The sequence below is a fragment of the Canibacter zhuwentaonis genome, from assembly GCF_018531145.1.
Taxonomy (GTDB): Bacteria; Actinomycetota; Actinomycetes; order Actinomycetales; family Microbacteriaceae; genus Canibacter; species Canibacter zhuwentaonis.
On sequence record NZ_JAHDSZ010000005.1, the window covers coordinates 57,400 to 115,070 of the forward strand.

At 55.8% G+C, this 57,671-nt stretch carries 51 protein-coding genes, 1 tRNA gene and 1 pseudogene (2 of these 53 only partly in view); 43 read left to right on the top strand and 10 right to left on the bottom strand.

All coding sequences use genetic code 11. The annotated features are described in order from the left end of the window. The 3 genes in view from glyA to KJY78_RS04080 are tightly spaced (at most 12 nt apart) and all read left to right on the top strand, a layout consistent with a single transcriptional unit that may run on beyond the window. Positions 1–398 carry the final stretch of a serine hydroxymethyltransferase gene (gene glyA / locus KJY78_RS04070; protein ID WP_214337339.1) on the top strand. 883 nt of this gene lie to the left of the window's left edge, so only the last 398 of its 1,281 coding nucleotides appear in the window; the start codon falls outside the window, past its left edge; the stop codon is at positions 396–398. Positions 399–410: 12 nt separating this feature from the next. Then, the gene (locus KJY78_RS04075) at positions 411–1,325 is read left to right on the top strand and encodes a bifunctional methylenetetrahydrofolate dehydrogenase/methenyltetrahydrofolate cyclohydrolase (protein WP_214337340.1); all 915 of its coding nucleotides are present in this window, start codon (positions 411–413) and stop codon (positions 1,323–1,325) included. Continuing rightward, positions 1,315–2,592, top strand: coding sequence for a M23 family metallopeptidase (locus KJY78_RS04080; protein ID WP_214337341.1), 1,278 nt, complete (start codon positions 1,315–1,317; stop codon positions 2,590–2,592). The genes KJY78_RS04075 and KJY78_RS04080 overlap by 11 nt, the downstream gene beginning before the upstream one ends. 181 nt (positions 2,593–2,773) lie before the next feature. Here KJY78_RS04080 and ppa read toward each other — a convergent pair whose 3' ends face one another. Continuing rightward, positions 2,774–3,271 (bottom strand): inorganic diphosphatase, encoded by a 498-nt coding sequence (gene ppa, locus KJY78_RS04085; RefSeq protein ID WP_214337342.1) that lies wholly within the window; start codon positions 3,269–3,271, stop codon positions 2,774–2,776. An 84-nt stretch (positions 3,272–3,355) separates the two neighbouring features. Here ppa and tilS point away from each other — a divergent pair, with 84 nt between their 5' ends. The 15 genes from tilS to KJY78_RS04160 all read left to right on the top strand — a co-directional run bounded on the left by tilS (position 3,356) and on the right by KJY78_RS04160 (position 20,063). Continuing rightward, positions 3,356–4,489 carry a tRNA lysidine(34) synthetase TilS gene (gene tilS / locus KJY78_RS04090; protein ID WP_214337343.1) on the top strand — a complete coding sequence of 378 codons (1,134 nt, stop codon included), beginning with the start codon at positions 3,356–3,358 and terminating at the stop codon, positions 4,487–4,489. A gap of 47 nt (positions 4,490–4,536) precedes the next feature. Then, positions 4,537–5,091 (top strand): hypoxanthine phosphoribosyltransferase, encoded by a 555-nt coding sequence (gene hpt, locus KJY78_RS04095; protein WP_214337344.1) that lies wholly within the window; start codon positions 4,537–4,539, stop codon positions 5,089–5,091. Between the two features lie 270 nt (positions 5,092–5,361). Beyond that, a complete protein-coding gene (gene ftsH, locus KJY78_RS04100; RefSeq protein ID WP_214337345.1) occupies positions 5,362–7,431 on the top strand; it encodes an ATP-dependent zinc metalloprotease FtsH in 2,070 nt (689 codons plus the stop codon). Between the two features lie 18 nt (positions 7,432–7,449). Beyond that, the gene (gene folE, locus KJY78_RS04105) at positions 7,450–8,079 is read left to right on the top strand and encodes a GTP cyclohydrolase I (RefSeq protein ID WP_214337346.1); all 630 of its coding nucleotides are present in this window, start codon (positions 7,450–7,452) and stop codon (positions 8,077–8,079) included. Further along, the gene (folP, locus tag KJY78_RS04110) at positions 8,076–9,437 is read left to right on the top strand and encodes a dihydropteroate synthase (protein WP_214337347.1); all 1,362 of its coding nucleotides are present in this window, start codon (positions 8,076–8,078) and stop codon (positions 9,435–9,437) included. The genes folE and folP overlap by 4 nt, the downstream gene beginning before the upstream one ends. 23 nt (positions 9,438–9,460) lie before the next feature. After that, a complete protein-coding gene (locus KJY78_RS04115; RefSeq protein WP_214337348.1) occupies positions 9,461–9,655 on the top strand; it encodes a hypothetical protein in 195 nt (64 codons plus the stop codon). A gap of 5 nt (positions 9,656–9,660) precedes the next feature. Continuing rightward, complete coding sequence (gene folK, locus KJY78_RS04120) at positions 9,661–10,407, top strand: 2-amino-4-hydroxy-6-hydroxymethyldihydropteridine diphosphokinase (RefSeq protein ID WP_214337349.1); 747 nt, start codon at positions 9,661–9,663, stop codon at positions 10,405–10,407. Beyond that, on the top strand, positions 10,400–10,897 hold the full coding sequence (locus KJY78_RS04125; protein WP_214337350.1) for a DUF3180 family protein: 498 nt from the start codon (positions 10,400–10,402) through the stop codon (positions 10,895–10,897). Before folK ends, KJY78_RS04125 begins: the two co-directional genes overlap by 8 nt. Positions 10,898–11,064: 167 nt before the next feature. After that, positions 11,065–11,553, top strand: coding sequence for a PH domain-containing protein (locus KJY78_RS04130; RefSeq protein WP_214337351.1), 489 nt, complete (start codon positions 11,065–11,067; stop codon positions 11,551–11,553). Continuing rightward, the gene (locus tag KJY78_RS04135; protein ID WP_214337352.1) at positions 11,553–13,337 is read left to right on the top strand and encodes a PH domain-containing protein; all 1,785 of its coding nucleotides are present in this window, start codon (positions 11,553–11,555) and stop codon (positions 13,335–13,337) included. Before KJY78_RS04130 ends, KJY78_RS04135 begins: the two co-directional genes overlap by 1 nt. Next, positions 13,321–14,070 carry an NAD(P)-binding domain-containing protein gene (locus KJY78_RS04140; RefSeq protein ID WP_214337353.1) on the top strand — a complete coding sequence of 250 codons (750 nt, stop codon included), beginning with the start codon at positions 13,321–13,323 and terminating at the stop codon, positions 14,068–14,070. Before KJY78_RS04135 ends, KJY78_RS04140 begins: the two co-directional genes overlap by 17 nt. Positions 14,071–14,244: 174 nt before the next feature. Beyond that, entirely contained in the window at positions 14,245–15,723 is a 1,479-nt protein-coding gene (gene lysS / locus KJY78_RS04145; protein ID WP_250544176.1) for a lysine--tRNA ligase, read from the top strand. A gap of 11 nt (positions 15,724–15,734) precedes the next feature. Beyond that, on the top strand, positions 15,735–15,920 hold the full coding sequence (locus KJY78_RS04150) for a hypothetical protein (RefSeq protein WP_214337355.1): 186 nt from the start codon (positions 15,735–15,737) through the stop codon (positions 15,918–15,920). A 30-nt stretch (positions 15,921–15,950) separates the two neighbouring features. After that, positions 15,951–17,417: a cardiolipin synthase gene (gene cls / locus KJY78_RS04155; protein WP_214337356.1), complete on the top strand. Its 1,467-nt coding sequence runs from the start codon at positions 15,951–15,953 to the stop codon at positions 17,415–17,417. Positions 17,418–17,537: 120 nt separating this feature from the next. Beyond that, positions 17,538–20,063: an ATP-dependent Clp protease ATP-binding subunit gene (locus KJY78_RS04160; RefSeq protein ID WP_214337357.1), complete on the top strand. Its 2,526-nt coding sequence runs from the start codon at positions 17,538–17,540 to the stop codon at positions 20,061–20,063. 109 nt (positions 20,064–20,172) lie between these two features. Here KJY78_RS04160 and KJY78_RS04165 read toward each other — a convergent pair whose 3' ends face one another. Beyond that, the gene (locus KJY78_RS04165) at positions 20,173–22,452 is read right to left on the bottom strand and encodes a S8 family serine peptidase (RefSeq protein WP_214337358.1); all 2,280 of its coding nucleotides are present in this window, start codon (positions 22,450–22,452) and stop codon (positions 20,173–20,175) included. Between the two features lie 184 nt (positions 22,453–22,636). After that, entirely contained in the window at positions 22,637–24,880 is a 2,244-nt protein-coding gene (locus tag KJY78_RS04170; RefSeq protein ID WP_214337359.1) for a S8 family serine peptidase, read from the bottom strand. 211 nt (positions 24,881–25,091) lie between these two features. Between KJY78_RS04170 and KJY78_RS04175 the strand changes: the two genes are divergently transcribed. Together KJY78_RS04175 and KJY78_RS04180 are read left to right on the top strand one after the other, a co-directional pair. Beyond that, a complete protein-coding gene (locus KJY78_RS04175; protein WP_214337360.1) occupies positions 25,092–26,243 on the top strand; it encodes a glycosyltransferase family 4 protein in 1,152 nt (383 codons plus the stop codon). 1 nt (position 26,244) lies between these two features. Next, the gene (locus KJY78_RS04180; protein ID WP_348771188.1) at positions 26,245–26,934 is read left to right on the top strand and encodes a class II aldolase/adducin family protein; all 690 of its coding nucleotides are present in this window, start codon (positions 26,245–26,247) and stop codon (positions 26,932–26,934) included. A 97-nt stretch (positions 26,935–27,031) separates the two neighbouring features. Here the strand turns inward: KJY78_RS04180 and KJY78_RS04185 are convergent, their stop codons facing one another. After that, positions 27,032–27,655, bottom strand: coding sequence for a 5-formyltetrahydrofolate cyclo-ligase (locus tag KJY78_RS04185; protein WP_214337361.1), 624 nt, complete (start codon positions 27,653–27,655; stop codon positions 27,032–27,034). 33 nt (positions 27,656–27,688) lie between these two features. On the opposite strand from KJY78_RS04185, the gene KJY78_RS04190 reads away from it, so the two are divergent. From KJY78_RS04190 to KJY78_RS04225, 8 genes are all read left to right on the top strand, one after another. After that, positions 27,689–27,856 carry a hypothetical protein gene (locus KJY78_RS04190; RefSeq protein ID WP_214337362.1) on the top strand — a complete coding sequence of 56 codons (168 nt, stop codon included), beginning with the start codon at positions 27,689–27,691 and terminating at the stop codon, positions 27,854–27,856. 66 nt (positions 27,857–27,922) lie between these two features. Further along, a complete protein-coding gene (locus KJY78_RS04195; protein ID WP_214337363.1) occupies positions 27,923–28,966 on the top strand; it encodes a DNA cytosine methyltransferase in 1,044 nt (347 codons plus the stop codon). Continuing rightward, positions 28,956–29,918 carry a HaeIII family restriction endonuclease gene (locus tag KJY78_RS04200; RefSeq protein ID WP_214337364.1) on the top strand — a complete coding sequence of 321 codons (963 nt, stop codon included), beginning with the start codon at positions 28,956–28,958 and terminating at the stop codon, positions 29,916–29,918. The genes KJY78_RS04195 and KJY78_RS04200 overlap by 11 nt, the downstream gene beginning before the upstream one ends. A gap of 263 nt (positions 29,919–30,181) precedes the next feature. Next, positions 30,182–31,099, top strand: a complete 918-nt coding sequence (gene galU / locus KJY78_RS04205) for a UTP--glucose-1-phosphate uridylyltransferase GalU (RefSeq protein ID WP_214337365.1) — start codon at positions 30,182–30,184, stop codon at positions 31,097–31,099. A gap of 304 nt (positions 31,100–31,403) precedes the next feature. Then, positions 31,404–32,345 (top strand): hypothetical protein, encoded by a 942-nt coding sequence (locus KJY78_RS04210; RefSeq protein WP_214337366.1) that lies wholly within the window; start codon positions 31,404–31,406, stop codon positions 32,343–32,345. A gap of 217 nt (positions 32,346–32,562) precedes the next feature. After that, complete coding sequence (locus KJY78_RS04215; RefSeq protein ID WP_214337367.1) at positions 32,563–33,000, top strand: hypothetical protein; 438 nt, start codon at positions 32,563–32,565, stop codon at positions 32,998–33,000. After that, on the top strand, positions 32,910–34,325 hold the full coding sequence (locus KJY78_RS04220) for a hypothetical protein (RefSeq protein WP_214337368.1): 1,416 nt from the start codon (positions 32,910–32,912) through the stop codon (positions 34,323–34,325). The genes KJY78_RS04215 and KJY78_RS04220 overlap by 91 nt, the downstream gene beginning before the upstream one ends. Before the next feature lie 3 nt (positions 34,326–34,328). After that, on the top strand, positions 34,329–35,372 hold the full coding sequence (locus KJY78_RS04225) for an HAD-IIA family hydrolase (protein WP_214337369.1): 1,044 nt from the start codon (positions 34,329–34,331) through the stop codon (positions 35,370–35,372). 198 nt (positions 35,373–35,570) lie between these two features. Here the strand turns inward: KJY78_RS04225 and KJY78_RS04230 are convergent, their stop codons facing one another. Continuing rightward, complete coding sequence (locus KJY78_RS04230; protein ID WP_214337370.1) at positions 35,571–35,825, bottom strand: hypothetical protein; 255 nt, start codon at positions 35,823–35,825, stop codon at positions 35,571–35,573. Between the two features lie 58 nt (positions 35,826–35,883). On the opposite strand from KJY78_RS04230, the gene KJY78_RS06725 reads away from it, so the two are divergent. The 7 genes from KJY78_RS06725 to xerD all read left to right on the top strand — a co-directional run bounded on the left by KJY78_RS06725 (position 35,884) and on the right by xerD (position 43,726). Continuing rightward, on the top strand, positions 35,884–36,012 hold the full coding sequence (locus KJY78_RS06725) for a hypothetical protein (RefSeq protein ID WP_284675998.1): 129 nt from the start codon (positions 35,884–35,886) through the stop codon (positions 36,010–36,012). A 126-nt stretch (positions 36,013–36,138) separates the two neighbouring features. After that, on the top strand, positions 36,139–37,140 hold the full coding sequence (locus KJY78_RS04235) for a TlyA family RNA methyltransferase (protein WP_250544167.1): 1,002 nt from the start codon (positions 36,139–36,141) through the stop codon (positions 37,138–37,140). A gap of 9 nt (positions 37,141–37,149) precedes the next feature. After that, positions 37,150–38,064, top strand: coding sequence for an NAD kinase (locus KJY78_RS04240; protein ID WP_348771189.1), 915 nt, complete (start codon positions 37,150–37,152; stop codon positions 38,062–38,064). Beyond that, a complete protein-coding gene (recN, locus tag KJY78_RS04245; RefSeq protein WP_214337371.1) occupies positions 38,061–39,764 on the top strand; it encodes a DNA repair protein RecN in 1,704 nt (567 codons plus the stop codon). Before KJY78_RS04240 ends, recN begins: the two co-directional genes overlap by 4 nt. Before the next feature lie 28 nt (positions 39,765–39,792). Next, complete coding sequence (locus KJY78_RS04250) at positions 39,793–41,049, top strand: AI-2E family transporter (RefSeq protein WP_214337372.1); 1,257 nt, start codon at positions 39,793–39,795, stop codon at positions 41,047–41,049. 45 nt (positions 41,050–41,094) lie between these two features. Then, entirely contained in the window at positions 41,095–42,747 is a 1,653-nt protein-coding gene (gene pyrG / locus KJY78_RS04255) for a CTP synthase (protein WP_348771190.1), read from the top strand. A 7-nt stretch (positions 42,748–42,754) separates the two neighbouring features. Continuing rightward, positions 42,755–43,726 (top strand): site-specific tyrosine recombinase XerD, encoded by a 972-nt coding sequence (gene xerD, locus KJY78_RS04260; protein ID WP_348771191.1) that lies wholly within the window; start codon positions 42,755–42,757, stop codon positions 43,724–43,726. A gap of 4 nt (positions 43,727–43,730) precedes the next feature. On the opposite strand, the gene KJY78_RS04265 is transcribed toward xerD, so the two are convergent. From KJY78_RS04265 to KJY78_RS04275, 3 genes are read right to left on the bottom strand one after another with little or no spacing between them, the layout of a single operon-like run. After that, entirely contained in the window at positions 43,731–45,077 is a 1,347-nt protein-coding gene (locus tag KJY78_RS04265) for a hypothetical protein (RefSeq protein WP_214337373.1), read from the bottom strand. Further along, positions 45,078–45,806 (bottom strand): TIGR03943 family putative permease subunit, encoded by a 729-nt coding sequence (locus KJY78_RS04270; protein ID WP_214337374.1) that lies wholly within the window; start codon positions 45,804–45,806, stop codon positions 45,078–45,080. After that, the gene (locus KJY78_RS04275) at positions 45,799–47,109 is read right to left on the bottom strand and encodes a permease (protein ID WP_214337375.1); all 1,311 of its coding nucleotides are present in this window, start codon (positions 47,107–47,109) and stop codon (positions 45,799–45,801) included. The genes KJY78_RS04270 and KJY78_RS04275 overlap by 8 nt, the downstream gene beginning before the upstream one ends. Positions 47,110–47,207: 98 nt before the next feature. On the opposite strand from KJY78_RS04275, the gene KJY78_RS04280 reads away from it, so the two are divergent. From KJY78_RS04280 to der, 5 genes and pseudogenes are all read left to right on the top strand, one after another. Continuing rightward, the gene (locus KJY78_RS04280) at positions 47,208–48,059 is read left to right on the top strand and encodes a ParA family protein (protein WP_348771192.1); all 852 of its coding nucleotides are present in this window, start codon (positions 47,208–47,210) and stop codon (positions 48,057–48,059) included. A gap of 127 nt (positions 48,060–48,186) precedes the next feature. After that, positions 48,187–49,026 (top strand): annotated as a pseudogene (locus tag KJY78_RS04285) (pseudouridine synthase); the annotation flags it as partial. A gap of 260 nt (positions 49,027–49,286) precedes the next feature. After that, positions 49,287–50,366 (top strand): prephenate dehydrogenase, encoded by a 1,080-nt coding sequence (locus tag KJY78_RS04290; RefSeq protein WP_348771193.1) that lies wholly within the window; start codon positions 49,287–49,289, stop codon positions 50,364–50,366. Positions 50,367–50,379: 13 nt separating this feature from the next. Then, positions 50,380–51,120, top strand: coding sequence for a (d)CMP kinase (gene cmk / locus KJY78_RS04295; protein ID WP_214337376.1), 741 nt, complete (start codon positions 50,380–50,382; stop codon positions 51,118–51,120). Positions 51,121–51,364: 244 nt separating this feature from the next. Further along, positions 51,365–52,927, top strand: coding sequence for a ribosome biogenesis GTPase Der (gene der, locus KJY78_RS04300; RefSeq protein ID WP_431732329.1), 1,563 nt, complete (start codon positions 51,365–51,367; stop codon positions 52,925–52,927). Positions 52,928–53,052: 125 nt separating this feature from the next. On the opposite strand, the gene KJY78_RS04305 is transcribed toward der, so the two are convergent. Further along, positions 53,053–54,009: an NUDIX domain-containing protein gene (locus KJY78_RS04305; RefSeq protein ID WP_214337377.1), complete on the bottom strand. Its 957-nt coding sequence runs from the start codon at positions 54,007–54,009 to the stop codon at positions 53,053–53,055. A gap of 195 nt (positions 54,010–54,204) precedes the next feature. Then, positions 54,205–54,278: transfer RNA gene (locus KJY78_RS04310), tRNA-Pro, on the bottom strand. Between the two features lie 382 nt (positions 54,279–54,660). On the opposite strand from KJY78_RS04310, the gene uppS reads away from it, so the two are divergent. The 3 genes in view from uppS to KJY78_RS04325 are tightly spaced (at most 11 nt apart) and all read left to right on the top strand, a layout consistent with a single transcriptional unit that may run on beyond the window. Then, positions 54,661–55,425 carry a polyprenyl diphosphate synthase gene (uppS, locus tag KJY78_RS04315; protein WP_214337392.1) on the top strand — a complete coding sequence of 255 codons (765 nt, stop codon included), beginning with the start codon at positions 54,661–54,663 and terminating at the stop codon, positions 55,423–55,425. Positions 55,426–55,431: 6 nt separating this feature from the next. Beyond that, positions 55,432–56,391, top strand: coding sequence for an SDR family NAD(P)-dependent oxidoreductase (locus tag KJY78_RS04320; RefSeq protein ID WP_214337378.1), 960 nt, complete (start codon positions 55,432–55,434; stop codon positions 56,389–56,391). A gap of 11 nt (positions 56,392–56,402) precedes the next feature. After that, on the top strand, positions 56,403–57,671 hold the 5' portion of the coding sequence (locus KJY78_RS04325) for an amidohydrolase family protein (RefSeq protein WP_214337379.1). It continues 171 nt past the right edge of the window; only the first 1,269 of its 1,440 coding nucleotides appear in the window; its start codon is at positions 56,403–56,405; the stop codon falls past the right edge of the window.

Genomic DNA, 57,671 nt, shown 5'->3' on the forward strand with positions numbered 1-57,671 from the left:
GCGGTGCAAAACTGCTCGCCGAGGAGCTTGTGAGCGGGGAGTCTCAAAAAGCCGGGGTTGATGTGCTGACGGGTGGCACTGATGTGCACCTGGTGCTTGCGGATCTGCGCAAATCTGAGCTGGACGGTTTAACAGCGGAGGCTGCTTTGCACGAGGCGGGGGTTACAGTAAACCGTAATTCTGTGCCGTTTGATCCGCGTCCGCCAATGATTTCTAGCGGTGTGCGGATTGGCACCGCAGCCCTTGCGACCAGGGGCTTTGGTGATGCCGAGTTTGCCGAGGTTGCAAAGATTGTGGCGGCGGTTTTGCAGGGGCATGATCCTGCCGGTTTGAAGCCGCAGGTTGCTGAACTGACAGCCAGATTTCCGCTTTACACAACGATTCAGAAGCAGCTTTAGGGGGGGGGTATTTTGAGCGCGGTTATACTCGATGGCAAAACCTGTGCGGCGCGGTTAAAAACAGAGCTGGCGCAGCGCGTAACAGTGCTTAAAGAGCGCGGTGTTGTGTGCGGTTTGGCAACGGTTTTGGTGGGTGATGATCCCGCGTCAAAATGGTATGTTAGCGGCAAGCACAGCGACTGCGCAGAGGTTGGAATCGCGTCGATTAAGCGTGAGTTGCCCGGTGATGTATCACAGAACGAGCTTGAAGCGGTTTTGCAGGAGCTAAACGAAAACCCAGACTGCACCGGCTATATTGTGCAGTTGCCCCTGCCGAAACATCTTGACATTTCCTGCGTGCTGGAGCTGATTGACCCGGCAAAAGATGCGGACGGGCTGCACCCGACCAACCTTGGCAGGCTGCTTTTGAATGTAAATGAGGCAATTAACACCCCGCTGCCATGCACTCCGCGCGCTGTTATTGAGCTGGGCGAGAGGTGCGGTATCGACTTTAACGGCAAACACGTTGTTGTTGTGGGGCGCGGGGCGACAGTGGGCAGACCCATTGCGCCGCTGCTAACCAGGCGTGAAATTAACGCGACTGTGACGTTAACGCACACGGGCACTAAAAATCTCGATGAGCTGCTTTTGCAAGCGGATGTGATTGTTGCGGCATCCGGTGTTGCCAGGATGGTCGGACCCGCGAGCGTGAAGCCGGGCGCGGTCGTGTTTGACGTGGGGGTTTCAAGGCGCGTTGATCCGGTAACCGGTAAATCGAATGTTGTTGGCGATGTAGACCCTGCTGTTGCAGAGGTCGCCGGTGCGATGTCACCAAACCCGGGCGGAGTGGGACCTATGACGCGGGCTTTGCTGCTTAAAAACGTTGTTGAAATGGCTGAGCGCGCCGCCAAATCTGGGCTTAGAAAGGATGATAGTTATGACTGCTAAGAGGCGATTTTTCTTTCGCAAAGACAGGCTGTTTGTGCTCGGCGTGGCTTTTGTTCTGGTGCTTGGTAGCAGCGTTGTTGGCGATAGCCTGCAGCAAAAACCGGCGTATGCGGTTGATCTGCCAAACTGGGATGATGTGCAGGCTGCTAAAGAAAACGAGGCAGCGACAGCGGAAAAAGTGCGTCAGGTTGAAGGGCTCTTAAAGAAGGTTAAAGACCAGCAGCAGGCGCTTGAAGCTGAGGCTGAAACAGCTTCGCAGCGTTCTGTGCAGGCACAGCAGAAGTTTGAAGAGGCGGATTCGCGCGCAAAAGCGCTGGAGTCACAGGCCAGTGCTAAAAAAGAAGAGGCTGCTAAGGCTGCTGAAGCTGCTGCTTCGATTGTTTCGCAAATGTATCGTTCCGGCGGTGTTGACAGTAACGTGAAACTGTTTTTGAACGATGATGAGAAAAGCTCAGCGGAGCTTTTGAACAGGCTTTCGGTGCTGGCTAAAGCAACCGAACGCAACACTGAGATCTCACAGGCTGCAACACAGGCGCATAATACGGCGGTGGCGCTTGAAGCGCAGGCGGCTAAGGCCGCCGGAGAGCGTGAAAAGTTCTTCAATATCGCAAAGCAGGAGCTTGACGTTGCCGCGCGCGCGGTTGAAAACAACCGTACAAAACAGATAGAGGCGGAGCAAAACCAGAAAGTGCTTGAAGCGCAGCTGGCTGCTCTGCGCGACACAACGACCGCCACTGTTGCGGGCTATCAGGAGCGCCTGCGGCAAGAAGAAGAGGATAGACAGCGCGCTATTGCAGCCGCTGCGGCGGCAGCTGCGGCACGCCGCCAGGAAAGCGCCCCCTCTAACGGGGGCGGATCTGCTCCGCCGGATACGGGAGGAGACTGGGGGTATCCGCTCGCTCCTGGAACATATAGCATCAGCTGCGCCTACCTGTGTTATCAGGGGCACCGTGGCATAGACCTGGCGGCGGATGTTGGCACGCCGATTTATGCGGCGACTTCGGGTACTGTGAGCTATGCCGGATGGTATGGCGGCGGCGGTAATGCCGTGCTGTTAGATAACGGAGGCGGTGTGCAGACGCGCTACTTCCACATGGTGAGCGCGCCCGTTGTTGGCTACGGGCAGCGGGTTGGCAAAGGTCAAATTCTGGGCTATGTTGGTTCAACCGGGTTTTCAACCGGGCCTCATCTGCACTTTGAGACGCGCGTTTACGGCGACCCTAATAATCCTTACTACTTTATGCGTGACAGGGGTGTTGGTCTGTAATCGGGAGCGACTTGTGGTAGGTATGCTTTGGCAGGTGCGATACGAATGTCTTGTAAAAACAGGGCGTGGCTGACTAATAGCGCCGCAGCAGGGTGCGTCCGCTTTGGTTTGTGCAAACCGCCCAAACCAAAGCGGGCTGACACCGTGTGTTGGAGGTGGCAGCCCGCTTAAGTTTTAGCTATTAGTGTTTCGAGCCTGATTCTGCAAGGCGGGCAATTGCCTCCTTGATCAGTTTTTCTGCCTCTTGGGCACTGCCCCAAGCGTCCACTTTAACCCATTTGCCTGGTTCGAGATCTTTGTAGCGCTCAAAGAAGTGCTCAATTTCTTTGCGTGTATACTTGGGAATATCGGTCACATCTTGAATGTGCTGCCAGCGCGGGTCTTTGCTCTGCACCGCGATAACCTTATCGTCGCCGCCGGCCTCATCGCTCATGCGTAACACTCCAACGGGGCGCACTTTAATACCGACTCCCGGGAAAACAGGGTAGTCGAGCAGAACCAGTACGTCTAGCGGGTCGCCGTCTTCCCCTAGGGTGTTCTCGAAAAACCCATAGTCGGTGGGGTACACAAAGTTCGTGTAGAGCACACGATCAAGATACACCCGACCGGTTTCGTGATCAACCTCGTATTTATTGCGGCTTCCTTTGGGAATCTCGATTACAGCATCAAAGTTTGCCATGGTCGCTCCTTGTGGCATAGTTGTGGTTTCAGATACGCAATAAATTGTACTTGTGCCTGGCTTGGAGCAGGCTAAAATTGTGATGTGAGACCTAAACTATCGCCCGCCGTAGCAAAAATCAGGGTTGCGGTGCGGGGCTGGGTGACTTCCCTTGAGCCGCAGGCAGGCCCTTTGGTTGTTGCGCTATCGGGGGGCGCGGATTCGCTGGCTCTCACCTCGGCGGTGCTGTTTGAGGCGCAAAAACGCGGTTTCAAGGTGCACGCGGTGACGGTTGATCACCGGCTGCAAAACGGCTCTTGCAGTGTTGCGCAGCGCGCCACTGCGCAGGCCGCAGATATGGGAGCGGATCGGGCGCTGGTGCTGCAAGTTAGCGTTGCGAACGACGGCGCGGGTGGTCTGGAAGCGGCGGCGCGTGACGCGCGATATGCGGCGCTGCTGGAGTATTGCGCGCAGGTGGGTGCGCAGCGGTTGTTTGTGGGGCACACCCTGAACGACCAGGCTGAGCAAGTTTTGATGGCACTTGCGCGCGGTTCGGGCACTCGTGCGCTCAGCGCGATTGCCCCACAGCGGGGGCTTATTGTGCGCCCTCTGCTGACCGTCAGCAGGCAAGACACTGAGCGCGCCTGCCGGGCAGAGAATATTAGCTACTGGCGCGATCCGCAAAATGCGGATCCGCGGTTTCTGCGCGCCCGCGTACGGCACGAGCTGCTGCCCGTGATGAGCGAGGTTCTGGGGGCGCGGTTGCCTGATGCCCTGGCTCGCACGGCGGAGCTGGCGAGAGCGGATGCCGACGCGCTGGACGCAATAGCCGTGGCAGAATACGCGCGCATCGCACGGCACGAGCGGGTTGTGTGCGGCAACGAGACTCCCCGTGGCGAGTGGGCGATGCGCGATAGAAAAACCGTGCGTAACGAAAAGATCGCGGGCGCTGCAGCGCCCGCGCGTGAGGAAAAGACTGTGCGCGGGGGGCAAATTGTGCTAGACGAGCCGTGCATTGCGTTGCGGGCACAGGCGCTAGTGGAGCTGCCGCAGGCGTTGCGCACGCGCGTGATCAGAATTGCCGGGCAAGAAATTAGCGGGTGTGCACTCACAATGCTGCACACCAGCGCGATCGCCGAGCTGGTTACTAACTGGCGCGGGCAGCAGCGAGTTGAAGCACCCAATTTACGGGTGTGGCGTGCTTCGGGAGAGCTTATTTTTGTGCCGCACAAAATTTGAGCGCTACGATAGATACCTATTTTGACACTTATATTTGAGGGGGAATAATGCGCGCCGGTGATGTGCAAGCAGATCTTAGCAAGGTGCTCTACACGGAGCAGCAGCTGCGCGCCAGAATAGCCGAGGTTGCCAGGCAAATCGAGGCTGATTACACTGCCGAACCGCCTCTGCTGGTTGGCGTGCTCAAAGGTGCGGTGATGATTATGGCGGATCTCTCCCGCGAGCTGAAGTTTATGCCCGAGATGGATTGGATGGCGGTTTCAAGCTACGGTGCCGGCACGAAATCTAGCGGGGTTGTGAAGATCCTTAAGGATCTCGACACCGATGTTATGGGGCGCGACGTTTTAATTGTTGAAGACATTATCGATTCTGGTCTGACCCTGTCATGGCTTAAAGAAAACCTACTAACGCGCGGCGCTAAAAGCGTGAAAATCTGCACGATGCTGCGCAAGCCGGAGGCGCTGAAGACCGATATTAGCGTTGAGTATATTGGGTACGATATTCCTTCGGAGTTTGTTGTTGGTTACGGGCTAGACTACGCCGAAAAATACCGCAACCTGCGCGATATTGCTGTTTTAGCGCCTCACGTGTACGAAAACTAGAGCGGATCAGCCAGCGCGGCTTATTGCGCGGCGCTTAGCGCTGGTATCTAGCGCGAGTGCCTGTTTCGCTGGTCTATGAGCGCTGGCTTGGAGCGCGCGGGCATAAATTACCGCCTCCCTTATGAGTGGCGAAGTGAACACGTGCGCGCCCGCGATTCGCTATTGTGTGACGTTTACTCGGACGTCCCTGGAGAATTTTCAGCACTAACTCTAATTGGGAGGGTAATCTATACTGAAATCCGTGTTTGTTTTCAGAGAAAGGCTTAATTCGTGGCAGAAACTGACTCGAAGCGTAAAAAGTTTTTACGAGGCCCGTACATTTACTTGCTGGTTGCCCCGATTATCGTGCTAATTGGTTGGTCTATTTTTGCTGGCAGCAGCAATCCTGAAATTAAAACTGAGCGCGGGCTTGAGATTCTAAAAAATCAGGAAATACAGACCGCAAAAATAGTTGACGGCGAGCAGCGGGTTGATCTGCAGTTGGCAACAGAAGACAAAGAAACCGGCTCTAAAAACCTGCACTTTTTCTACGTGAAGCAGCGCGGTGACGCTGTTGTTGAGGCGATAGACAAGGCGAAAATTAAAAACGGTTACACTGACGAAGTGCCGCAGCCGAACCCGTTTTTTTCTATTCTGAGCCTGTTTTTGCCGATTATTATTTTTGGGCTGCTGTTCTGGTTCTTTATTTCCGCGATGGGCAACGGCAACAAGATGATGCAGATTGGCAAGTCGCGTGCCAAACTGGCTTCCAAAGAAACCCCGCAGGTGCGTTTTGATGATGTCGCAGGTGCTGAAGAAGCGGTTGAAGAGCTGCACGAAATTAAAGATTTTCTTGAAGACTCAGCGCGATTTTTGGCGGTTGGCGCGAAAATCCCGAAGGGTGTTCTGCTGTACGGTCCTCCGGGAACGGGTAAAACCCTGCTGGCGCGCGCCGTAGCTGGTGAGGCCGGGGTTCCTTTTTACTCTATTTCAGGCTCTGACTTTGTTGAAATGTTCGTGGGCGTTGGCGCGAGCCGCGTGCGCGATCTGTTCAAAGAGGCAAAAGCAAACTCTCCGGCAATTATTTTTATTGACGAAATCGACGCGGTCGGTCAGAAGCGCGGTCACGGCATGGGCGGTGGTCACGATGAGCGCGAGCAAACGCTAAACCAGATGCTCGTTGAGATGGACGGCTTTGAGAGCGACGCAAATGTGATTATGATCGCCGCAACAAACCGCCCGGATATGCTCGACCCGGCGCTTTTGCGCCCGGGGCGTTTCGACCGCCAAATAGGTGTTGACGCGCCGTCAATGAAGGGCCGCCGCGATATTCTCGAAGTGCACTCAAAGGGTAAGCCGCTTTCTAAAAACGTTGATCTTGACAGCGTAGCTCGTAAAACCCCGGGATTCACGGGAGCGGATCTTGCTAACGTGCTCAACGAGGCGGCTCTTCTAACTGCCCGCTCGCACGCGCAGCTGATTGACAATCGCGCGCTCGACGAGGCTATTGACAGGGTTATGGCTGGTCCGCAACGGCGGACGCGCATGATGAAAGACCATGAGCGACTTGTTACCGCATACCACGAGGGTGGGCATGCGCTTGTTGCTGCGGGGCTAAACCACACCGATCCGGTTACTAAGATTACGATTCTGCCTCGCGGTAGGGCGCTGGGCTACACTCTGGTGCTGCCGCTTGACGATAAATACTCGGTGAGCCGTAACGAACTGCAGGATCAGATCGCCTATGCGCTCGGAGGTCGTGTTGCCGAAGAGTTGATCTTCCACGATCCAACAACCGGCGCGGGTAACGATATTGACAAAGCAACCGATATTGCGCGCAAAATGGTTACCGATTACGGAATGTCGGCGAAACTCGGGCCGATTAAACTCGGCAATGCCGACAGCTCAGCTTTTATGGCAGACTCAACCGCGGGTGGTTCTTACTCCGGTGTGACAGCGCAAGAGATTGACGCTGAAGTGCGTGAAATTATGGAGCAGGGTCACAACGAAGCGTACGAGATTATCGTTAATAACCGCGAGATTCTTGACCGGCTAGCTCTAGAGCTGCTCGAAAAAGAAACTCTCGATCACAACGAGATCGCAGAAATCTTTAAGGACGTTAAAAAAATCGCACCGCGCCCAACCTGGCTTTCCAGCAAGGAGCGCCCTGTTTCTGATATTCCGCCAATTAAAGTGCCAGATAGTGTTAGCGCTGATGTTAATCATGCGGCAGCTAACGCGGTTTCTAACTCTAATACTGAGTTGCCAGCAAATCCGCACTCTGCGCCGAAAATAAAACCGGGCGCGGGCGAGCTGCCACTGGCATCGCCAGACACCGGTGGTGGCGTTGATAACGCCTAGGTGTTAGCAAGTTGAGCAATGACTTTTGCGGGTAACAGGGAGACTATTGAGACCGCGGTTAAACAGATTTTAATCGCGCTCGGCGAAGATCCTGCAAGAGACGGGTTAGCGCAGACTCCGGCGCGGGTTGCCGAGAATCTAGCGCAGATGTGTGCCGGAGTTGGGGCGGATGCGTTGCAGTGCTTTGCTAAAACGCTGCCGGTTGAAAACGCTGTAGCGCAGACTGTTGCGGTGCGGGAAATAGCTTTTAGCTCGCTGTGCGAGCACCACCTGATGCCGTTTTACGGCACTGTCGCTGTTGCTTATTTGCCGCGGCACAGGCTGGCCGGGTTGGGTTCCGTTGCCGCCGCAATTGAAGTGCTTGCCGCTAAACCGCAGCTGCAGGAGCGTTTTAATGCCGAACTGGTGGATGCTGTGCAGCAGGGGTTGCAGACGCGCGGTGTGCTGGCGGTTGTAACAGCTAGGCACGGCTGTTTAAGCGACCGCGGCGCTAAAGCGCGCGAGGCGACGCTGACAACCGTTGCAGCGAGCGGCGAGCTTACCTCGGGCGAACTAAGAGCAGAGGCTCTGACGCTGCTCGGTTTTAGCGCGGGCGAGGCGACCGGCGGTGAAAAAACTACGAACAAACCTTTGCGAGAGTTGCTATGACGCTTTTAATGGGGATTCTTAACCTCACCCCAGACAGTTTTAGTGATGGCGGTGAGGTTAGCGGCGTTGCTCAGGCTTTAGCGGCGGCGCAGGCTATGGCGGACACCGGCGCTGCCATTATCGACATTGGCGGGGAGAGCACGCGTCCCGGCTCTGAGCGAATTGCGCCGGATCTTGAGCAGCGCAGAATCCTGGATGCTGTGAGCGCGATAGCTGCTGCCGGGCACACTGTTTCGGTGGATACCGTGCACGTCGCGACCGCAAAACTCGCGCTCGCGCGCGGTGCAAAAATTGTGAACGATGTTTCTGGCGGGCTGTATGATCCGCTAATGCTGGCGACAGTTGCGCAGGCAGGGGCGAGCTATATTATTGGGCACTGGCGTGGGTTTCCGAAAAAAAACTATTCGCGCAGTGTTTACCGTGATGTAGTTGTTGAGGTGTGCGCGGCGCTGCGGGAGCGGATTGCCGCGGCGCTTGCGGCAGGAATTTCGCCCGCGCGTATTATTGTTGATCCGGGGCTTGGTTTTGATAAAACACCGGATCAGTGCTGGGAGCTGTTAAACCGCATCGAGGAGCTGCAGGAGCTGGGGTATCCGGTGCTAATCGGGGCGAGTCGGAAGCGGATGATCGCCGACTGTGTGCGCGAAGCGGGGGTGCAGCAGCCCGGGCTTGCTGAGCTTGATGCGATTACCGCGTTGGTGAGCGCTCACTGTGCGCGAGCCGGTGTGTGGGGTGTACGCGTACACAGTGTGCCAGCGAGCGCGCTGGCACTGCGTGCGACAGCTAAACTGGGCGAAGTGGACGCGAGGCCGGATGCGCCAGTGCGTGTGAAACCGAGCAAAACCGGTGTCTGCGCAACCGCAGAACCGGGCGCGAAACATGACGATGCGGACGCGTGTGCGATGGCAGAACCTGGTAGGGGCGATCCGCTGCCCGCCAACGTAGCGCAGCCGCCCGCCGGAGTTTCAACGCACGAACTCGACGTGATTGCGATTAAAGGGCTTGCAGTGTTTGCGCGGCACGGTGTTTTTGAGCACGAAAAGCAATCCGGGCAGACTTTTTATATCGACTGCGAGGTGCGCCTCGCGGCGCGCGCAGGCAGCGCGGTTGATGATATTGCAAAGACTGTAAACTACGCCGAGCTTGCAGCCGAGCTCGAGCGTGTGGCAACTGAAACCGTGCTAGATTTGATTGAAACCCTGGCAGAAAAATTGGCTGCTGCGGCGTTGAGTTTTGCTGGTGTGTGTGCGACCACGGTCACAGTGCATAAGCCGTCGGCGTCCGTTGCGCAAAAAGTTTCCGATATTCTAGTAACAGTAACCAGAACCCGCGAGGCGCACTGTGCGCTGCGCAATTAACCATAAAAACTAGGAGGAACACCGTGTCTTGCGCTTGTAAGTCAACATCAAAAACCACAACCGGGCTTGTTATCGGCTCAGCTTCCGGGTGCGGCTGCACGTCTGATAAGCCGCAGTCGCAGGAAAGCGCAAAATATGCTGCGCAAAATAACGTTTGTGCCTGTTCTGGTAAAACAAAACCGGGCGTTGTTACCAGCGAATCAGGCTCTAGCGACTAAAAATTATGACGGTGACAGGTGGCGCGCTGCGCGCGGGCGGGCAACTTTTCCCGGTTGTTTTAGCTTTTGGGGCTAACCTGGGAGATCGTGCGCGCGTGATTCGAGCTGCGCAGCGGGAGCTTGTAGAGCACACCGAAATTGTAGCGTTTCGTGCTTCTGCCCTGATTGAGACTGTAAAACTTGACTTTGATGGTGTTGATGAGACAGCTCCCGGATACCTTAACGGGGTTGCCCTAGCTGCAACATCACTTAGTCCCGTAGAACTCTTGCGGTTAACCCAGCAGATCGAGAGCTTGCACGGCAGAGTGCGTGAAACTCCGTGGGGGGATCGCACCCTTGATATTGACATTATCTGCTATGGCGAAACCGTGCTTAACCTGCCGGATCTAACACTGCCGCACCCGCGCGCGCACGAGCGAGATTTTGTGCTTGAGCCGTGGTTGGCGCTTGATCCGGAAGCTGTTTTGCCCGGGCGTGGGCGTGTTGCCGAGTTATTGGACAGTGTTAAAAATGCGACCGTGAAACAAGGCGCGATTGGTGGGCAAGATCTTGTCAGTAACGTAATCGCGCAGCAGGGGCAGGTCGGTGAGGAATATTACGCTAATAGTGCGCCTGCGGGGCAAGGCGTGCACGGCGGGGAAGAGCGCACCGGTATTGAAACCGCGAGGCAGAACGCGTCCGGCGGGCAAAACCGCGTCAACAGTGCGCCTGCGGGGCAAGGCGCACGCACCGAGGAGGGCTGCCATGATTAAAAAACTGGCGCTGCGAGTTATTGCGACGGCGGCTTTTATCGCCGGCATTTTTGGCTATTGCGTGCAGCTGTTGGCAATTGCCGCCGGGTGGAAAATAGTCACGCCGACGCTGCTGCAATCTGCCCTGCTGCTGGCACTGCTCGTAACACTGCTAGTGCTGGGCGCGCGGCTGCGCACCCAGCGCAAAAACGCGCCGCACGAAATAAACCCCTTTGCCGCGGTAAGGCTTTTAGCGGCGGCACGTGCTGGCGCTCTGCTCGGAGCGGCCTGTGCGGGGTTCGCCGCAGGGCTTGTGCTGTGGATCATACCGCGCGTCGCAGAAACCGTGCCGCAGCTGTGGATGCCAACGCTGGTGCTGATTGTTACGGGCGTGGGGCTTGTTGCTGGTGCGCGCTGGGTTGAGAGAGTGTGCCGGATTGATCCGCCAACAGACGGCGCAGGCGGCGGTGCGGGAAATATCGCGCCGGGTGATATGCCAGAAATTGCTTAACTCGCGGCAGGAAACTCTGCCGGGGCATACTTATTTGCCAGGCACTGTGCGCGGGGCGCTGCGCCTGCTATTGCACCTGCCAGTGTGCATCCGCAGGCTGAACACTCTTCCGCAGCCGAATGTTTTGTTCAGCCGGTCGCATATATTCGGGGTGTAAAATTGTAGGCATGAGTACGGAATCATACGAGCGTAATCGGGTGTACAGAATCAGCAAGAAATACCTTTTTGTTGATTTGACAATCTCGCTTATAGCTCTGTTGCTTGAGATTATTGCCGGGTTATTCCTGGCTCATTACGAGCTCATACATATGCTCTTTGTAGCAATTGTTTACTGGTTTATTGTTGGGGCTACAATTTTAGGCGCACTGCTCTCGTGGCGCAGAATAATCTCAATCGGATATGCTTTGCGCGACGATGATTTCTTGTTTTTCCAGGGATTTTTATTTCACAAAATGACCGCGGTGCCCTACGGCAGGTTGCAGCTGGTTGAAATTAAGCGAGGTCCTATTATGCGAATTTTTAATCTTTCGTCGTTGCAGTTTGTGACCGCCGCCGCCACAGCAAACGTGAACCTGCCGGGGCTTAAGCAGGCGCACGCGGAACAGCTGCGTGACGAGCTAATGCGACTGGCTAAAGATCGTAGGAGCGATTTATAATGACGGCGCAGCAAAACTTTGAAGCACGCAACTGCGCTGCAGTCGGATTGAAGTCGGGCATGGCAGGCGTGCCAGAGCAGAGCGCGGCAGGCGTGCAACAACAGAGTTTCGTGGGTGCGCTGGAACAATCCGCCGCACCAGCATATCACAGTGCCGTAGTAATAGCGGGAGATCCAGAATGGCGACGGTTGCATCCGCTCTCCCCGCTGCTTGATTTGCTGCTGACTGTCGGTGTGCTCATCGGTATTGTGATAATTAACTTCAGGGACACGCTAGTCGAGGCGTTTTTACTCGGCAGCAATGCGGGCGGCGCAGAAGTTAAAAACGTTTTTGAACACATCAGCACGATGAGCATTACCACTCGGCTCGTGCTGGGCGCTGTTATTGCGCTGCTGCTGTTTATAATCGTGTACGGTGTGCTGAGCTGGCGATTCACACGATACCGCGTGTACGCGGGGCAAATCGAAATAAATCAGGGCATCCTCACTAAAAAATATAAGGCATTAGCGCTTAACAAGATTGTAGGGGTTGATGTTGAGCGCCGCATTGCCGCGCGCATAATGGGTCTTGCTGTGATTAAAATAGTGAGCGCGAGCGATGAAATCATACTCAGCGCGCTATCGCACGGTAACGCTAAAGAGGCGCGCGCAGACCTGCTGCGCCTGGTCGCCGTCGCAAAGCGCGAGCAGGAGGGAGTCGCTGGTGCGAGCGGGCAAACCGATGCGGTGGCGGATGATCCGCTGCAGGGTGTTCAAAATGCGCACCTGCTAGACCGGGTTGTGCACAGCGCGCTTGATCGCGACGTTAGCGCAACCGCTGTGCGGGATAAAACCCTGCTGCAGGTTCCGGTTAAAATGCTGCTGCTCGCAACACTTGCGAGAGTAGCCCCCCTTGCTTTGCTGTTTGCTGGTGCAGTTAGTGCGCTTTTCGTTTTCGTACAGGGCGAAGCTCGCGAATCTATTATTCTTACGAGTGTAAGCTCGCTAGTTCCTGTTGCGTTTGGAGTGGCCGCGTTTTTTGTTAAACACATTAACGAGGGTTACGGCTTTGTAATCGGGGTTAGCAATTCTCAGATTAGAATTTCTGCCGGGCTGTCAACAATTAAAGCCGAGACTTTGCCGCTCGATAAAATACATACGGTGCAGGTTGTGCAGCCGTTTTTGTGGCGATTTTTTGGCTGGTACATGGTTGAAGCCGTGAGCTCGGGAGTTAATAAACAGAGCGAATCCCTGACGCAGTTTAACGGCAAAAGCTACACGGCATTGCCCGTTGGGCGGGCTGCCGATATGCGCCGGGTTGTGCAATTGCTGCTGGGTGAGCGCTACAGCGAAGAGATATTTGCGGCGCAGCGCAGAGGTGCGCAGCTTAGCTACGCTGCGGCTAAACGAGCGGTACCGCTGATTGTGCTATCAGCGAGCAATGAGGGAGCCGAGGTGTTTGGTGATCGTGCTGAAAATCATGTTTTTGCTAGCCGCGGCGGGTTCTTCACCAACAGAATTGCCTATATGCTGCCCGCCAAAGCGCAGGCTGTTGTTTATCGCAGTGGCCCGCTGTTGAAACTGCTCGGGCTTGCTAAAGTATCGTTGGTGCGGCGCACTAACACGCTTTTCTATGACGTTGCGGGTTTACCTAAAAATCAGGCAAAAGAACTCTTTGAAAAACTCGCAGAGGTTTTGGCGCAGTCTGACAGCGTAGAACCGGGCGATGCCGCGGGAAAGCTGAATTTAAGCGCGCAGACGGTTGAAAACGTGCTGGCAGAAGTTGTTGATGAGCAAACTGCGTAACTCCGGGAGCGCGATCAAAAGCGGTTTTGCCGCGACCAGACTGCGTTTTGGGGTTATTGGATCCGGCGCGGTCGGGCCGATTCTCGCAAAAGCACTCGCCGGTGCAGGGCACGAGCTTGTTGGTATTACGGCTACGGGAGATGACGCGCGGGAGCGCGTGCAAGCGCTGCTGCCGGGAGTTAAGACGCTTGATGCGGAAACTCTCGTGCGCCAGAGCGCGCTGGTTATTTTTGCAGTGCCCGGTGGTGAGATGCCGCAGCTGGTGCGGGGGCTAACCAAGCTGAACGCCTGGCAGCAGGGGCAGTTGCTGTTGCATACCGCGCCAGAGCTGGGGCACAGCGTGTTTAATCCGGCGCTGGTTTGCGGAGTGATCGGGCTGGCGCTGCACCCGGCGATGGTTTTCACGGGCACTAGCCTCGATATTGCCCGGCTCAAAGAGTCGCGCATCGTGGTTACTGCGTCCGCGCCGGTGCTGCCAATTGCGCAGGCGCTCGCGCTCGAAATGGGTGCCGAGCCGGTTATTATTGCTGATGCGGATCGCCCCAAATACGCTGAAATAATGGATGCGGCACGCCACATGAGCGCGGCTGTTGTGCAGCAAACGGTTGCAAATCTTGCAAAGCTGGGGGTTAACGAGCCTGCTCTGCTGGCGGGCAGTACTATTGTGAGCAGCATCGCAGAGGCGCTGTGTGTAACTGCGCCGGAAAACCTCGACGACCTGCTTGATCGCTGATTTTGTGGCTGATCCGGGCGGCGGCGGGCTTATCCGCTATAAAAACAATATAATTAAAAGATACTTAATATTCCAAGGAGTTGTGGGGTTATGAGCAAGCAAGATGGGGTGCAAGAGGCGGGCGGCGGCGAAACACAAGAAGCGGTCGGATGCGAAGCAGAAGTGCACGAGCAGATGGCTGTGCGCATGGTAAAGCGCAACAGGTTGAACGCCGATGCTGATTTGGCGGGCGGCGCGTACCCTGTGACGGTTGCTATAACCGCAACGATTGGTGAGGTGCGTCGCGAGTTCGGGCATTTAGAGGCAGAAAACGGCAGCGCTTCCGGGCAAACGGTTGGGGTTGCCGGGCGCGTTGTAAATCTGCGCAACACTGGTAGGCTCTGCTTTGTGGCTTTGCAGGCGGGCGATGGCGCGCGATTACAGGCGATGCTGAGCGAAGCTGCTGTTGGCAAAGAGACGCTCGCGCAGTTCAAAGAACTGGTCGATTTAGGCGATCACCTTTTTGTTCGGGGCGAGGTGATTTCTAGCAAGCGCGGCGAATTGTCAGTGATGGCGGATGAGTGGCAAATAGCGTCTAAGGCGTTGGTGCCGCTGCCCAACACGTACAAAGAACTTAACGAAGAAACGCGAGTGAGACAGCGCTATCTTGACCTGATTGTGCGTGAGCAGGCGCGCACAAACGTGCTAACCCGCGCAAAAACAATGCAGAGTCTGCGTGAAACTTTTGCGGGGCGCGATTTTATCGAGATTGAAACACCAATGCTGCAAACCCTGCACGGCGGCGCTGCGGCGCGTCCGTTCACAACCTACTCGAATGCTTTTGACACCGAGCTGTATTTGCGGATCGCACCCGAACTGTATCTAAAGCGCGCGCTTGTGGGCGGTCTGGAGCGGGTCTTTGAGATTAACCGCAACTTCAGAAACGAGGGTGCCGACTCAACGCACAGCCCGGAGTTCGCAATGCTCGAAGCATATCAGGCTTATGGCGATTATAATTCGATCGCAGATTTAACCCAGGAACTGGTGCAGAACGCGGTGCGCGCGGTAAACGCGGGGACCGAGCGCGAGGGCAGCTGCGTTGCGCGCCACGCTGACGGCACTGATTCTGATTTTGGGGGCAGCTGGGATCGTATTTCAATGTACGACACTCTCTCTGAGGCTGTGGGTAAAAAAATAACCCCCGAAGCTCCGGTTGCACAGCTGCAAGAGCTTGCCGCACGCGAGGAGGTTGAGGTAAAACTCCCAAACCATGGCAAACTCGTTGAGCAGCTCTGGGAGCATTTCGTGAAAGACAGCCTGCGCCGACCCACCTTTGTGATGGATTTTCCGGTTGAAACCAGCCCGCTAACACGCCATCACAGAAGCATCCCGGGGGTTGTTGAAAAGTGGGATCTGTACGTGCATGGCTTCGAGCTTGCCACCGGATACTCGGAACTCGCCGATCCGGTTGTGCAGCGCGAGCGTTTTGTGGCGCAGGCTAAAATGGCGGCGGCGGGCGATCCTGAAGCAATGCGCGTTGATGAGGATTTTCTGCGCGCGATGGAACACGGGATGCCACCTGCCGGCGGCATGGGAATGGGAATTGACCGGCTATTGATGGCGCTAACGGGGCTTGGGATTCGCGAAACAATCCTATTCCCGCTGGTGAAGTAGGGTGGGGCAAAATGTCTGAGTGGCTAGCAAACGCAATCTGGTCTATTGTGCCAACAATTTTTGCGGGCATTTTATTCTGGCTGCTGATTCGCACCATTTTAAGAGCGGATCGCACCGAGCGGCGCGAATATTCGCGGATCGAAGCGCAGGAGCGCGCAAAAGCAGGCTTGCCTCCGCGCCCAGATTCTGGCGCGTAACGGTTTGTGGTAGGTGCTGGTGGCACGTGAATGAATCACACATTTGAGTTTTTAACCGTTACCGTCGCGATTATTAATGCGCTGTTAATAGTTGTTGCGCTGTTTGTTGTGCCGAGCAACCGTCGTCCTTCGTCGGGAATGGCGTGGCTGCTGTTCATATTTTTAGCGCCAATTATTGGTTTTATTGCGTTTCTGATTTTGGGCGGCAGGTATTTGCCTCGCAGGCGCCGCAACCGACACTACGAGGTTAAAAAAGCGTTGCAGAAATATGTTGCCAGGTGGGTTCGTAAATCGGCTCCCAGCGTGCCGCGCGTGCCCGATGAGCGGCTTGCGAGCGCGATTGCGCTGGGCAGGAATCTCGGTGCTTTTCCGATGATGGGCGGTAATACTTTTTCGCTGCATTCGCTTTATAATGAAACTTTTGTTGAGATGGCGCGCGCTATTGACGGCGCAAAAAAGTTTGTGCATATGGAGTTTTATATTTTGGTGCGGGATAAGGCTACCGAGCCGGTTTTCGCGGCTCTGGCGCGCGCAAAAAAGCGCGGTGTTGAGGTGCGAGTGCTGCTCGACTATATTTCGACCGTGCGCAACCCGTGGCGACGCAGAACCCAGAAAACGTTAGAGGATATGGGCGCGCTGTTTCGGTACGCGCTGCCGGTGCGTCCGTGGCGGGGCGAGTATCAGCGCCCCGATCTGCGCAACCACCGCAAAATCCTGGTGATTGATGGCACGCGCGGGTTTATGGGGTCGCAAAATCTAATTGACGCGCACTATAATAAACACGCAAACAGGCGGCGCGGGCTGTCGTGGAAAGATTTAACGGTGCAGGTTAGCGGATCAGCTGCGGCCTGTTTAGACGCTGTTTTTGCGACTGACTGGCACGCGGAGACAGGGGAGCTGCTGCAGCACACTCTGGCTATCGATCCGCCAGTTGCTGCCAGTGGCGGCACTGCGATGCAGCTGATACCGTCGGGCCCCGGATATGTTAACGAGAATAATCTGCAGGTTTTTGTTGCTTTAATTTACGCGGCAAAGCGGCGGGTGTGGATCACAAGCCCGTATTTTATCCCCGAGCGGGCCTTGATGATTGCGCTTAAAGCGGCCACGGCGCGCGGTGTTGAGGTAACTATTTTTGTTTCCGAGGTGGGCGACCAGCCGGTGACTTACTATGCGCAGCGCTCTTATTATGAGGAGTTGCTGCTGGCGGGGGTGCGGATTTTTATGTACCGCCCACCATATATTTTGCACGCTAAGCATTTTACGGTGGACGATGATGTTGCTGTGATTGGTTCCTCTAATATGGACAGCCGCTCTTTTAACCTGAACTATGAGGTTTCTATGCTGGTGCAGAGCGCTGATTTTGTGCGGGAGCTTGACCGTGTGAACGCGACAACAATTGCGCATTCTCGTGAGCTAACACTGCGAGAGTGGCAAAGCCGTAGTGTTTTTGTGCGTCTTGTTAATAATCTGGCCAGATTGACGAGCGCTCTGCAGTAGTCCTTAGTATCCGTGAACGCTCACGGCGAACAAGCCTATATTTTGCCGCTTTGAGGCGATAGTCTTGAAATAATCGCATATTTCTATATTTTTATGCTCACTAGCTGCTTAAGGAGAAAAATGTTTGAGAGATTTACTGATGGCGCTCGGCGCACGATTGTGCTTGCGCAAGAAGAGGCAAAAAAGCTTAGGCATAACTTTATCGGCACTGAGCATCTGCTGCTTGCAATTATAAGGCAGAAAGAGAACATGAGCGTCGAGCCTTTTGCCGGCGTTAATGCCACCTACAACGAGGTTCTTGAGCAGGTTATTAGCCACGTTGGAAAAGGAGATGAAGGGCAGCAGAATAAACACATTCCCTTTACTCCCCGCGCGAAAAAAGTGCTTGAGCTGAGCCTGCGTGAGGCGCTGCGACTCGGGCACGGGTATATTGAAACTGAGCATATTGCGCTCGGGCTATTGCGCGAGGGTGAAGGCGTTGCGGCGCAAATTATTAAGGCGCTAGGTGCCGATCCTGAAATGAGTCTTGTGGTTTTAACCAAGACAATGGAGGCACGCGGTGAGGATGAAAAATCACCCGCGGGCGCTCGAGGAATTTGGCATGATGACCCTGATGATAAAAAAGACCCGAAAATGCTGCAAAAGTTTGGGCGCAACCTAACTCGCGCGGCTCGTGAGGGTAAACTTGACCCGGTTATCGGGCGCGAAAAAGAGGTTGAGCGCGTTATTCAAATCTTGTCACGGCGCACTAAAAACAACCCCGTGCTAATTGGCGAGCCGGGAGTTGGTAAAACCGCTGTTGTTGAAGGGCTGGCGCGCGCAATTGTTTCAGAGCAGGTGCCTGAAACTCTAAAAGATAAAAAGGTTTATGCGCTAGATCTTGGCAGCCTGATTGCCGGCACTCGCTACCGCGGCGAGTTTGAGGATAGACTCAAGAAACTCACTAACGAAATTCGCGATCGCGGCGATGTTATCGGTTTTATTGACGAGATTCACACGCTTGTTGGCGTGGGGGCAGGAGAGGGCTCCTTAGACGGTGCTAATATTCTAAAACCACTGCTGGCGCGTGGTGAGCTGCAAACAATCGGCGCGACAACGCTTGATGAGTATCGTAAATACTTTGAAAAAGACGCGGCTCTTGAGCGTAGATTTCAGCCGATTACGGTTAACGAGCCGTCTCCCGCGCACGCCGTGAACATTCTTAAGGGTTTGCGTGAAAGCTACGAGAACTTCCACAAGGTTAAAATAACTGATGAGGCGATAGAAGCGGCCGTTAGTCTCTCGAGTCGTTACCTGCAGGATAAGTTCTTGCCAGACAAGGCAATTGACCTGATCGATGAGGCCGGCGCTAGACTCCGCCTGTCGGTGCTTTCGAGTCCTACCGAGCTGCAGGAGCTTGACGAGCAAATCGCTCTTGCTCGCAAAGAAAAAGAAATGTTCATCGAGTCTAACCAGTTTGAACTGGCGGCTGAAAAACGGGATTTGGAAAAGACGCTAACGGCAAAACGGTTGCAGCGTGAGAAAGAGTGGCGAGCTGGTCAGGTTGAAACTGCGGATGTCGTTGACGCTGGAATTATCGCTGAGGTGCTAGCTGTTGCAACGGGCATTCCCGTGTTTAAACTCACGGAGGAAGAAACCAGCAGACTGCGGTTTATGGAGGATGCGCTGCACCAGCGTGTTATCGGGCAGAGCGAGGCTATTGCGGCGCTTTCGCGCACGATCCGCCGCCAGCGTGCCGGGTTGAAAGATCCGAAGCGTCCTTCGGGATCGTTTATTTTTGCAGGTCCTACGGGTGTTGGTAAAACCGAGCTGGCAAAAGCTCTTGCGGAGTTCTTGTTTGACGATGAGAGCGCTCTGATTTCGCTTGATATGTCAGAATACGGTGAGAAGCACACCGTTTCGAGGCTGTTTGGGGCTCCCCCGGGCTTTGTCGGCTTTGAGGAGGGCGGTCAGCTAACCGAAAAGGTGCGCCGCAAGCCGTTTAGTGTGATTCTGTTTGACGAAATAGAAAAAGCTCATCCGGATATTTTTAATTCACTGCTGCAGATCCTTGAGGAGGGTCGCCTGACTGACGGTCAGGGGCGTGTTGTTGACTTTAAGAACACCGTGATTATTATGACAACAAATCTCTGCTCGAAAGGCATTGCGGGCGGGCCTGTTGGATTCCAACTCGGCGCTGAAACAGTTGCGGGTTATGAGGCGATGCGCGGCAAAGTTAACGAAGAGCTTAAAAAACACTTTAAGCCGGAGTTCTTGAACCGTGTTGACGACACAATCGTGTTCCCGCAGTTGCAAAAACCAGAGTTGCTGCGTATCGTTGATCTGTTTGTTAACAAGCTAAAAGATCTTTTGCTCGATCGCCGGATTAAGCTGAGCATTAGTGACGTCGCCAAAGAGGGCCTGATTGAGATCGGATATGATGCTTCAATGGGCGCGCGACCTTTGCGTCGTGCGGTGCAGCGGTACGTTGAAGATCCGCTGTCAGAGCGTATTCTAAGCGGTGATCTGGAATCTGGTGGCAGCGTGCAGGTGGATTACGCAGACGGTGAGTTTGTGTTTAATATCTCCGGTGGCAGCGATAATTCAGCGGATCGTGTCGTGCAGCTCGCCGCCGCTGTAGCACAGACTGCCGCTACTCAAGACTAGCTTGCTTATTCTGGTTGCATTGCGTGGCTAGAGGGCAAGGATAACAGCAGAAGCCCCGAACACGCATTAGCGGGTTCGGGGCTTCTGCTGTGCTTTAAAGCAGGGTCGACTATGCTTTAGTGCGGCGGCGAGCTGCGAGCATTAGCGCGCCAGCTCCCAGGAGGGCGAATACGCCACCCAGTAGCGGGGCAACTGCGCCGTTCGCGCCTGTGCTAACCAGTTTCTTATCGCTATCTTTAGCAGGTTTTTGCTGCCCATCAGCAGCGGTATCTGCTGATATGATAGGCGTAACAGGCGCTGGCGTGGCTGCCGCTGGGGTTACCGTGTAGCTGAAATCAGCGGTAACGTCATCATCCGCTAGTGCGTCGCTGTTGTAGCCATAGGCTTTCACCTGGTAATTATGATCTTCGACCTTATCTCCAACAATGATGTCAGTTGCGACATAGAGCGTCTCGCCATCACTAGAGCGTACATCAGTGCTCTTAGAATCAAGGTCTTTACCGTCTTGTAGCAAGACTAAGCGGCTTACATAGTGGTCGGCTTTAAAGCGCAGTTTCAACTTAGTGCCGCTCGGCGCTAAAATAGCTTGACCTGTAGCGGGTTGCCAGGTTGCCCCATCGTCAGTTGAATACTCAGCCTGCTTCTCAAGTCGTGGCTGTGGTTGATCTTTAGTAACAGCTGCTAGCGCGTCAACAAGTCCATGACCGCGGAACTCTCTGTTGTCACGGGGTTCTTTTAGTCGGGAGTATTGGTCTTTCGCGTGCTTTAGGAGAATACCCGTAGTGTCTTTCGCTGAAATACCGGGGTGAGTTGATATGATTAATGATGCAACGGCGGCAACGTGCGGCGAAGCCATTGACGTGCCACTGATCTTGGTCCACGGGTCTTTGAAGTCTTTGTGGTTAATCGTTGACAGAATTAACACTCCGGGAGCGGCAATATCAATAGAGTTTTTACCATAGTTGCTGAAGTAAGCACGAAGCAGCAGCGCTGTTTCTGGATCTGCGTCCAGCGTGGGAATACTAACTGCTGAAACATTGATAACACCGGGCAGTCCGCCAGGAAGAAGCACCGGATTGTCGCCCTGCTTAAAAGTGCGGATCTTAGAACCCGCAATATCTCCCGGACTCTTATCCTGCATTGGCTGGTCTAGATTGTTAGCCGAGTTGCCCGCTGCTGCAATGTGTAGCACGCCCTGATCCTGACTCCATTTCACAGCGCGGCGCACCGACTCGTAGCCAGCTGCCTGTGACGGCTCGTTCGTCACCCAAAACTCCCACGGATCCACGTAGTAGCTATTGTTTGTAACGTCAAGTTTTTTCTGACCCGCCCACATAAAGCCGCAAACTGCGTGTTCCGGCATAGCAAAGTTGCCGTTGTAGATGCGAATAGCTGCGATTTTAGCACGCGGGTTTACACCCTGTATACCAACACCGTTTTGGGCGGCTGCGATTGTGCCAGCAACGTGAGTACCGTGATATTCCTTTTGAGCAGGCTTCCAGCGCTCATCTTCCTGCGACGGAATGCCGTTTACAGTGCAGTCAACAGACAGCGTCTTGTCGACAACAGGCGCAAGGTCGGGATGGTCACTGTCAACGCCGGTGTCGATCACGCCAACGGTTACTGGCGCGTAGTAGGTTTTAACATCATAGGCTTTTAGCGCGCCAATAGCCTTGTGGCCCCAGAGTTGATCTGACATCGGATCATTTTCGGATGCTGTAGTGCCCACGGTTGGGGTAACGCCCTCGGTTAGGATACCAAGCTCAGAAACTGCCTGCTGTCCGCTGGTTTCTGCGCCGCTAGCGTCACCTGCTTCTTGCGTGTCAGCGGGGGTTTGTTGGCTGTCGGTTTCAGCTGCCGAATCATCCGGAGCTGTTTCGGGAGTCTGTGCAGCGTCATCCAGGTTTGTTCCGGTGGCGTTATCCGCTGTACTCGCCGGAGTGTTTAGCTTAGCCGGGTCTTTGATTTCGGGAAGCTTAATTTCTTCGCGCTTGGAAACCGCAGCCTGACGGGTTGGACCCGCCGACACAAGCTTAATTCCGTTTTCTGCAGCTAGTTTCGCAAAGTCAGAGGTAAAAGTGTTAGATTTGCTCTGCGCGAAATAGGTGCGAATTTCGGGCCAGTCTTTAGTGGTTGCGCCACCTGCCTTGGTGATTAGACCTTTTACGGTTTCGTATTTGGCATCGTTTGTGTCTGCAGCAAGGTTGATGGCGTAGCTCATTGCGCCGTCTCCTGCTGCGGCTGGTTTATTGCCCACGATCGGGGCATCAGCTACCTGGGTTGCTGTGGCGGGCATAACCCCTGCGGCAAATACTGCAGATGTTAATAACCCGAATGCTAAACATCCGCCAAGAACCCTTGCGGGTTTGGCGTTTTGTTTTTTTGTCATAGGTAATAAGTCCTTTTCGTTTTGAATGGTGCGCAGCTCAGAAATGATCCACGTCTCCAACTTTACTGCTTAGATGCTATCCTTGCAAAATTACACAAATTTCGCGGGTGAGTGCAGGTACAGCAGAAGCCCCGAACCCGCGTTGGCGCATCCGGGGCTGCTGCTGTGCGTAAAACAGAGTCAACTAGACTTTGGTGCGGCGGCGAGCTGCGAGCGTTAGCGCGCCAGCTCCCAGGAGCGCGAAAACGGTGCCGCTCAGCAGCGGCGCAATCGCGCCGTCTGCACCGGTGTTAGCCAGTTTGCCAGCCGCAGCAGCTTTAGTGGTGTCTGCTGAGGTGATAGGCGTAACAGGGGTCGGCGTGGCTGCCACTGGGACTATCGTGTAAGCAAAATCGGCTGTAACGTCATCATCAGCAAGTGCGCTGTTGTTGTAGCCGAACGCTTGCAGTGTGTAGCTGAGAGCCAGTGTGCTGTCGCTAACATCAACCTCGGTTTCAGCGTAGAGCGTGTCGCCCGTAGCTGAACGCACCGCGGTGGTTTTAGTGTCAAGCACTTTATCGCCGTCCTGCAAAACAGCGCTGCTTACCAGACCGCTAGCTTTGAAGCGCAGCTTCAGTTTTGTGTTAGCCTGCGCCAGAATATTGCTATTACCGGCTTCCTGCCAGGTTGTTCCGCCGTCAGTTGAATACTCAACCTGCTCTGCAATCTGCGGCTTTGGTTGATCTTTCGTAACAGCGGCGAGCGCATCAACAAGTCCGCTACCGCGGTACTCGTTGCCCTCGATATCCTCTTGTAGACGAGAGTAGTTTGCAGCAGCGTGCTTTTTGAGCAGCTGCACAACGCTATCAGAGGTAATACCGGGGTGCGTTGACTTGATCAGCGACGCAACAGCAGCTGCGTGCGGCGAAGCCATTGATGTGCCGTCGAACTTCTGCCATGTATTGCCGTAGACGGTTGATAGGATACCCACACCGGGAGCCGCAACGTCAATGGAGTTTTTGCCGTAGTTAGAGAAGCCAGCTCTAACTAATTTTGTGGTTGCTGGATCCGCTTTTGGCGTTGGCAGGTTAACAGCCGAAACGCTAATAACACCTGGCAACTGGTTTGGGAGGTCAACAGGAATGTCTTCCGGCTCGAAAAAACGTGGTTCAGCGTCAAAAACGTCTCCCGGACCTTCGCCCTCGGTTACGTTTTCAAGATCCTGGTTAGAGTTTCCAGCCGCAGCAAAGTGCAGCACACCCTGATCCTGACTCCATTTCACAGCGCGGCGCACTGACTCGTAGCCAGCAGCCTGTGACGGCTCGTTTACCAGCCAGTAGTCCCACGGATCTACATAGTAACTGTTGTTTGTGATGTCGATCTTTTTCTGACCTGACCACATGAACCCGCACACTACGTGCTCTGGCATGGCAAAATCGCCGTGGTACACGCGAATGCCCGCGATTTTAGCTCGCGGGTTCACGCCCTGTATCCCAACACCGTTATACGCGGCGGCGATTGTGCCCGCAACGTGAGTGCCGTGACTCTCCTGGTCAAGCGGTCTCCAGCGTTCATCCTGCTGTGAAGGAATGCCGTTTACAGTGCAGTCAACAGACAATGACTTGTCTACAACCGGCGCTAGATCAGGGTGATCGCTGTCGACACCGCTGTCGATTACACCAACGGTTACCGGCGCGTAGTAGGTGTCAACATCGTATGCTTTTAGCGCGCCAATAGCCTTGTGACCCCAGAGCTGATCTGACAGCGGATCTGCAGCAGAGGTGGCAGTGTTCCTGCTTGCAAAACCTTTGCTCGCAAGCGCCTGCTGACCGCCGCTTTCTTTTGTGCTGGTGGTTGCCTCTTGTGCCGCCGCAGATTCATCCGGAGCAACGCCCGAGATCTTAGCTGTGTTATCCGTCGTAGAATCGACCGGAGTTGTTCCAGTAGTCTTAGCCGCGTCATCATCGGTGCTCGTTGAGCTAGTTGGCTTGGTAGGAGCTACCACGGTTGTGCCTTTTTTCAGATCGGGCAGCGGGATCTGCTCATATTCTGGAATTTCAGACTGACGGGTTGGACCCGCCGATACAAGCTGAATATTTTTCTCCTTGGCTAGTTTTGCAAAATCACTGGCAAAGGTGTCTGATTTGCTCTGCGCGAAATAGGTGCGGATCTCTGGCCACGGCTGGGTTACCGCGCCACCTGCCTGGGTGACGAGATATTTCACGAGCGCAAAGTTAGCGTCGCTCGTGTTTTCAGCGAGATTGATGGCGTAGCTTACCGCGCCGTCGCCTGCTGTGGCGGGCTTATCACCAACGATTGGTGATGGGGTAGCGACCTGGGTTGCTGTTGCGGGTGTAACTCCCGCAGCAAACACTGCAGATGTCAGCAGCCCAAGCGCTAAACATCCACCAAAAACCCTTGCGGGTTTGGCACTCTGCTTTTTTGTCATAGGTTAGATACCTTTCGTCTTGAATGGTACGCGGCTTAAAAGAAGCCACGTCTTTCAACTTTACTGCTTTATTGTAGCGATTTGCAAAATAGGTGCGATATGATAGCTAGAATGCAGTGGCTTAAAATCATGTTTTATACCGCGTAAATATCTAGTGCACAAACCGCCACACCTGCAAATTTAAGCGGCAAATAGCGTAAGGCAGTAAAGTATGGCAGAAAATAAAACAAAAAAGCGGGTTTTGATTGTGACCCGCTGGTTTCCAAGTAGATCCGCTCCCGGAACGGGTATTTTCGTGTTTCGCGATGTTGCCGCGATTGCCTCAAAATACGATGTCACAGTTGTGCACCTGGGCGAACCGCACCTGTTTGAAAGCGACCTTGATAACGAACTCACATGGGCAGAATTCAAGGTTATCAGGGTGCCTGTTGCCTTTGCGAGCGGCTACAAAAGCGCGTTCGCGGCTCGTAAAATAATTGCACAGCAGCTGCACCAAGCGGATCTGCTGCAGACAATCACAGTAGGCGCGGTGACCCCGCTAATTGGGATGCGTGTCAGAGTGCCGTGGGTGCACACTGAGCACTGGAGTGCGATGCTGCGCCCCCCGCACGGGACACTGCGGGAGAAAAGCATTATCAGGCTGCTGCGTGCGCAGCTTTTACGAGCGGATGCGGTTGTTGCGGTGAGCTCGTACCTGGGCGAGGCGATTCAAAAGTACTCGCGTAAACCGGTGCGGGTTATTGGTAACCAGGTAACCATGCCAGACACTGTGTACGCTGACACACCGTGGGATTTTGGTACGATTAGAATGCTCGGGGTGAGCAATCTCACCGCGAGCAAGCACCCTGAGCTGGCCGTTTGTGCGGTGGCGCAGCTGGCAGAGCGCGGTTACGACGCGCGTTTACGCTGGGCAGGATCAGGCAGTATGCACAAGAAGTTGGTGACGCTCGCCGCAAAACTGGGGGTTGCTGACAGGGTTGAGTTTTTAGGGCAGCTTGATGCCGCGCAGCTCGCTGTTGAATACAACCGCGCAAATATTTTCGTGCTCCCAACCGAGTTTGAAACCTTTGGCATTGCGCTGGCCGAGGCCGCGGTTGCCGGGTTGCCTGTGGTGACCGGCGATACCGGCGCGTTCGTAGAGTTTCTGGATCCTGCCAGCACCGAGTTTGTGCCGGTGGCAGAATATCACCAGAACAGAATTGCCGCGGCGGTGGGCGGATTGCTATCGCGCACCAACCTGCCAACTCGTGCGCAAATCGCTGCGCGAGCACGGGCGAGATTTGATGAGAGCGACCGGGTTGGAAAGTATTTTGAGCTGTACGACGGGCTGCTGGCGGCTCGCAAAAACCGGGCGCGCCGCTAGTGTGGATGTGGTTAGTGGAGGGCGTGTGATTGCGAGGCTAGTAGCGGGCCTGATTATCGGTGAGCGTATGGTGGCGAGGCTTGCAAGGAACACAGATATTGCAGCGCTTATTGAAGCGGGGCGAGATGCGAGTTCCCGCGGGCTTGTGCTGGCCAGCGCCGGAAATATGTCGGTGCGGCTTGCTGACGGGCTGTTTGCAATAACCGGCTCGGGCGTGTGGTTTGACGAGTTGACAGTTGAGTCTTTCGCAGTGTTAGACGCTGCCGGGCGACATCACAGCGGCGTGCAGCCCTCTAGCGAATGGAAGCTGCACCAGCGTGTCTATGCGGCCCGTCCAGACGTAAACTGCGTGATCCACCTGCACCCGCAAACAGCGACGTTGCTCGCCACGCTCGGGTGCGAGATCCGCTTGCTAACGCTCGATCATGCGTCCTACCTTGGTAGTATCGGGGTTAGTGAGTTTTTTGATAACGGATCTGATGAGCTGGCGGATGCCGTTGCCGCGCAGCTGGGTGCGCATAACTGTGTGCTGATGAAGCACCACGGGTGCACTGTTGTTGCGGACACTGTGGAGATGGCGTACCGGCGGGCGTTGAATCTGGAATCTGCCGCGCAAATGACGGTGACGGCGTTGCAGCTGGGGGATGAGAATACCGTTTTTCCCGTGGTCGGGCGCGCTACTCACGCTTAGGCTGGGGCTTTGGGGTTTGCCTCTGGGCGGTTTTGGTGCGCTGTTGTTTGTGCTTTGTATGGGTGCGGAGTTAGCAGGTTCGCGCTGCGTGCCAGGGTTACTGGTTGGTGACCGTGATTTCAGAGGTTAGCGGCGATCTGTCAAGATATTTCACACCCGACGGGGTGACCGCGCCGGTTACGGGTGCATCATGCACGTCGCGGGGCAGTCGTGCAAAAATCTCGTTGTCGTAGAGCACCGTGAAAACCGGCGGAGCTGTTTCCATGGAGCCGATTGTACGGTCGAAAAATCCGCCTCCCCAGCCGAGCCTGGTGCCGTCTGTTGCGGCCGCGCACCCTGGAATCATCATCAGATCAACGCCCTGCACCTCGAGTGGGCTGTAGAACTCGCCTACTGGCTCGGGGATGCCAAACAGCCCCGGCACGGTTTCTGTTGAGCTTGGCTCGATCCAGTCGAGCAGCAGATCTTTGCGGCAGCTTGGCAGGAGTAAGCGCACGCCGTTTGCGCGCGCCCAGGTGATGAACTCGGTCGTGTCTGGCTCGCTTCGCACTGGCAGGTAGCAGGACACGCTGCGCGCCCCACGCGCCGTGACTAGCGCTATTAACTGCTTGGTTAGCGCGGTTTTGGCGGTTTTAAGCTCGAGCTCTGACATAAGACCGCGGGCCTGCCTAACGCGCGCGCGAATTTCCTGCTTTGCCTGGGTGACATCTTGGGTGTTCATAGTGTTCCAATTTTTTCAGACTTAGCTGATACTTTGCGTAATTTTATTGTTTTCAAGCGGATTTGTCGGCGAATCTGGTGGGCGATGCTTGTTGTGCTGTGCGGGCTGTGCGGTGCGGGCTGTGCGGTGCGGGCTGTGCTGTACGGGCTGCCTGTGGAGTCGTCACCTGCGGGGTGGATTCGCTGCCTGTGGTTTGAGTAAAACTTGCGGTGTAGTTTTTTTTTCGGGGCTGTAGAATGTATTAATGGATCTTGGGAAGGGCACTAGATGGATATAATCAGCTTGTTTTCTGGAGCTGGCGGGTTAGACCTGGGCTTTGAAAAAGCCGGGTTTAAAGTTGTGGCAGCAAACGAATACGATAAAACCATTTGGGAAACATACGAAAAGAACCACAATGCGAAACTCCTAAAAGGAGATATTTCTAGAATTTCACCGGAGCTATTCCCCGAGTGTGACGGGATTATAGGTGGTCCGCCATGCCAGTCATGGAGCGAAGCCGGTTCGTTAAACGGGATTAACGACCCAAGAGGAAAGCTGTTTTACGAGTATATCCGTATCTTAAAAGATAAACAGCCCAAGTTTTTTCTTGCTGAAAATGTTAAGGGAATGATGTCTAAGCGGCACAGTGAAGCGGTTGAGAACATAATATTGCAGTTTGAAGAAGCTGGCTATGACACCTTCGTTTATTTGCTAAATGCGAGCGATTATGGTGTTCCGCAAGACAGGCAAAGAGTTTTCTATGTTGGGTTTAGCAAGGATCTGCGGGTTAAGTTTGAGCCGCCTAAACCGTATGCGAGCAAACTAACTTTCAAAGACGCTATTTGGGATTTGAAAGACTCTGCTATGCCGGCATTAGCAAGAAACAAAACTAACGGTGACGGTTGTATGATTTTGAATCATGAATATTTCATCGGCGAGCACTCGCCTATTTTTATGAGCCGAAACAGGGTTAGACAGTGGCATGAGCAGGCGTTTACAATTCAGGCCTCGGGGCGGCAGTGCCAGCTGCATCCACAGGCGCCGGTAATGCCTAAAATAGAGAAAAATAAAAACATATTTGAACCTGGGAAAGAGTCGTTGTATAGGCGACTAACCGTGAGAGAATGCGCCAGAGTGCAGGGATTTCCCGATAATTTTAGGTTTTATTATACGAATTTGAACGATGCGTATAAGATGATTGGCAATGCTGTGCCGGTGAATCTTGCGTATGAGATGGCCCGGGCAGTGGCGATTGCGCTGGGTGGCTCAAACGTGAATGACACTTCAGAATCTGATCCTGATCGCGAATTCGCGCTGAGCTATGAGCGGTAAGAGTAATGATCAAGGGCGAGCGTATGAGTTCGCTTATCTGAATATTTTGTTTGAAGAGATATCCAGCACAAGACTTGCGAAGATAGTAAAAAACAGTAGCTACTTTGCGGCAGCAAAGGCGTGGAATACTCTGAGCGACTCTGACAAAGTAATATACAGGACGAGTGCGCTGGCTGGAGCTAGCGTAGTGTTTGACCTTGAACCTCTGATTTTCGAAGGTGACGGCGAGGAGCTTGAGCTGAGAATCCAGCCCGATAGCAAAGGCAAGGATGGTGATGCGCGAGATCTTTTAATTACCAGGAGAGGTGTTGAATGGGAAATAGGTCTTAGCGTTAAGCACAATCATTTTGCTGTTAAACACAGTAGGTTATCGAAGAGTTTAGATTTTGGTGACAAGTGGTACGGAATAAAATGCTCTTGCTCGTATTGGGAAGATGTTTATCCTATATTTGAGTATCTTGACTGCGAAAAACAGAAGGGTTCTAAGTGGAGCGACTTGATAAACAAAGAAGATGAGGTTTATGTTCCGTTGTTGAATGCTTTTAAAGCAGAGGTGGAGCGGCAAAATATCTTGTTCGGAAAAGATATTCCAAAACTTTTGGTTGAGTACTTACTAGGTGGGTTTGATTTTTACAAGGTTATCGGTATGGACCTTAAACGACTGACCAGGGTTCAAAGCTATAACTTAAGAGGGACACTAAATAGAAATGGTAAGACTTCTGGGAAGAGTATTGACCTGCCGGTATCTAAGCTTCCAACAAGAATTATTAGTTTGGAGTATAAGCCTGCTAGTAAAAACACTTTGGAGTTGTACTTTGACGGCGGTTGGCAGTTTAGCTTTAGAATACACAATGCTTCAACTAAGGTGGAGCCGAGTTTGAAATTCGATATTCAAATTGTTGGTATGCCCACAACTTTCATTTCGATAGATCGTAGGTGGTCGGGAGTTTAGCGTTAGCGACAGTGTTAAAGAGCACCCGTTTTAGGCATTTTCACGGCAGCTCTCCTTGATGCTCGTCAAGCTGTGATGCGCGTGATGCTGCGCTGTCGCGTTTTTTGCAAGCTGGGCAGTGAGTCTGGAATACAGGGAAGGCGTAACTGATCGTATTTATAAAATAAATTGTGGCATCTATCTTTTATGGCAGGTGTCACAATTGTATATTCGCGATACTAGAATCTAAGTAAAAATCTAGCAAGTGCGGGTAAAGTTGCGGTATGACTAAAAATGAAACCCTTAATTCCGGTGTGACCAAGGCCGTTATTCCTGCGGCAGGTTTGGGCACTAGATTTTTACCAGCTACTAAAGCAACACCAAAAGAGATGTTGCCGATTGTTGATAAGCCAGCTATCCAGTACGTTGTTGAAGAAGCATCCGCAAGCGGTTTGCAAGATGTGCTCGTAATTATCGGGCGCAACAAAGGTAATATTGTGGATCATTTCGACAGTGTGCCAGAGCTTGAAATCGCGCTCGAAAAAAAAGACGACGCTAATAAACTTGAGCGCGTGCGCGCGGTTAGTGAAATAGCGGATGTGCATATGCTGCGGCAAGGGCAGCCGCTGGGTCTCGGGCACGCGGTTTTGTGCGCGAGACAGCACGTTGGTGACAGTAGCTTTGCGGTGCTCTTAGGTGACGATTTGATTGACGAGCGTGATCCGCTATTGCCGCAGATGATTGCGGAGCACGATAAGCGGCAGGCGACCGTGATTGCGCTTATGGAGGTTCCTGAGGAGAGCATTCACCTTTACGGGTGTGCGGATGTTGAGACTACTGAGGATCCGAGCGTGGTGCGCGTGAAGTCGCTGGTTGAGAAGCCCGATGCTGCGAGTGCGCCCTCTAACCTGGCGGTTATTGGGCGGTATGTTTTGCGTCCGGAGATATTTGAGCTGCTTGAAAAGCAGGGTCCAGGTCGCGGTGGCGAGATTCAGCTGACAGATGCGTTAAACACGCTTGCGGAGAGCGATAGTGACAGTGTCGGACCAGTTTACGGGGTTTTGTTTAAGGGGCGCCGCTACGACACCGGAGACAAAGCTGACTGGATTAAAGCAAATTTGCGCCTTGGTGTGGAAAACGAAGATTTCGGGGCGGAATTAAAAGACTGGATTCGCGATTTCGCGAGCAATCTGGAGAGCTAATTAGAGCGGGCGGTAGCTGGTTCTGCTGCTTTGATAATTGGTGACCGCCTGGTTTGGTGGCAGGCTATCTGCTACTGCTAGCTTAGTGCTATTGCTACGGTTTGGTGTCTGCTGTTATTGGTCGTGACTTGCCGGAGATCTGCCGCCGTCGGGTGGTCGATCCGCTGCCTTGTATCTGGTGATCTGCTGCTGTTGGGTGGTTTATCCACCGTTCCTATGAATTAGCCTGAGTAAACGCTTAGAATTTTGGTGTTTTGGGTGTGTTTTGTGTTTGCACAGAGCCTGCTCATAATACAGTTGGTGCATGGGATTCTTAGGTGGCGGTTTGCTTGTGTTGCTGGCGGTTGTGCTGTGGGGTGCGGTTTTGATTCCGGGTCTTGCGCGAGGGCGCGAAGCAAGCGTTGCTGCCAGAGAAGCCGAGAAGCTGCGGCGCAGCATGGAGCGGCTGGAAACGGTCACGGTTGCGATCGCTGAAGATGAGCGAGTGCAGTCGGCAAAAGAAGCCCTGCACCGCGAGAAGCAGTTGCAGCAGCGCAAACGGGCGGCTCAGGCTCAGCTGCGAGCCGAACAGTTGCGAGCGGATGCGGAGCGTAAGGTCGCCGAAATTAGCGTGAAACAGGCGGCGCGGTTGCGCAGTGCGAAGATCCGCGCGGCTAAAATGCAGGGATTGTTGGTGCGGCGCGTGCGGTTGGTCGTGGCTGCGTTGGGCGCTGCCGGGCTGGTTGCGGTGCTGCTCGGTGTGGGCGTGGCAATTGCGGGCAGCGGATTTTTGGTGGTGGGCATCGGTGCGGGCGTTGCGGTTGTGGCGTTCGGGGTGCTGCTCGCGATTGCTCCGGGGCGAGCCGTGCAGCAGGTTGAGCAGCAGCAAGCGACAACCAAGGTCGCGGTTGAGCAGCAGCTGTTACATGAAACAGTGCCTGTTGCGGTTGTGGATGATTCCGCGGTGAAATACGCGGCAGCACAGAAAGCGGCTGCAGAGCGGATCGCAAAAGCGCGTGCGGAACAATTGGCGCGCGCTAAGAAGCCCGTGCCTAAGGTTAATCAGACAGACTCGATTCTTTTGAAAGAGCGGTCGGAACGGGATTTTCCGCCCGCACGAAGCGCATCAGCGCAGGGCGGAGAGTTGCGCGATTTGCATGGCCACGAGTTGCGTTCCCGGCTGAGTCGAATTGGTGTTGTTGCGGACGGCGAAACTAAAAAAGTTGATCTTGACGCGGCTTTGCGCCGGCGGCGTAACGCGGCATAGGGGGCTTTTGCCGGGTGGGATGCTGGCGCTTTAGGGGGCTGAGCGCGGCGCTAAAGTTAGATAGAATCCTGCCATTTTGGCGGAGTAGAATAATTATTACTGACAGCGCCGGGCTGTATAGTTAATATGATTGGGCAAATGTTTATTGCCGGAGTGAATCGGGAAATAAAAATAGGGATAGTTGGTTTGGCAGAAAACAATAAAAATGCGGATAAGAATGGTCGCGCACGCAGAAGTGAGCGTCAAGACAGAGATTTTGGACGTAAGAATAGCGAATTTGACCGTGCGCGCGGTGCGCGTAGCGGCGGTGACGACAGGCGCGGCGCGCGTAGTGGCGGTTGGCGTGATGATCGGGGGCGTGATGACCGCCGCGGTGACTGGAACGGTGAGCGGCGCGATGACCGCGGGCGTGGTTTCCATGGCGGCGATAACCAGCGCGGTGGTTGGCGTAATGGTCGCGGTGGTGATGAGCGGCGCGGTCGTGAAGGCGGTTTTAGAAGCAATAACCAGCGCGGTGAGCGCAGTGGCGGGCGTGGTTTTGAACGTAGCGGCGAGCGCAGATTTGTGTACAATGATCGCGATTTTCGGCGTAACAGTGGCGGGCGCGATTTTGGACGTGGTGAGCGTGACTTCAAACATGATGATCGTGGTGTGAGCCGCGATAATAGAGGATTCCGAGGCAACGAGCGGCGAGATGATAGTTTCCGACGAGATCGGGGCTTTAATCGGGACGATCGTGGTTTTGGCGGGCGTGACTTTGATCGTGGATACCGTGGTTTTGAGAGGCGTGACCTTGATTTTAGGCGCGACGATAGCGAACGTCGTGATGATCGCGGCTTTAAGCGAAACAATCGAGAACATAATGATCGTGACTTTAAACGCAGAGACGACCGCAGCTTTAAGCGTCGCAACGATCGCGGTGATAGCAGCGGTCGCGGCGTGGGTTCGCGCGACTCTTACGGCAGAGGCGGCACAAGGGGCGCAGGTCGCAGTGATCGCGGCGGCGTTGCACGCGAATTTACCGAAACAGAACGAATCGCGCACGAGCTGCGCCCGGTGCGAGAGCGGCACAATGATCCGCTAATCCCGTCGAGTGTGACCATAAAAGATCTGGCACCTGCGGCACGCAACCAGCTGAAAACGCTTGAAAAAGAAAACGCAGAGCTGGTCGGGCGGCATCTGGCGATGGTTGCTGAGCTGATCGACATTGACCCGGAAACTGCGCACCAGCACGCAATATCGGCGGTGCGGCGCGCGGGCAGAATTCCGGTGGCGCGTGAAACTCTCGCGATGACTGCATACCGGCTGCATGATTTTGCGCTCGCGTTGCGCGAGTTTCACACATATACGCGCCTGAGCGGCGGCTTTGAGCATATCGGCATGATGGTCGATTGTGAGCGCGGGCTGGATCGCCCGGAGCGTGGGGTAGAGCTGGCGGCGATTGTTGACACGGACAAGCTCGGATCTGGTGACAAGGTGCGGCTTGCTATTGCGCTGTCCGGAGCCTACCTGGATATGCAGAAGCCGGATCTGGCGCGCGCCGAGCTTGAAACGCTCGAGTTCAGCAACGAGCGAGCCTATGATTACAGCCCGGAACTGTTTCGCGCGTATGCGTTGGTGCTGGAGGAGACCGGCGAGCCTGTGAAAGCGGCGGAGTGGTTGCGCGACGCGGATCGTGCCGCGGCAGCCCTGGTGGATCATACCGGCGGCGATCAGCTAGTGGTATTTGACTCCATGGCGAGCCGTGAGGAGCTTGAAGAAACGGGTGTTTTAGCGGAACTGCGGGCGGAAGTGGATGCCGTGCGTATGGCTAAAGAAGCCGCAGAAGCGGTCGTTGCTGAGGCAGAGGAAGCAGCCGCTGAGGCGGATACTGCGACGGATGCTGAGCCTGATGAAACTGAGCCTGATGAAACTGAGACTGATGAAGCTGAGACTGTTGCGGTGGATGCTGAGCAAGCTGAGAGCGAAGCGGGGAATTAACAAGTGGCGCTTTTTAGGAAAGCAAAAAATACGCCGCTTGACGGTGTCGAGGCGCTGATTGCTGATCTTGACGGTGTTGTTTATCGCGGGCATCTTGAAATCCCCGGCGCAGTTGTGCACCTTAACCGCGCCGCTGAACGGATGCGGGTGGGGTATCTCACAAACAACGCCGCCCGCACAGACGAGCAGGTCGCGGCGCAACTGACGAGCTTTGGGCTGCGTATCACACCCCAAGACGTTGTCACCAGCCCGCAGGCGGCGGTGCAAATTTTGCGCGACACGGTGCCCGATGGAGCGCTCGTTTTTGTTGTTGGAGGCGAAGGCCTAAGCAATGAACTTGACAAAGCCGGTTACCGGGTGACACGATCCGCCGCAGATAAACCTGACGTGGTCGTGCAGGGCTTCGCACAAGACGTGGGCTGGCGTGAGCTTGCCGAGGCGTCTTTTGCGCTCGCCGAAAAGCCCGGTGAGCCGCTGATTCCGTGGATCGCAACCAACACCGACTGGACAATTCCCGTGCCGCGCGGCACCGCGCCGGGCAATGGCTCGTTGGTTTCTGCCGTGCACAACGCGGTGCAGCGACTGCCGCGGTTTGCCGGCAAACCCGAGCTTGCGATATACCAGACCGCGTTTGCGCGGTTCGGGGTGAAGCCGGGCGCAGCTTTGATGGTCGGCGACAGGCTCGACACCGACATTAAGGGCGCGAAAAATGCGGGCATGAAGGCCCTGCACGTTTTAACGGGAGTGGATCGCCCGAAGCAGCTGCTGGCTGCATCCGCTGATATGCGTCCCGATTATATTGTGGCGGATCTTGGTCAGCTGTACGAGCCGTACCCGGAAACTGTGATTGCGCGTGACAGCGCTGTGCGGGTTGGGGGTGCGAAGGTGAGAGTCACCGGGCAGGATGTGGAGATTCTGCAAGAGGGGTCGAGCCCGCTCGATCTGTTGCGCGCCGGATGCCAGGCGATATACCGTTCGGGGCTTGCTGTTTACGGTTTGCGCGTGCCTGAAATACTGGTTGCAGATTACTGGCGCGCTGCAGAGTAGCGGGTTTGCACGGTTGCGCTGCTGCCTGGTGCGGTTGTATAGGATGGCTGCTTGCAACAGTTGTGTGGCGCGGGTAGGTTGCGCAGCTTGTTGCTGGGTGTTTTCACCGTGGAGTAATTTTTTGCGCGACTAGACTGCTGACTAAATGCCTTCGGCAATGTGAGGCTCTGATCTAGCGCGGTAAACACCGAGGCGTGGTTATTTAAGAGATGTTTTATCGCGTGCTGGAATGAACATGAAAATCAGCATGAATGCGATTATGTCGAGGGCTATTCCGCCGCTGAACATGAGCATTGCGGCGGTGTCGTCGTATGAAAATGCCGCGCTCATTATGTAGAAGCCCGCGACAATCATAGCGATAGACAGGAACGAGAAAAATATTGTGCCAATAGACGGAGCGGGTCGAGAGCTTGGTTGGAAAAGATCGTTATCACGTTTTTGAGCTGCAGACACAGTATCCTCCGTTACAGAATATAGAAATCGAGATTCTATTCAATAATACCAGCTTAAGTTGTTCGCGGCTGCGGCGGGGATTGACACGGCTCGAGGGTGCGCGAATGAGGTTATTGCGGATATCGCGGGTGTTGTGGGAGCTGTAGGAGCTGCGGGAGTTGCGGGAGCTGGTGGTGCGAGCGGATAGCGTCTCCGGTGTGTATTCATGTGCTGGGTGCAGTGCTTGCGGTGGAATTTTAGCCTGTGACAAACTTAATGAACCGGGTGCTGTGGATAAAAATATAGTGTCCTGCCGACTTGGTAGAGTAGCAGCATGAATCAGAAACAGACTTTACCGCGTGCCCGGGCCGCTGCGAGTTGCGCACGCTCGCCCGGGCGGAAGCAAACTCCTGAGTCGGTGGGGCAGCTGATGCCCGTGGATGTTTTTGTTGTTGCGCAAGGGCTGATGCCTACGCAGGGACTAGCGCACGAACCGGCGCAGGAGTCGGTGCGCTGTGCGGTGTGGGGTGATCCGCCACTGCGACTTGATCTTGCGCTCACTGTGCTGGGGTTTGTCAGCACGCGAAACGGCGCGCAAAAACTGATCGCCGCGGAGGCGGTCGCGGTAAACGGCAAAACAATGCAAAAACCGGCGCTTAAAGTGAACCCGGGCGACGCTGTCGAAGTGCTGCATGGCAACTGGTATGTGAGCCGCGCCGCCCACAAGCTCGCCGCAGGATTGCAGGCGTTCGAGGTTAGTGCGGCGGGCAAAATTGCGCTTGATCTGGGCGCTTCAACGGGTGGATTCACACAGGTTCTTTTAGAACATCAGGCGCGCGCGGTGGTTGCGCTCGATGTGGGCAGCGGGCAGCTTGTGCCTGAGTTGCGGGCGGATCCGCGAGTGCATGTGGTGGAAAACTTCAACGCGCGCTATTTAAGCACCGATGCTCTGCGCGAGCTTGTCGGGGCAGAGCTCGCCACCCCCGAGCTGGTTGTTGGCGATCTGTCTTTCATTTCGCTAACGCTTATTTTGCCCGCGATCGCGTCGCTGGCAGCTCCCGGGGCGGATGCTGTGCTGCTGATTAAACCGCAGTTTGAGGTTGGCAGAGAGCGGGTTAAAGGCGGCATTGTGAAATCCGCGCAAAACAGGCTCGACGCGGTAAACCGCGTTTGCGAATGCGCGCTCGAGCACGGCTTGATACCGCGGCAGATTGTGCAGAGTCCGCTCGCGGGAACTCACGGCAATGTTGAATACCTTGTGTATTTTGCGTCCGATACTCAGTATGATCGGGCACAATGGGATAGGCGGCTTAGCGCAGTGGTTACACTGGATTAGGGGGTGTTGGTGAGCGCACATAAATCACGCAAGATACTTGTTATTTCGCATATTGAGCGGGCGGAAGCGATAGCCGCGACCTGTGAGACGGTGAGCGCGCTGGTAGCTCACCATGTTGTGCCCGTGATGGTGGCTGCGGATAGAGATGCTTTTGCGCCGCACATCGCAACCTCGCAGATTGCCGTGCTGGGTGCTGATGTGCAGCTTGCCGAGCTTGAAATTGCGATTGTTTTAGGCGGTGACGGCACTATTTTGCGCGCCGCAGAGCTGGTGCACGATTCGCACTGCCCAGTTGTCGGGGTTAATCTGGGGCACGTTGGGTTTTTGGCGGAAAAAGAACACCGCGATTTAACCGAGACGCTCGAGCTTGTGCTGCAGCGAGACTACAGGGTTGAAAAGCGCAAACTGCTTGAGGTTAAAGTTTTTGACGGGGCGGATGTTGTGCACGAAACATTCGCTGTAAACGAAGCTACCGTTGAAAAAACGGTGCGCATGATTGAGGTTGCGATTGGGGTTGATGACCGTCCGTTATTGGCTTTTGGATGTGACGGGGTTGTTATGGCAACCGCCACGGGCTCTACTGCGTACGCTTTTTCTGCGGGCGGGCCGGTCGTTTGGCCGAGCGTTGACGCGATGCTGCTTGTGCCCATAGCGGCACATGCGCTGTTTAACCGTCCGCTTGTTGTAGGCCCTGAGCAGGTGCTTGAAGCGCAGCTGCTACCAAACACTCTTGCTCCTGCGCAGCTGTGGTGTGACGGCAGGCGCAAATATGAGCTTGTCCCGGGGCAGCGCGTGGCTGTGCGCAGATCCGCTCAAACACTGCAGTTAGCACGCTTACACGAGGGCGTTTTCACAGACCGCTTGGTGAACAAATTCAAGCTTCCGATTGAGAGTTGGCGACAAACAGGACAGGAGCGCGGATGATTTCTGAACTTAATATTAAAGACCTCGGGGTGATTGCAAACAGCACGATTGCGCTGGGTTCGGGTTTTACCGCGATTACCGGCGAAACCGGCGCGGGCAAAACTATGATCGTAACCGCTCTGGGGCTGCTAATGGGGGAGCGCAGTGATGCTGCGCTTGTGCGAGAGGGTGCGTCGCAGGCGCGGATAACCGGCATAATAGAGACAGTCAAGTCGCAAGTTTTAGATATTGTTGACGAGGTTGGCGGCGAAACCGAAGAGGGGGAGCTGCTAATCACCCGCACTGTAAACGTGGATAGCGTAAGCCGTGCGGGAGTTGGCGGGGCGCGATGTCCTGTGCGAGTGCTGAGCAGGCTCGCATCTGAGATATTCTGCGTGCACGGGCAGAATGATCAGCTGCGGTTAAGAACCCAGCACGAGCAGCGTGAAACCCTTGACCGGTTTGGGGGCGCGGCGGTATCCGCCGCCCGCGCTGCTTATGAGAGCGTGTACACGCGACGGCTTGAGCTGGAGCGCGAGCACACTAACATCACCGAAAACAGGGAGCAACGGCGGCAACAGGCTGAGCAGCTGCGGCGCGCTGTTGAAGATATTAGTCTGGTTGATCCGCAGCCTGATGAAATTGAGCTGTTGCGTGCGCGGATAGAGAAACTTGGCAATTTAGAGTCTTTGCGGGCAAATCTCGCGCGGGCGGTAAATGTGCTCGCCGCTGAGGGAAGTGACGCGACACAGTGTGACGCGCAGATGCTGATAGGGCAGGCCGCGCAGGCCGCGCAGGATGCGGCGAGCGTTGATAAAACCCTGAGCGACGCTGTCGAGCAGCTGCAGGATATTGCAACGCGCCTGCAGGATGTCACAGCGGATCTTGTGCGCTACAGCGACGATCTTGAAGGCGGCAGCGAAGCGGAACTCGAGCAGGCGCAACAGCGGATTGCAGAGCTAACCCGGCTCGAACGCGTCTACGGAACATCACTGCAGGGCTTGTGGGAGTATCACGATATTGCAGCCGAGCGCCTCAGCGTGTTTAGCGATGACGACACCCGGCTGCAGGAAATTACGGCAGAGCTAGAAGAGCTGCGTAGCAGGCAAACAGAGGCGGCAGCAAAGCTCACTGAGCTGCGGCAGGCGGCGGCAGCTGTGCTGGGAGAGCGTGTTACCGCCGAGCTTGCGGCGTTGGCGCTTTCTGACAGCAGCTTTCTAGTTGAGATCAGATCGCAAGAGCCGACGATTACAGGAGCGGATGAGATCGCGTTTATGCTGATTCCGTACACGGGAGCTGCGCCGAAACCGCTTTCAAAAACCGCGTCGGGTGGTGAGCTATCACGAATTATGCTCGCGCTTGAGGTTGTGCTCGCCGGAAGCGATCCGGTGCCGACCTTTGTTTTTGACGAAATCGATGCGGGAATTGGTGGCGCGGCGGCTATTGAAGTTGGTAAAAGGCTTGCCAAGCTGGCGCAGAGCGCGCAGGTTATTGTGGTCACCCACCTGGCGCAGGTTGCGGCTTTTGCGGATAACCACCTGAGCATTACCAAAGACGCGAGCGGCGGATTCACGCAGTCGAGTTGTAAACAGCTCAGCGGGGATGCGCGCCTGGCTGAAACCGCGCGGCTGTTGTCTGGGCTGAGTGACTCTGAGAGCGCTCTGCAACACGCCGCCGAACTTGTTGCAATGGGAAGGGCTGAACTTAAAAATTACCGCTAGTTAAATGGTGGGATAATGTTAAAATAACATGATGTTTGGAAAAATATTTCGCACAGTCGGTGCAAATCTTAATAGCAGTTCTAAACTAACGGAGAGCGAGCTTGCTGAACACCCGGATATTAAACGGGTCGATATGTCGCGCCTTGACAGTGATACACGTGAAATGTATCGCGAAGCGCGCGATCTATCAGAAGAACACTCTGAACTGATTGCCAAATACGGCGACGGCAGCAGCAGTGTTAAAGTTCGTAACCCCTTCAAAATCGGTCTAATAGCCGCTATGGGCGTTTTGGTAACGCTCGCAGCGTCATCACTTTTGCAGCAGGCCAGCAGTGTTATCGTTTACGTTGTTGGTGCCTTGTTTATTGCGCTGGGGCTTGATCCGCTGGTGCGAATGCTGGAGCGTCGCGGTGTGAAGCGCGGTCTCGGCGTAGCGATTGTGTTCCTGGGGCTTTTTGCTATTATCGGTGGTATTTTTGCGATTGTGATCCCGGTTATTATTAAAGAGGTTAGTAACCTGGTCGAGCAGGCACCAACCTACTACAACAACCTGGTGCGCGAGTCGTGGTTTATGAACCTTGATCGCGCTGCTAGTAAGTTCTTCGACCTTGAAGAGATTGTTGGAATGGGTCGCGACTACATCGCAAACCCTGGCAATATCAGCTCTTTTGCGAACGGTGCTTTGCAGGTTGGTCTGGGTATCGCATCCGCTATCACCGCAACTATGATTGTGCTGATTTTGAGCCTTTACTTTCTGGCTTCTATGCGCAGCATTAAGCGCGGATTCTACTCGCTAGTGCCAAAAACCAGCCGCGCGCGTGTTATCGACATCACCGAGCAGGTTTCCGACTCGGTTGGTGGATATATCGCAGGTCAGGCAACAATTGCGTTCACCAACGCGGTGCTCGGCTTCATTATGATGACGATTGTTGGTGTGCCGTTTGCGGTGCTCGTTGCAGTTGGCGTGTTCTTCCTGGCGCTAATCCCGCTCGTTGGTGCGCTTACCGCAACCGTGCTGGTGGTTATTGTGGCGTTCTTCAACTCGCCTATGACCGCGCTAATTGCCGGAGTCTACTACCTGATTTATATGCAGCTTGAGGCATACGTACTCACGCCGCGCATTATGAATAAGGCGGTTGATATTCCGGGCGCAATGGTTGTTGTTGGTGTGCTCACCGGCGGCACCCTGTTCGGTGTGCTGGGCGCGCTGATGGCCATCCCTGTGACCGCGAGCATTATGATGATCGTGAAACAGGTTTGGATTCCGATTCAAGACAAGCGCTAGCGTGCAAAATAGGCGACCAGACTGGCGGTGGTATAATTGAAACCCGTGAGCTCAAGAAAAATTACAAAACACATTTTTGTTACGGGTGGCGTTGTTTCATCGCTTGGCAAAGGGCTTACCGCCGCCAGTCTTGGTAATCTATTAACCGCGCGCGGTTTGCGCGTGGTGATGCAAAAACTAGATCCGTATTTAAACGTTGATCCGGGCACTATGAACCCGTTCCAGCACGGTGAAGTGTTTATAACTAACGACGGAGCTGAAACCGACCTTGACATTGGTCACTACGAGCGTTTCCTTGGTATTGATTTAAGCGGCGCAGCAAATGTCACAACCGGACAGGTTTATTCTGATGTAATCGCGGCAGAGCGCCGCGGTGACTATCTCGGGCAGACAGTGCAGGTTATTCCGCACATTACAAACGAGATTAAACGCAGAATGCGGCTACAGGCGCAAGAGCGTCCGCAGCCCGACGTTATTATCACCGAAATCGGCGGCACCGTTGGTGATATTGAGTCACAGCCTTTTCTCGAGTCGGCACGTCAGGTGCGGCACGAGCTGGGGCGTAACAACGTAATTTTTGTGCACGTTTCGCTGGTGCCTTTTATGGGCGCATCGGGCGAGCAGAAAACAAAACCAACACAGCATTCTGTTGTTGCGCTGCGCTCTATCGGTATTCAGCCTGACGCGCTCGTGCTGCGCAGTGATCGCCCTGTTACAGAAGAAAACTTAAGCAAAATCGCGCTCATGTGCAACGTTGAGCAGAACGCGGTTGTAAACGCAATCGATGTGAGCAGTATTTATGATCTGCCACGGTTGCTTAACGAACAGGGGCTTGACGCAACAATTATTAATCACCTGCAGCTTGCTGATGCTGCGAGTGAAGTTGACTGGAGCAGATGGCAGCCGGTGCTCGACTCGGTGCACAATCCGCGCCACGAGGTGACAATTGCGTTGATCGGCAAATACATTGACCTGCCAGATGCCTACATCTCGGTAACGGAGGCACTGCGGGCGGGCGGTTTCGCGCACGGCTCCAATGTCAATATTAAATGGGTTGTGTCAGATGACTGCGAAACGCAAGAACAGGCGGCAAAACAGCTTGCAGACGTTGATGCAATATGTGTTCCGGGAGGTTTCGGAGCGCGCGGTGTTGAGGGTAAAATCGGGGCGTTACAGTACGCGCGCGAAAATAAAATCCCAACTCTCGGGCTGTGCCTTGGAATGCAGCTGATGGTTATTGAATACGCCCGTCACATGGCATATCTACCGGCAGCATCTTCAACAGAGTTTGACGAAAAAACACCCGTGCCGGTTATTGCAACAATGGCCGAACAGGTTGATATTCTTGACGGCGGTAACCTCGGTGGCACAATGCGTCTGGGGCTGTACAAAGCAAAGTTCGAGCCGGGAACTCTGGCCGCGCAGCTGTATGGTACCCTATCCGCTGCAGAAAGACACCGTCACAGGTACGAGGTTAACAACAAGTACCGCCAGCAGATAGCTGACGCCGGGCTTGTTTTTTCTGGCACCAGCCCAGACGGCAAACTCATGGAGTATGCCGAACTGCCGCAAAACGTGCACCCGTTCTACATCGCAACGCAGGCACACCCGGAGCTGCGTTCCCGCCCGAGCGACCCGCATCCGCTATTTGCAGGGCTTGTGGCGGCCGCAATAGAGCGTAACTCCGCCGCAAAATAGGCGAACGGTGGCAGAGCTGGCGGATCATAAGATAACCTCAACAACGGCGCGGGCACTTAAAAAGTTTCTGCAGTATCTTGAATTTGAGCGCGGTTTAAGTGAAAACACTCAGCTCGCGTACCGGCAGGACATTAATATTTATGCCAAGTTTTTAGCGACCCGGCAAATTGCCGAGATAACCACGGTTACGCGCCAAAATATCACTGATTTTGTACAGTTTTTAAGCGAGTCGGGCGCCAGCCGCACGAGCATTGCCAGGCGAATTGCGGCGGTGCGTCTGCTGCACGAGTATTTACAGCAGGCGGGGTTGAGCGCCGGCAATCCGGCGGATCTTATAAAACCCCCAAAACAGCGGCAGTATCTGCCACGGGTGCTAGCTATTTCCGAGGTTACCGCGCTCTTAGACGCGGTCGGGGCGGATGCGCCTGACGCAACCCCTCTGCAATTGCGGGATAGGGCGCTGCTTGAGCTGCTGTACGCGAGCGGAATGCGGGTTTCTGAGGCGGTTAAAATTGACATGGACGATCTCTACGACAGCGCCGGACAGGTGGCAGAGCCGCTGCGCGCGGGCGGGTTTATCCGCGTGCGAGGCAAAGGTGGTAAGCAGCGGCTGGTGCCGTTTGGGCGTTACGCGGGGGAGGCGCTAGAGCGCTACCTGGTGCGCGCCCGTCCGGGGTATGCTGCCCTGGGAAAGGAATCCGCCGCGCTTTTTCTCGGACCGCGCGGGGCGCGTGTGAGCCGCCAAACCGCTTGGCTGGTGATTAAGGCCGCTGCCCAGCGTGCGAAAATAACCGCAGAGGTGTCGCCGCACACGCTCCGGCATTCTTTTGCAACGCACCTGTTGAACGGGGGAGCGGACGTGCGCAGCGTGCAAGAGCTGCTCGGGCACGCATCCGTTGTCACAACCCAGATTTACACGCACGTTACCTCTAACGTGCTGCGCGAGCACTACATGAGCGCGCATCCGCGGGCTAAATAGGGGGTTAGCGGCACCAGTCGGCAGTTACGCCAGGCGCACTAAAAAGTGTTTTGCCCGTGGCTAGCTCGATCACGCTCAGCTGTGATTGGGAGTTGGCGGCAGTTACGCGGGCGAGCGCAAACTGCTCGTTTGCGCTCACACAAACACCGGTTATTTTACTGCTTTCGGCCGCCGGTTCATACAGTGAAGCGCCGTTATATAACAGGCTATTATCCCGGATGCTGAGCACGCCATCAAAAACGGTTTTGGAGGTGGGCAAAGGGAACATTACATCCGCTACGCTTTCTGGCTGCTCGGTGAACATTTCTGCCGTATTCATTTTTGCCAGTAATTGTGCGACCTGCTCCGCGCTTATTTGGGTGGCGGCACCGTTTAACGGCACACGATAGTAGCTGCCCGACTCGGTTTGTAGCACTGCCTCACTGCTGCCCGGAATAAAAGCCCAGGCGGTTACGGCGAGTTCGTTGCCCGCTTCGTCGCGCACACTGCGCACCGTGTCGGGATCTATTTTGCTAACTGGGTACAGGTGTAAATTATCGCTGACTCCGTTGAAAAACTTGATTCCCAGCAGCGCCCCGTCGTCGCTAAACGCGAGGGCACGGCGCTGCTGCGTGGGAGTTTGGGGGATTATTGTCTGCTCTGCGGGGATGTGCGCGGCGCGCTCTGGGGTGCGACCTGCCGGATTGTCAGTGGCAGCAGCTGCCGCACCGTCTGCGCGAGCGGTCGCACTGCCTATCCGCTGCACAAGAAAATCCATTGCCCGCGCGTTGTTCTGCTTCGTGACCGCTAGCCAGTCGCCACCGCGCGCAAAATCCGTTATCCGTGCGCCCTCAAAAAGCTCGATGCCGCTCGCCGTGCTGTTGCCGTTTTTGGGGTTGGTAATTGATCCGCTCGCTGCCACGCGGTAGGCAATTATTTTGTCCTGCGCGGTTGTTTGTGTTTCGGCGGGGCGCGGCTTCAAAACCGTCAGATCCAGCGGATCGGTCGTAAACTCGCCAGTAATCGCGCGGCTCGTGCCGGTTGTTGCGGATGTAACAGCGGTTTCGGCCCGATATGTGACACCCGCCAACAGAGGTCTGGCGAAAGTTAAGATTAGTTTATTTTCTGTCACCGAGGCGGTTATATCGGCGGCGGGTGTGAGCTTGATCTCACCGAGATTATCGGCGTTAATACTCTGGTTGAAGGCGAGCGCAACGCGCTGTTGCGGCAGGGCGGTTGCGAGGTTTGAGTTGAGTGTGATTTCTCGCAGTTTTGGACCCGACTGCAGGCTCACAAGTGCCAGCGCAATAACCGTGAACAGCAGAACCAAAACTACCGCACCCGAGGTGATTTGAAAAGTTCTGTCGCGCACCTAGTTCACCGCCAAATACGGGTTTTGCGGCGCTTGCACAGGCTCAATGCTGGTGCTGTGCAGCAGCGTTGTAGTTAGCGCGGTCGCGTTCGGGTTGTTGATAAAAAATCCGGTCACTCGCACCCACTGCCCGGGTTGGTAGGTCGTCTGCCAGTTGGGCATATAGACGGGCACGCTCAGAGCCTGCGCGTCAACAACGCAACAGGTTACAGAATACCTGCTCACGCGCATAATTTGCGGATTACGATCGTCGGCGGCGACAAATCCGGTCACATCGACTGCCTGCCCTGAGAGCTCGCTCGCCGCGATGCCGCCAGCGAGCGTGTTTGCCCAGTCGGCAATGCTACGACTGGCGCTGTCGCCGTTTGCGGAGGAAATGGCGGATGATTTGCCCGCAGCGCCGATTTTGGTGCCGGTGCTGGCGCGTTCTGCGGAGAGTGACGCCGGAGGTAACAGCACGAGCGGAATTAAGATTAGTGCCGCGATAACGCCAGCTACGCGACCGAGGAGGCTGCGCGGCGGGCTGGTTGTGATGCCGTCGCAGGTAGCGATCCGCGCAAACTCGCTGCCGAGCATAATTAACAGTGCGATAATTGCGGCAAGCAGCGTGAAAACGGTGTAGCGCGGATGCACGTAAAGGGTTAGTTTGCCCGTGACGATAAGCGCGAGAGCGCAGATGCACGCTGCCAGCGCGAGTAGTTTACCGAGTAATTGTGGTTTCTTAAACAATTAGGTTCACCGCCAATCCGATCGTAACGGTCGCCAGCAGGGCGAGCGCCGTTATTAGCAGCAGCGTTTTAACAGCGAATGTTGTGCGCAACAGTAGCAGCATTTTAATGTCGATAATCGCGCCGAAAATTAAGAACGCCGCGATCGAGCCGGGCAAAAATGTGCCGCTAAAACTGAGCATAAAAAACGCGTCAACGGTTGAGCAGATTGAAACCACGGCCGCCAGTCCGGTGAGCGCGAGCACGCTAAACAGCGGATGCTGCCCCAGCGACGTGAGCAGCTCCGCGGGGGACGCAGTTTGCAGCAGCCCCGCCAAAATACTGCCGAGTGCGAGCGCGGGCATCAGCAGCGTGAGTTCGGCCGTGAAACTCGTCATGGCGCGGTGATATTTCGGGGCGGATGCGCTGGCGCAAGTGTCGTGCTGGTGTGCGTGTGCGATGTTGTCGTATTCGTGCGTTGTGCTGTTAAGTGTTGCGCTGATGCCGGATGCCGAGGTGCCAGGCGTCGCAGTGTGAGCGCGCATAGTGCCTGAAATTACTGCGCTGCCAGCAGCACCCACAGGCTCTGAATTTGCTAGATCCTCAGCAAACCCGGGGTGCAGCAGCGCTTTTTGATCAGAGTGCTTAGAGAACACGTAGCCGATTAAATTGGCGATAATAAATCCGCCGGCAATGCGTGCAACTAAAATACCATCTTGCCAGCCGAAAGCGAAGTATGTTGTCGCAATTGTGACGGGGTTTAAGAGCGGAGCCGCCAGCACAAAGGTTATTGCCTCCGCCGAGGTGAGTCCGCGTTTTAGCAGACCTCTGCCAAGCGGCACGTTGCCGCACTCGCACACGGGCATAAGAACCCCCAGCAGCGAGAGAACCGCGCGGCGCATAAAACTGTTGCGCGGCAGAACTTTTAAGAGAATCTGCTGCGGCACCCAGAATTGCACAGCAACCGCGATTAGTGTGCCGAGCACAACGAACGGGAAAGCCTCAATAAATACGCTAACGGCGAGAGTTCCCGCGTCGCGAAACTGCCACGGCACGAGCTCTGCGGGTAGCAAGGTTGTGAGCAGGCGCAGCAGGGCGATTATTGCAACCGTGGCGCAAACAGCTTTTATGGCGGATTGGTAACCGCGCCCGCGCCTGTGCTTAGACGCGTACTCGTGGCTGTGTTCGTGTTTGGAATCGCGTTCTTGCTCAGAACAGCGGATGCGCCCGTGGCTGTGCCCGCACTCACGCTCACGCTCACGTTCGCATTCACTCCCGCGACTGTTGCCGGTGGTGTGCTGACGGGATGCGGGCGCTGTGGACATACCAGATACTTTACTCGTTGTCGGTTAGAAGAAATTGAGAAGCGATACGGGTTTAAGCGGTATTATTGCAGGTGATTATATCCGGAAAGGATTCTTTAGTGGCAGAACCAAAAAAAAGCGCTGCCGCCAGGTGTGGTACAAAAACATTTGCGGCTCCGGCTAAACCAACAACTCACGGGCCGGCGCGCATTATTTCGATGTGCAACCAGAAAGGCGGGGTTGGTAAAACAACAACCTCAATTAACCTTGGTGCGGCGCTGGCAAGCTATGGGCGGCGCGTGCTCGCGGTGGATTTCGATCCGCAAGGAGGGCTTTCTGCCGGGCTGGGCGTGAAGACTTATGACGTGCCCACAATCTACGAGCTGATGATGGGTGCGATCAAAGACCCGCGCGAGGCGATTGTGTGCACGAGCACACCCGGGCTTGACGTGATTCCCGCTAATATTGACCTGTCTGCTGCCGAAATTCACCTGATTAACGAGGTTGCGCGCGAGCAGATTCTCGCGGGTATTCTGCGCAAAGTTGTTAACGAGTATGACGTAATTATTGTTGACTGCCAGCCCTCGCTGGGGCTGCTCGCGGTTAACGCGCTGACTGCGAGTCACGGGGTGCTGATTCCGCTGCCGTGTGAGTTTCTGCCGTTGCGCGGGGTTGCGCTGCTGATTGAAACGATCGAAAAAATAAAAGACAGAATTAATCCGCAGCTCACGCTCGACGGGCTTATTATTACGATGTACGACTCGCGCACGCTGCACACCCGAGAAGTTTTGGAGCGACTCAAAGAGAACTTCGGCGACAAGGTTTTTGACTCGGTAATTGCGCGCACTGTGCGGATTCCGGACGCCTCTGTTGCGGGCAAGCCCATTGTTGTATACGCGCCCACCAATGCGGCGGCAGAAGCGCATATGCGCCTGGCGCGTGAGCTGGTTGCGCGCGGAATTGTTGCGTAACTGGTCGCCCGCGGTTGATTTTTGCGCTAGTTTTAGAGGTTTACGAGGTTAGAGGAAATAGTTTTTGAGCAGTTCTAAAAAGGCAGCACCGGTTATTGTTGAGCTCAGCGCCGCTGAACTTGACAATATGCCAGGGCACGGTGACGCTGGCGATTTGAGCCGCGCCGTCAGCAGTGCGGGGCGAAGCGGTGTTTCTGATCTCGTCGGTGTCGGTGCCGCTGCAGATCAGGGCGGTGGTTTGACAGCGAGCGAGGGCGTCCGCTTACAAAAAGCACTTGCGGGAGCGGGGGTTGCTTCGCGCCGCGCGTGCGAAAGCTTGATTGTCCGGGGCAAAGTGCGCGTAAACGGTGAAATCGTGTGCGAACTCGGCACTAGAATTAACCCTGCGCAAGATGAAATCAGAGTTAACGGCATTATCGTGCAGCTTGATGTAACAAAACGATATTTTATTCTCAACAAGCCGCGCGGTATTGTTGCAACAATGGCAGACGAGCAGGGACGCCCGGATCTAACCGAGTTCACCGCAGCTTTTGAAGAGCGGATATACAACGTGGGCAGGCTCGACACCGACACCTCCGGACTGTTGATTCTCACAAACGACGGCGAACTTGCGCACGCGCTCGCGCATCCGCGATTTGGCGTGGAAAAAACCTATGTTGCAAAAGTGCGCGGCAGGGTTGCTCCGGCAACCGTGCAGCTGTTAAAATCGGGAATTGAGCTTGCAGACGGCGAAATAGCAGCTGATAGTGCGAAAGTTTTGCCGGGCTTAACAAGTGATTACTCGCTGCTTGAAATAACCTTGCACTCGGGGCGCAACAGGATTGTGCGCAGAATGCTCGCCGCAGTGGGGCATCCCGTTGTGGAGCTGGTTCGCAGGCAATTTGGTCCGCTGCACCTTGGCAACCTCGCAATCGGGCAAATGCGCGAGCTGAGTGAGGCTGAGCGGGGTGTGCTGCTAACACTTGCCGCGGGCAGTGTTAAAGGCGCTCCGAAGCGCAAAATCAGCGCGGGCAGACCGGGTGACGGCGTGGGCGCGGGGTGTGTCCGTGCGGGTAGGCAGGGCGGCGGATCTCGCGCGAGCCGGCAGCACGGTGGCGCGGATCGGCCCCGCACAGGGGGTAGGAGCGGCGGTGCCCGCATAAGAAGTCAGCACAACAGCGCTCGCGCAGGCGGTAAAAATAGCGGCGCTCGTGCAAGCGGAAAACCAGCTGACGGAGGTAACAGATCGTGAACAAGCAGTTTTCCGGGGTTGTGCACATTGTTGGCGCGGGGCTTTTGGGTGCGAGCATCGGGCTGGCACTCACAGTAAAAAACACTAGGGTAACGCTCGCCGACGTATCGCCAACAGCACTCGCGCTGGCTGCAGATTACGGCGCGGGCACGCCGCGGCGGGATGGCGATCCGCTACCACAGCTGGTGGTTGTCGCAACCCCGCCAGAGTACACCGCAGAGGCGGTGCTGGTCGCGCTGCGCGAGTTTCCCGAGGCGATTGTGAGCGATGTTGCGAGTGTGAAGCAGCTGCCGCTTGCGCAGTTGCGTGCTGCGGGAGCCGATCTTGCACGGTATATCGGCTCGCATCCGATGGCAGGGCGGGAGCGGGGCGGGGCGATCCGCGCCCGGGCCGATTTATTTACGGCGCGCCCTTGGGTTGTTTGCGCGCACGAGCTGGCTGCTGCGAGCGCACTGCGGCTCGTTGAATCGCTGGCGTTAACGCTCGGCGCGGTGCCTGTGCGGTGGGATCCGGCAGCTCACGACAGCGCGGTCGCCGCGGTGTCGCACCTGCCGCAGATTATAGCGAGCCTAACCGCGGCGCAGCTTTTGGATGTGCCGCGCGAAAATTTGCAGCTGGCAGGGCAGGGCTTGCGTGATACTGTGCGGATCGCGAGCGGGGATCCGCTTTTGTGGACACAGATTTTAACCGCCAACAGCGAGCCTATTGTGGCGCTGCTGGAGGGCGTGCAGCGTGATTTGGCGGGGCTTCTGGACGCGTTGCGTGATCCTGAAGCGCGCGGGGCGCGGCGGCAAATTGCAACCCTGCTTGCCGCGGGTGGCGACGGGGCGAGCAGAATCCCGGGCAAACACGGCACCAGTAACACTTTTGAGCAGCTCACCGTGATTATAGACGACCGCCCGGGCCAGCTGGCGCAGCTTTTCACCGATCTCGAGGAGCTAGAAATCAACATGGAGGATATGCGGCTCGAGCACTCGCCGGGCGCGCAAATCGGGTTTATTGAAATTTGTGTGCTGCCGGAGGCTAAAGAGCGCGCGGTTGCGGGGCTCACTGAGAGATCCTGGCGGATCGTATAGGCGGGAAAAATAGATGACAGACCGCATTAACGAAAAAAATACCGCGCAAAACGCCGCAAAACCGGAGCTAAAAAAGCTTGCACCGGGAGCAGAGACTGTGCTGGTGGCAATTGACGGACCCGCGGGGAGCGGTAAATCTAGCGTGGCTAAGGCATCCGCTGTCCTGCTCGGATACGGCACACTCGACACCGGAGCTGCCTACCGCGCGCTCACCCTGCATTTAATGCAACAGGGCGTTGATGCCGTGTGCGAAGCGGCGGTGCTGGAGGCGCTCGCTGCGGTCGAGATTGACCTGCCGTTTGCCGCCACCTACCCTGTGCGGCTCAACGGCACTGACGTGAGCGCGCAAATTCGCACCGCCGAGGTGACCTCGCGGGTGTCTAAAATAACAGGATATGCGAGCGTGCGCGCGGCGCTTAACGAGCGGTTCCGGCGGCGGGTGGCGACTAGCCAGATCGCCGGGGTTGTTATAGAGGGGCGTGATATTACGAGCGTTGTCGCGCCCGATGCACCGGTGCGTATTATTTTAACGGCGGATGCGGCTGTGCGCGCGGCGCGGCGCCAGGGCGAACTGTCGCACTTGTCGGTTGCGCAGGTGCAAGCGGATCTGCTTGTGCGCGATGCGAAAGATATGCAGAACGTGGATTTTATGAATCCGCTGCCCGGGGTAGAGCTGATTGACACGAGCGAAATGAACTTTGCGCAGGCAGTCGCAGCGGTTGTGCAGTGCGTGCGAGCTAAGCTTGCGGGCTAGTGCGGGGTGGCGCGAATAGCGCGCGAGAGCGCGTGCCGAGACGTGTTTGTTTGACTGTGTGCGAGCGTGTGGGAGCTTTGAGCTGTGCGCACCTGCGGGCGCACCTGCGCGGCGATTGGTTGAGCGTGGCGAGCATACGGGCGCGGGCGAGCGCTCAAACAGTTCGCGGTAGAATCTATAGCAGTTTTAGAATTGAGGAAAGATGACTGAGGGTCAAAACAAAAACAATTTTAGCGGTCAAGAGCTGTCAGATGCCACGGCTGATAGCGCCGCGGTCAATAGCGCCGTGCTTGATAATAACGCGCGCGATAACGCCACCGCCGATAACACTGAGGTGGCAGAGTTTGATTCCACCGCGCTTAATGACGCTGTAACGCCCGAAGAGCGCACCCGCGTGCTGCGCGAAAATCTGAGCGGTTTTGAGCTTGACGAAACAGATTTTCAGCTGCTTAGTGAGATGGATCCTGACGATTCTGAAATAAGCTTTGAAAATCCGCCGGTTGTTGCGATTGTGGGGCGCCCCAACGTGGGTAAATCCGCGCTGGTAAACAGAATTATCGGGCGGCGTGAGGCCGTTGTTGAAGACGTTCCCGGGGTGACGCGCGACCGCGTGCGATACGCGGCAAACTGGCAGGACCGCAACTTCACGCTGGTTGATACCGGCGGCTGGGAGCCGGACGCGCGCGGTATCGACCGCTCTGTAGCCGATCAGGCAGAAATTGCAATAGAGCTGTGCGATGCGGTGCTGTTCGTGGTTGACAGTCGCGTCGGTGCAACAGCTACTGACGAGCGTGTTGTGCAGTTGCTGCGGCGCGCCAAAAAGCCCGTTTTCCTGGTTGCTAACAAGGTTGACGACGCGGTTTTTGAGCCAGAAACCGCCTCTTTATGGGGGCTGGGGCTGGGCGAGCCATATCCGGTTTCTGCCCTGCACGGCAGGGGTGTGGCGGATCTGCTCGACGCTGTTATGCGCAAACTGCCGCGCGAGTCGGCGTATGGGGATCCGCTATTGTGCGGACCGCGGCGGGTTGCCCTGCTGGGTCGCCCTAACGTGGGCAAATCAAGCCTGCTTAACAGAGCCGCTGGCGCAGAGCGCGTTGTTGTGAACGATATTGCGGGCACTACCCGTGACCCCGTTGATGAGCAGGTCGAAATTGCCGGGCGCGTGTGGACATTTGTTGATACCGCCGGGATTCGCCGCCGCGTCAACCAGCAGCGCGGAGCTGATTTTTACGCCTCACTGCGCACCGCCGCGGCCCTTGAGAAGGCCGAGGTTGCGGTGATGCTGATTGATGTGACCGAGCCGATCAGCGATCAGGATTTGCGGATTATCGATCTTGTGCTGGAGTCGGGCAGGGCGCTTGTGCTCGCGTTTAACAAGTGGGATTTGCTCGATGACGACCGCCGCCGCTATCTGGAGCGCGAAATTGAGCAGGATCTCGATCACGTGGCGTGGGCGCCACGGGTTAACATTTCCGCGCGCACCGGGCGGCACATGGAGAAGCTCGTGCCGGCGCTTGAAGCCGCTCTCGAGTCGTGGGATCAGCGGATCCCCACCGCGAAGTTTAACGCGTTTTTGGCGGAGTTGGTACAGGAGCATCCGCATCCGCTGCGGGGCGGGAAACAGCCGCGCGTGCTGTTTGGCACGCAGGCGGCCAATCGCCCGCCAACCTTTGTGCTGTTTACAACGGGCTTTTTAGATCCGCAGTATCGTCGGTTTATTCAGCGCCGACTGCGCGAGCGCTACAGCTTTGAGGGTTCGCCGATTGTGCTGAATATGCGCATTCGCGAGAAGCGGCAGCGCCGGTAGTTAACGCCGTGCAGTTGGTGCGCGGTGCTGTGGTTATTAGGCGCTGGTCGCTTGTTGTGTGAGGATGTTATGAATCGCTGTGTTATGTTGCTGTGTGGTGCGAGCAGTAGCAGGGGTGCTGTGAGCTACTGCGCGGCGGGTTTTTCCTGTGCGGCGGTTGCGATGTGCTGCCAGAGGGTTTTAGCGCCCTGAGTGCGCGCACCGATGCTTGTGACGCGCGATTTTAGCTCCCTGTCGCTTGTGCACACGGTTACCGTGTAGTTTTCGCTAATTAAAGCCTGCACCTGGTGTACTAGTTCATCGTCGCCGCTGCCCGCAGCCTGTGCGATTTGTGTATGCTGCGCGGTTGCGGGGGTGTTCTCAGCCGCGACCTCGACCGCACTGTTGGCCGCGCCCTCTGTAACCACAATCCAGCGCGGATAACACCTGTGCATTCCGGGCGCACTAAGCCCGCTTATTCCGCACAGTTCTGGGGGAACACCCGCCGGGAGCGTTGCTGTGAGCTGCGCAATGAAATCCGCTGTAGCTTTGCCGCGATCGCGCCACCAGCCGTTTGGCATCGCGCCAATCACGTTTGCCGCATCGACCACAATTGCGTGGCGGCTCTCAAAGAGCGGCAGCAGGTGCGGCAGTGCTTGTGCGAAATTGGGATGCAGCGGATAATCGGGCAGCTCATGCTTTGGAATCCACCTAAAATCAAGGCTCTCCCAGTCGAGCGGAGTAGCTTCGGCGGTGCTATCTGCGAGCGCAATTATTGTTGTGTAATGCCACCCGCCTTTGTTGACACGGTGCGCGTAGAGCGGGGTGAGGCTTTGCGGGGCGATGCCGCACTCTTCGGCGACCTCGCGCAGCGCTGCGGTGAGGCTGTTTTCGGAGCGGTGTCTGGCACCGCCGGGAATACCCCAGGTGTTGCCAGCAGCGGTGCGGGGTGAGCGGTGTTGCAGCAGAAATCCGCGCGACGGATCGTAGGCGAGCACTCCTGCTGCGCCGTATTTGCCCCAGTATTGTGCGCCGTCGGCGGCTGTTACCCAGGCATCTCCCGATTCTGATAAAGCTAGCCTGTGTTCACCCGTATTGCTCATGTCACAATTCTATACGGGTGAGGTTTAGGTGCTGCGCGGGTGAAGTGGGGTGTTATGCGGGCGAGGTCGGGGTAATGAGCGGACAAAATAGCGGCGCTGCGCGGATGCGGCAGGGATGCTGTGCGGATACGCTATAAGGACGAGATAGCGGCGCTATACGAGCGAGATGGCGGCGCGATTTGCGCGCCAGCATTGTCAGGCTGACAGGATTTGAACCTGCGACCCCTTGACCCCCAGTCAAGTGCGCTACCAAACTGCGCCACAGCCTGTTACTTTAAAGCATTCAATCTATTTTCGCACAGCGTGGCTCAAAATGCACAACACGCGCTGGTTTTGTGTTTGCTTGTGTGTGAAACAGATGTTTGCCCGGTTATTGTACGTGGCACATTTACGGCAGTGTGTTGCGTGCCCGGTTATTACGTGTGAAGCAGCCTGTTGCGCGTCCTGCGGCTACGTGTGAAGCAGCCTGTTGCGCGCCCTGTGAATCCGTGTGACACACCGGCTTGCTGCCAGTTGCACACCTAAGGGGTGCGTTGTGGGAGCGAGCGTGTGGCGCGTGTATGTGGCGCGCGTCTGGGATCGCGCGTGAAACATCCGCTTCCAACCCGCGCGCGGTACGATAGATACATGGTTGTAAAAGGTTTTGACAAGATGCTGGGCGGTTTGCTCTATCAGCTCTACCAAAACCGTGTGCGCTCGCAAATAGACCCGGCAAACACACCCAAACACGTTGCGGTAATCGTTGACGGCAACCGGCGGTGGGCAAAATTGCGGCTCGCGGAGGCTGCCGCAGCGGGGCATCGCGCGGGGGCGCAAAAAATTCCCGAGTTTCTGAAGTGGTGTGAGAGCGCCAACGTTGCCACGGTGACGCTGTATCTGCTCTCAACCGACAATCTCACCGGTCGCGCCAGCGAAGAGCTGCAGGACCTGTTCTTGATTATCGCCGAGCTGGCAAAAACCCTGGCGGGTAACAAAAATTGGCGGGTGAAGCACGTTGGTGATGTGTCCCTGCTACCTGTGGAGCTAACCGCAGCGCTGCAGGATGCTGAGCGAGCTAATCCTCACGCAACCGGGCTGCACGTGAATCTCGCAGTGGGTTACGGCGGTCGCAGCGAGATCACCGCAGCGGTGCACGCAGCGGTGCAAAGATACCGCGAGCGCGGCGGCGAACTTGACGATCTGGCCAGCTGGCTAACACCCGAGCGCATAGGTGAGCACCTGTGGACGGGCGGGCAGGCGGATCCTGAGCTGATTATCAGAACCTCTGGTGAACAGCGGCTCAGTGATTTTATGATCTGGCAGGCTGCGCACTCGGAGTTTTACTTTGTTGAGGCGCTTTATCCTGATCTGCGCGAGGTTGATTTATTGCGCGCGCTGCGTGATTTTTCGCGCAGGCGGCGGCGTTTTGGAGCTTAGCTGAGAATGAAATACGAACTGCGGCATTTGCCAGATTTGCAGGGTCAGAAAGTCTTTGTCACGGGTGCGAGCGGTAACCTGGGCGCAGCAGTGGCAGCAATTTTTATGTTGCGTGGCGCGCGGGTGGTGTTGCACGCAAGCAGTGCCGCCTCCGCGCAAAAAGTGCGCGTCGGGGTGTGTGCGGCGTGCGAAAAATACGGCGCTGCGGCGGGTGCGGTTGGTGAGCGGTGCGCCGCTGCGCGCGGGGCTGCTGACGTGCCCCAGAGTGGCAGCGGATGCGTCAGGGCTGTCGCTGCGGGCGGGGTTGCTGATCAACCTCAGAGCGGCATCGGCTGCTTGGATGATTTGCCCGAAAATGTTGCTGCGGGCAGGGGTCTTGAGGATCCGCCAATTATTGTTGCTGATTTTGCAAAGCCCGAGCTGATTACCGCGGTGGTTCAGTCTGCGGCGTGTGAGCTGGGTGCAATAACCGGGATTGTGAACTGCGTCGGATGGCAGGCGGTGCACGAGTATAACGAGCTAGACAGCGCTGTCTGGCGGCAAATGTTTGACATTAATGTCACCGCGGCGCACGAGCTGACGCGCGCGGCGGCGCGGCTGATGACTCCCGGCGGGTGGTTGACGCACATCGCTTCGATTGAGGGGCTGCGTCCGGCGGTCGGACACGCGCACTACGCGAGCAGCAAAGCGGCGCTGATTATGCAGGCACGCGCGGCGGCGCTGGAGCTGGGCGGGCGGCGGATTCGCGTGAACACGGTTTCACCCGGGCTGATATCGCGCGAGGGAATCGCCGAGCAGTGGCCGAGCGGCGTTGCCAGCTGGCAACGACACGCTCCGCTTGGCAGACTGGTTGAAGCGAGCGATGTTGCGGCGGCGTGCGTGATGCTGGCGAGCTGCGCGGCGGGCGCGATAACGGGGCAAAATATTGTTGTTGATTGCGGTATGAGCGCAACACTCGGCTGGTAAGGAGAGCAAAAATGAGCGAAAACACACAGGGTGTGGGCGCTGCTAGTGAGCAGGGTGAGAGCTGGACTAGCGAGTGGGGCACTGTTAGCGCACAGAGCACGAGCTGCGCTAACACACAGGGCACATACTGTGACACCCCCGTAACAGTGCTACGGGCTGATGCTCTAATAACTAAACAGCGCACCGTCTGCAACGCCGAGCTCTGGTTTGCAGATGGCAAAATAATCGCGGTGGGTGAGCAGCGCAAGCTCGGTGATCCGCCAGCCAATTCCGTTGTAAAAGACCTCGCAGGCAGGGTGCTAATGCCCGGGCTAGCCAACGGACACACCCACTCGGCAATGACCCTGCAGCGCGGGGTTGATGACGATAACGGGTTTATGCCCTGGCTGGCGCAGGTGCAGGCGTTCGAGCAGCACCTCACTCACGACGACGTGCGCGCTGGCTTGGAACTGGCGATGCTCGAGATGATTGCGACGGGCACGGTCGCTTTTGCCGACATGTACTACTGGGATTACGAGCTTTTGGAGACCGTGCGCCGGGCGGGTATGAGAGTTGCCGCAGCGGTTGCTGTAACAACCCCCGACGCTTCCATGTTTCCAGGTGTGACCTCGCGCACGGGTGCGGCCGAGCTGGCGCACACCGCGAAGCTTGCTGAGCACTATGCAAACAGCGGGCAAATTATTGTGCACTACGGTCCGCACGCGCCGTATTCTGTGCCGCGCGAGTATTTCGAGCAGATCATCGCGCTTTCTAAGCAGAGCGGGATTCCCATTCACACTCATATTGCCGAGTCGCCCGCAGAAACCGAGCAGATGCTAGCGCGCACCGGCTTGCACCCCGCAAGTTATATGCGTGAGCTGGGGCTGTTTGAGGTGCGCACGCTTGCGGCGCACTGCGTCTGCCTGGAGCCGCAGGAGATCGCGGATATGGTAGCTGCGCAGGTTACGCTGTCGCATAACCCGGTGTCGAATCTGAAGCTGGGTAACGGGGTTGCTATGTTTCCGGAGTGGCTGGCGGCGGGGGCGAAAGTTAGCCTGGGCACTGATTCTGTGGCGAGCAATAATTCGCTCGATTTGTTTGAGGAGATGAAACTGGCAACTGTGCTACACCGTGGCGCGCGGCAGGATTCTACCGCGGTGACGTCGCGTGAGGTGTTTAACGTGGCAACCGCGGGTGGTGCGCGGGCGATCGGGTTTGCGCAGTCTGGCGAGCTTGAGGTTGGAATGCAGGCGGATATTATTGCGCTCGATGTGACGGGTATTAATGCGATTCCGCACGAT

Bases quoted from the DNA above. Each gene is read 5' to 3' on its own strand.
- KJY78_RS04080 (WP_214337341.1), top strand. From the start codon at position 1,315: ATGACTGCTAAGAGGCGATTTTTCTTTCGCAAAGACAGGCTGTTTGTG.
- ppa (WP_214337342.1), bottom strand. From the start codon at position 3,271: ATGGCAAACTTTGATGCTGTAATCGAGATTCCCAAAGGAAGCCGCAAT.
- hpt (WP_214337344.1), top strand. From the start codon at position 4,537: ATGCGCGCCGGTGATGTGCAAGCAGATCTTAGCAAGGTGCTCTACACG.
- folE (WP_214337346.1), top strand. From the start codon at position 7,450: ATGACTTTTGCGGGTAACAGGGAGACTATTGAGACCGCGGTTAAACAG.
- folP (WP_214337347.1), top strand. From the start codon at position 8,076: ATGACGCTTTTAATGGGGATTCTTAACCTCACCCCAGACAGTTTTAGT.
- folK (WP_214337349.1), top strand. From the start codon at position 9,661: ATGACGGTGACAGGTGGCGCGCTGCGCGCGGGCGGGCAACTTTTCCCG.
- KJY78_RS04125 (WP_214337350.1), top strand. From the start codon at position 10,400: ATGATTAAAAAACTGGCGCTGCGAGTTATTGCGACGGCGGCTTTTATC.
- KJY78_RS04130 (WP_214337351.1), top strand. From the start codon at position 11,065: ATGAGTACGGAATCATACGAGCGTAATCGGGTGTACAGAATCAGCAAG.
- KJY78_RS04135 (WP_214337352.1), top strand. From the start codon at position 11,553: ATGACGGCGCAGCAAAACTTTGAAGCACGCAACTGCGCTGCAGTCGGA.
- KJY78_RS04140 (WP_214337353.1), top strand. From the start codon at position 13,321: ATGAGCAAACTGCGTAACTCCGGGAGCGCGATCAAAAGCGGTTTTGCC.
- lysS (WP_250544176.1), top strand. From the start codon at position 14,245: ATGGCTGTGCGCATGGTAAAGCGCAACAGGTTGAACGCCGATGCTGAT.
- KJY78_RS04150 (WP_214337355.1), top strand. From the start codon at position 15,735: ATGTCTGAGTGGCTAGCAAACGCAATCTGGTCTATTGTGCCAACAATT.
- cls (WP_214337356.1), top strand. From the start codon at position 15,951: ATGAATCACACATTTGAGTTTTTAACCGTTACCGTCGCGATTATTAAT.
- KJY78_RS04160 (WP_214337357.1), top strand. From the start codon at position 17,538: ATGTTTGAGAGATTTACTGATGGCGCTCGGCGCACGATTGTGCTTGCG.
- KJY78_RS04165 (WP_214337358.1), bottom strand. From the start codon at position 22,452: ATGACAAAAAAACAAAACGCCAAACCCGCAAGGGTTCTTGGCGGATGT.
- KJY78_RS04170 (WP_214337359.1), bottom strand. From the start codon at position 24,880: ATGACAAAAAAGCAGAGTGCCAAACCCGCAAGGGTTTTTGGTGGATGT.
- KJY78_RS04175 (WP_214337360.1), top strand. From the start codon at position 25,092: ATGGCAGAAAATAAAACAAAAAAGCGGGTTTTGATTGTGACCCGCTGG.
- KJY78_RS04185 (WP_214337361.1), bottom strand. From the start codon at position 27,655: ATGAACACCCAAGATGTCACCCAGGCAAAGCAGGAAATTCGCGCGCGC.
- KJY78_RS04195 (WP_214337363.1), top strand. From the start codon at position 27,923: ATGGATATAATCAGCTTGTTTTCTGGAGCTGGCGGGTTAGACCTGGGC.
- KJY78_RS04200 (WP_214337364.1), top strand. From the start codon at position 28,956: ATGAGCGGTAAGAGTAATGATCAAGGGCGAGCGTATGAGTTCGCTTAT.
- galU (WP_214337365.1), top strand. From the start codon at position 30,182: ATGACTAAAAATGAAACCCTTAATTCCGGTGTGACCAAGGCCGTTATT.
- KJY78_RS04210 (WP_214337366.1), top strand. From the start codon at position 31,404: ATGGGATTCTTAGGTGGCGGTTTGCTTGTGTTGCTGGCGGTTGTGCTG.
- KJY78_RS04215 (WP_214337367.1), top strand. From the start codon at position 32,563: ATGGTCGCGCACGCAGAAGTGAGCGTCAAGACAGAGATTTTGGACGTA.
- KJY78_RS04235 (WP_250544167.1), top strand. From the start codon at position 36,139: ATGAATCAGAAACAGACTTTACCGCGTGCCCGGGCCGCTGCGAGTTGC.
- recN (WP_214337371.1), top strand. From the start codon at position 38,061: ATGATTTCTGAACTTAATATTAAAGACCTCGGGGTGATTGCAAACAGC.
- KJY78_RS04250 (WP_214337372.1), top strand. From the start codon at position 39,793: ATGATGTTTGGAAAAATATTTCGCACAGTCGGTGCAAATCTTAATAGC.
- KJY78_RS04275 (WP_214337375.1), bottom strand. From the start codon at position 47,109: ATGTCCACAGCGCCCGCATCCCGTCAGCACACCACCGGCAACAGTCGC.
- cmk (WP_214337376.1), top strand. From the start codon at position 50,380: ATGACAGACCGCATTAACGAAAAAAATACCGCGCAAAACGCCGCAAAA.
- KJY78_RS04305 (WP_214337377.1), bottom strand. From the start codon at position 54,009: ATGAGCAATACGGGTGAACACAGGCTAGCTTTATCAGAATCGGGAGAT.
- uppS (WP_214337392.1), top strand. From the start codon at position 54,661: ATGCTGGGCGGTTTGCTCTATCAGCTCTACCAAAACCGTGTGCGCTCG.
- KJY78_RS04320 (WP_214337378.1), top strand. From the start codon at position 55,432: ATGAAATACGAACTGCGGCATTTGCCAGATTTGCAGGGTCAGAAAGTC.